Origin of the sequence: Vibrio sp. SALL6 (genome assembly GCF_002002385.1) — a bacterium.
In the GTDB taxonomy this organism is placed as follows: Bacteria; Pseudomonadota; Gammaproteobacteria; order Enterobacterales; family Vibrionaceae; genus Vibrio; species Vibrio parahaemolyticus.
Window position 1 is genome coordinate 346,029 of sequence record NZ_MQVK01000023.1, and the last position, 57,671, is coordinate 403,699.

Annotated in this window: 48 protein-coding genes (2 of these 48 cut by a window edge); 23 read left to right on the top strand and 25 right to left on the bottom strand. The window is 44.1% G+C overall.

Annotated elements, in window-relative coordinates:
- The 3 genes from glgA to topA all read right to left on the bottom strand — a co-directional run.
- A protein-coding gene (gene glgA, locus BIW15_RS16280) for a glycogen synthase GlgA (RefSeq protein WP_077281297.1) crosses the window boundary here: on the bottom strand, nucleotides 1–1,414 show its 5' portion. 44 nt of this gene lie to the left of the window's left edge; the window shows 1,414 of its 1,458 coding nt (coding positions 1–1,414); the start codon lies at nucleotides 1,412–1,414; the stop codon falls past the left edge of the window.
- Nucleotides 1,404–2,621, bottom strand: coding sequence for a glucose-1-phosphate adenylyltransferase (glgC, locus tag BIW15_RS16285; protein WP_023585404.1), 1,218 nt, complete (start codon nucleotides 2,619–2,621; stop codon nucleotides 1,404–1,406). The genes glgA and glgC overlap by 11 nt, the downstream gene beginning before the upstream one ends.
- A gap of 596 nt (nucleotides 2,622–3,217) precedes the next feature.
- Nucleotides 3,218–5,848: a type I DNA topoisomerase gene (gene topA / locus BIW15_RS16290; RefSeq protein WP_053811682.1), complete on the bottom strand. Its 2,631-nt coding sequence runs from the start codon at nucleotides 5,846–5,848 to the stop codon at nucleotides 3,218–3,220.
- A 464-nt stretch (nucleotides 5,849–6,312) separates the two neighbouring features.
- On the opposite strand from topA, the gene BIW15_RS16295 reads away from it, so the two are divergent.
- Nucleotides 6,313–6,561: a YciN family protein gene (locus tag BIW15_RS16295; RefSeq protein ID WP_005495879.1), complete on the top strand. Its 249-nt coding sequence runs from the start codon at nucleotides 6,313–6,315 to the stop codon at nucleotides 6,559–6,561.
- A 57-nt stretch (nucleotides 6,562–6,618) separates the two neighbouring features.
- On the opposite strand, the gene aroA is transcribed toward BIW15_RS16295, so the two are convergent.
- Together aroA and BIW15_RS16305 are read right to left on the bottom strand one after the other, a co-directional pair.
- Entirely contained in the window at nucleotides 6,619–7,899 is a 1,281-nt protein-coding gene (aroA, locus tag BIW15_RS16300; RefSeq protein ID WP_005495880.1) for a 3-phosphoshikimate 1-carboxyvinyltransferase, read from the bottom strand.
- Between the two features lie 161 nt (nucleotides 7,900–8,060).
- The gene (locus BIW15_RS16305) at nucleotides 8,061–8,537 is read right to left on the bottom strand and encodes a glycine zipper 2TM domain-containing protein (protein WP_005495881.1); all 477 of its coding nucleotides are present in this window, start codon (nucleotides 8,535–8,537) and stop codon (nucleotides 8,061–8,063) included.
- A 39-nt stretch (nucleotides 8,538–8,576) separates the two neighbouring features.
- On the opposite strand from BIW15_RS16305, the gene aat reads away from it, so the two are divergent.
- The 3 genes from aat (at nucleotide 8,577) to infA (ending at nucleotide 10,285) form a co-directional block, all read left to right on the top strand.
- The gene (aat, locus tag BIW15_RS16310; RefSeq protein WP_023585402.1) at nucleotides 8,577–9,287 is read left to right on the top strand and encodes a leucyl/phenylalanyl-tRNA--protein transferase; all 711 of its coding nucleotides are present in this window, start codon (nucleotides 8,577–8,579) and stop codon (nucleotides 9,285–9,287) included.
- Entirely contained in the window at nucleotides 9,284–9,985 is a 702-nt protein-coding gene (locus tag BIW15_RS16315; protein ID WP_024699955.1) for an arginyltransferase, read from the top strand. Before aat ends, BIW15_RS16315 begins: the two co-directional genes overlap by 4 nt.
- 81 nt (nucleotides 9,986–10,066) lie before the next feature.
- Nucleotides 10,067–10,285: a translation initiation factor IF-1 gene (gene infA, locus BIW15_RS16320; protein WP_001040192.1), complete on the top strand. Its 219-nt coding sequence runs from the start codon at nucleotides 10,067–10,069 to the stop codon at nucleotides 10,283–10,285.
- Between the two features lie 68 nt (nucleotides 10,286–10,353).
- Here the strand turns inward: infA and BIW15_RS16325 are convergent, their stop codons facing one another.
- The 3 genes from BIW15_RS16325 to clpS form a co-directional block, all read right to left on the bottom strand.
- Nucleotides 10,354–11,394, bottom strand: coding sequence for a serine hydrolase (locus BIW15_RS16325; protein ID WP_029842778.1), 1,041 nt, complete (start codon nucleotides 11,392–11,394; stop codon nucleotides 10,354–10,356).
- 133 nt (nucleotides 11,395–11,527) lie between these two features.
- Nucleotides 11,528–13,798: an ATP-dependent Clp protease ATP-binding subunit ClpA gene (gene clpA, locus BIW15_RS16330; RefSeq protein WP_023585399.1), complete on the bottom strand. Its 2,271-nt coding sequence runs from the start codon at nucleotides 13,796–13,798 to the stop codon at nucleotides 11,528–11,530.
- A 47-nt stretch (nucleotides 13,799–13,845) separates the two neighbouring features.
- On the bottom strand, nucleotides 13,846–14,166 hold the full coding sequence (gene clpS, locus BIW15_RS16335; protein ID WP_005456259.1) for an ATP-dependent Clp protease adapter ClpS: 321 nt from the start codon (nucleotides 14,164–14,166) through the stop codon (nucleotides 13,846–13,848).
- Nucleotides 14,167–14,865: 699 nt separating this feature from the next.
- On the opposite strand from clpS, the gene cspD reads away from it, so the two are divergent.
- Entirely contained in the window at nucleotides 14,866–15,084 is a 219-nt protein-coding gene (gene cspD / locus BIW15_RS16340; RefSeq protein WP_005456215.1) for a cold shock domain-containing protein CspD, read from the top strand.
- Nucleotides 15,085–15,214: 130 nt separating this feature from the next.
- On the opposite strand, the gene BIW15_RS16345 is transcribed toward cspD, so the two are convergent.
- Complete coding sequence (locus BIW15_RS16345; RefSeq protein WP_077281298.1) at nucleotides 15,215–17,443, bottom strand: NADP-dependent isocitrate dehydrogenase; 2,229 nt, start codon at nucleotides 17,441–17,443, stop codon at nucleotides 15,215–15,217.
- 311 nt (nucleotides 17,444–17,754) lie between these two features.
- Between BIW15_RS16345 and BIW15_RS16350 the strand changes: the two genes are divergently transcribed.
- Nucleotides 17,755–18,453 (top strand): pseudouridine synthase, encoded by a 699-nt coding sequence (locus tag BIW15_RS16350; RefSeq protein WP_077281299.1) that lies wholly within the window; start codon nucleotides 17,755–17,757, stop codon nucleotides 18,451–18,453.
- Between the two features lie 98 nt (nucleotides 18,454–18,551).
- Here BIW15_RS16350 and BIW15_RS16355 read toward each other — a convergent pair whose 3' ends face one another.
- Nucleotides 18,552–19,205, bottom strand: coding sequence for a DUF2057 domain-containing protein (locus tag BIW15_RS16355; RefSeq protein ID WP_005456209.1), 654 nt, complete (start codon nucleotides 19,203–19,205; stop codon nucleotides 18,552–18,554).
- A 259-nt stretch (nucleotides 19,206–19,464) separates the two neighbouring features.
- Nucleotides 19,465–20,448: a porin gene (locus tag BIW15_RS16360; protein ID WP_005489161.1), complete on the bottom strand. Its 984-nt coding sequence runs from the start codon at nucleotides 20,446–20,448 to the stop codon at nucleotides 19,465–19,467.
- 515 nt (nucleotides 20,449–20,963) lie between these two features.
- Here BIW15_RS16360 and dinG point away from each other — a divergent pair.
- The 5 genes from dinG to xthA all read left to right on the top strand — a co-directional run bounded on the left by dinG (nucleotide 20,964) and on the right by xthA (nucleotide 25,442).
- Entirely contained in the window at nucleotides 20,964–23,039 is a 2,076-nt protein-coding gene (gene dinG / locus BIW15_RS16365) for an ATP-dependent DNA helicase DinG (RefSeq protein ID WP_077281300.1), read from the top strand.
- Between the two features lie 14 nt (nucleotides 23,040–23,053).
- On the top strand, nucleotides 23,054–23,839 hold the full coding sequence (locus BIW15_RS16370) for a TSUP family transporter (protein WP_005456200.1): 786 nt from the start codon (nucleotides 23,054–23,056) through the stop codon (nucleotides 23,837–23,839).
- Nucleotides 23,836–24,381 (top strand): primosomal replication protein, encoded by a 546-nt coding sequence (locus tag BIW15_RS16375; protein WP_005456195.1) that lies wholly within the window; start codon nucleotides 23,836–23,838, stop codon nucleotides 24,379–24,381. Before BIW15_RS16370 ends, BIW15_RS16375 begins: the two co-directional genes overlap by 4 nt.
- The gene (gene rsmS / locus BIW15_RS16380; RefSeq protein ID WP_005456217.1) at nucleotides 24,381–24,545 is read left to right on the top strand and encodes a pleiotropic regulatory protein RsmS; all 165 of its coding nucleotides are present in this window, start codon (nucleotides 24,381–24,383) and stop codon (nucleotides 24,543–24,545) included. The genes BIW15_RS16375 and rsmS overlap by 1 nt, the downstream gene beginning before the upstream one ends.
- Before the next feature lie 90 nt (nucleotides 24,546–24,635).
- The gene (xthA, locus tag BIW15_RS16385) at nucleotides 24,636–25,442 is read left to right on the top strand and encodes an exodeoxyribonuclease III (protein ID WP_025569878.1); all 807 of its coding nucleotides are present in this window, start codon (nucleotides 24,636–24,638) and stop codon (nucleotides 25,440–25,442) included.
- A gap of 97 nt (nucleotides 25,443–25,539) precedes the next feature.
- Here the strand turns inward: xthA and BIW15_RS16390 are convergent, their stop codons facing one another.
- The 6 genes from BIW15_RS16390 to BIW15_RS16415 all read right to left on the bottom strand — a co-directional run bounded on the left by BIW15_RS16390 (nucleotide 25,540) and on the right by BIW15_RS16415 (nucleotide 33,229).
- Nucleotides 25,540–28,260 carry an ImpA family metalloprotease gene (locus tag BIW15_RS16390; protein WP_077281301.1) on the bottom strand — a complete coding sequence of 907 codons (2,721 nt, stop codon included), beginning with the start codon at nucleotides 28,258–28,260 and terminating at the stop codon, nucleotides 25,540–25,542.
- Nucleotides 28,261–28,406: 146 nt separating this feature from the next.
- Nucleotides 28,407–29,084: an ABC transporter permease gene (locus BIW15_RS16395; RefSeq protein ID WP_005456275.1), complete on the bottom strand. Its 678-nt coding sequence runs from the start codon at nucleotides 29,082–29,084 to the stop codon at nucleotides 28,407–28,409.
- Between the two features lie 3 nt (nucleotides 29,085–29,087).
- Entirely contained in the window at nucleotides 29,088–29,828 is a 741-nt protein-coding gene (locus BIW15_RS16400) for an ABC transporter permease (protein WP_005456256.1), read from the bottom strand.
- Between the two features lie 81 nt (nucleotides 29,829–29,909).
- The gene (locus BIW15_RS16405) at nucleotides 29,910–30,680 is read right to left on the bottom strand and encodes an ABC transporter substrate-binding protein (RefSeq protein ID WP_005456273.1); all 771 of its coding nucleotides are present in this window, start codon (nucleotides 30,678–30,680) and stop codon (nucleotides 29,910–29,912) included.
- Between the two features lie 83 nt (nucleotides 30,681–30,763).
- Nucleotides 30,764–31,534 (bottom strand): ABC transporter ATP-binding protein, encoded by a 771-nt coding sequence (locus BIW15_RS16410; protein WP_005456207.1) that lies wholly within the window; start codon nucleotides 31,532–31,534, stop codon nucleotides 30,764–30,766.
- A 234-nt stretch (nucleotides 31,535–31,768) separates the two neighbouring features.
- Nucleotides 31,769–33,229, bottom strand: coding sequence for a flagellar sheath protein A (locus BIW15_RS16415; protein ID WP_005481901.1), 1,461 nt, complete (start codon nucleotides 33,227–33,229; stop codon nucleotides 31,769–31,771).
- Between the two features lie 456 nt (nucleotides 33,230–33,685).
- On the opposite strand from BIW15_RS16415, the gene BIW15_RS16420 reads away from it, so the two are divergent.
- From BIW15_RS16420 to BIW15_RS16460, 9 genes are all read left to right on the top strand, one after another.
- On the top strand, nucleotides 33,686–35,233 hold the full coding sequence (locus BIW15_RS16420; protein WP_005456280.1) for a DUF3360 family protein: 1,548 nt from the start codon (nucleotides 33,686–33,688) through the stop codon (nucleotides 35,231–35,233).
- 306 nt (nucleotides 35,234–35,539) lie between these two features.
- Nucleotides 35,540–37,816, top strand: coding sequence for a formate C-acetyltransferase (gene pflB, locus BIW15_RS16425; RefSeq protein WP_005456189.1), 2,277 nt, complete (start codon nucleotides 35,540–35,542; stop codon nucleotides 37,814–37,816).
- Between the two features lie 152 nt (nucleotides 37,817–37,968).
- On the top strand, nucleotides 37,969–38,946 hold the full coding sequence (locus tag BIW15_RS16430) for a lipid A deacylase LpxR family protein (protein ID WP_005481800.1): 978 nt from the start codon (nucleotides 37,969–37,971) through the stop codon (nucleotides 38,944–38,946).
- A gap of 146 nt (nucleotides 38,947–39,092) precedes the next feature.
- Nucleotides 39,093–39,833, top strand: a complete 741-nt coding sequence (gene pflA / locus BIW15_RS16435) for a pyruvate formate lyase 1-activating protein (protein ID WP_005456250.1) — start codon at nucleotides 39,093–39,095, stop codon at nucleotides 39,831–39,833.
- Between the two features lie 160 nt (nucleotides 39,834–39,993).
- Nucleotides 39,994–40,662, top strand: coding sequence for an energy-coupling factor ABC transporter permease (locus BIW15_RS16440; RefSeq protein ID WP_017448256.1), 669 nt, complete (start codon nucleotides 39,994–39,996; stop codon nucleotides 40,660–40,662).
- Nucleotides 40,663–40,816: 154 nt separating this feature from the next.
- Complete coding sequence (locus BIW15_RS16445; protein ID WP_005456271.1) at nucleotides 40,817–41,317, top strand: YfbU family protein; 501 nt, start codon at nucleotides 40,817–40,819, stop codon at nucleotides 41,315–41,317.
- A 488-nt stretch (nucleotides 41,318–41,805) separates the two neighbouring features.
- On the top strand, nucleotides 41,806–43,740 hold the full coding sequence (locus BIW15_RS16450) for a PrkA family serine protein kinase (protein ID WP_005456210.1): 1,935 nt from the start codon (nucleotides 41,806–41,808) through the stop codon (nucleotides 43,738–43,740).
- 47 nt (nucleotides 43,741–43,787) lie between these two features.
- On the top strand, nucleotides 43,788–45,059 hold the full coding sequence (locus tag BIW15_RS16455) for a YeaH/YhbH family protein (RefSeq protein ID WP_005481863.1): 1,272 nt from the start codon (nucleotides 43,788–43,790) through the stop codon (nucleotides 45,057–45,059).
- A gap of 11 nt (nucleotides 45,060–45,070) precedes the next feature.
- The gene (locus BIW15_RS16460) at nucleotides 45,071–46,630 is read left to right on the top strand and encodes a SpoVR family protein (RefSeq protein WP_020904026.1); all 1,560 of its coding nucleotides are present in this window, start codon (nucleotides 45,071–45,073) and stop codon (nucleotides 46,628–46,630) included.
- Nucleotides 46,631–46,707: 77 nt separating this feature from the next.
- On the opposite strand, the gene kdsB is transcribed toward BIW15_RS16460, so the two are convergent.
- From kdsB to BIW15_RS16485, 5 genes are read right to left on the bottom strand one after another with little or no spacing between them, the layout of a single operon-like run.
- Nucleotides 46,708–47,463 (bottom strand): 3-deoxy-manno-octulosonate cytidylyltransferase, encoded by a 756-nt coding sequence (gene kdsB / locus BIW15_RS16465; RefSeq protein WP_047732979.1) that lies wholly within the window; start codon nucleotides 47,461–47,463, stop codon nucleotides 46,708–46,710.
- Nucleotides 47,463–47,642: a Trm112 family protein gene (locus tag BIW15_RS16470; RefSeq protein WP_023585387.1), complete on the bottom strand. Its 180-nt coding sequence runs from the start codon at nucleotides 47,640–47,642 to the stop codon at nucleotides 47,463–47,465. The genes kdsB and BIW15_RS16470 overlap by 1 nt, the downstream gene beginning before the upstream one ends.
- Nucleotides 47,623–48,630 (bottom strand): tetraacyldisaccharide 4'-kinase, encoded by a 1,008-nt coding sequence (gene lpxK / locus BIW15_RS16475; RefSeq protein WP_023585386.1) that lies wholly within the window; start codon nucleotides 48,628–48,630, stop codon nucleotides 47,623–47,625. The genes BIW15_RS16470 and lpxK overlap by 20 nt, the downstream gene beginning before the upstream one ends.
- A 5-nt stretch (nucleotides 48,631–48,635) precedes the next feature.
- On the bottom strand, nucleotides 48,636–50,384 hold the full coding sequence (gene msbA / locus BIW15_RS16480; protein WP_077281302.1) for a lipid A ABC transporter ATP-binding protein/permease MsbA: 1,749 nt from the start codon (nucleotides 50,382–50,384) through the stop codon (nucleotides 48,636–48,638).
- A 31-nt stretch (nucleotides 50,385–50,415) separates the two neighbouring features.
- The gene (locus tag BIW15_RS16485) at nucleotides 50,416–52,674 is read right to left on the bottom strand and encodes a DNA internalization-related competence protein ComEC/Rec2 (protein WP_077281303.1); all 2,259 of its coding nucleotides are present in this window, start codon (nucleotides 52,672–52,674) and stop codon (nucleotides 50,416–50,418) included.
- Between the two features lie 8 nt (nucleotides 52,675–52,682).
- Between BIW15_RS16485 and BIW15_RS16490 the strand changes: the two genes are divergently transcribed.
- The gene (locus BIW15_RS16490) at nucleotides 52,683–53,192 is read left to right on the top strand and encodes a DUF2062 domain-containing protein (protein ID WP_005456245.1); all 510 of its coding nucleotides are present in this window, start codon (nucleotides 52,683–52,685) and stop codon (nucleotides 53,190–53,192) included.
- A 204-nt stretch (nucleotides 53,193–53,396) separates the two neighbouring features.
- Here BIW15_RS16490 and lolE read toward each other — a convergent pair whose 3' ends face one another.
- The 3 genes from lolE to lolC are packed head-to-tail and all read right to left on the bottom strand — an operon-like array spanning nucleotide 53,397 to nucleotide 56,552.
- Nucleotides 53,397–54,641 (bottom strand): lipoprotein-releasing ABC transporter permease subunit LolE, encoded by a 1,245-nt coding sequence (gene lolE / locus BIW15_RS16495; RefSeq protein ID WP_015296461.1) that lies wholly within the window; start codon nucleotides 54,639–54,641, stop codon nucleotides 53,397–53,399.
- 2 nt (nucleotides 54,642–54,643) lie between these two features.
- Nucleotides 54,644–55,351: a lipoprotein-releasing ABC transporter ATP-binding protein LolD gene (gene lolD / locus BIW15_RS16500; protein ID WP_020904029.1), complete on the bottom strand. Its 708-nt coding sequence runs from the start codon at nucleotides 55,349–55,351 to the stop codon at nucleotides 54,644–54,646.
- Nucleotides 55,344–56,552 carry a lipoprotein-releasing ABC transporter permease subunit LolC gene (gene lolC, locus BIW15_RS16505; RefSeq protein WP_029785989.1) on the bottom strand — a complete coding sequence of 403 codons (1,209 nt, stop codon included), beginning with the start codon at nucleotides 56,550–56,552 and terminating at the stop codon, nucleotides 55,344–55,346. Before lolC ends, lolD begins: the two co-directional genes overlap by 8 nt.
- Before the next feature lie 264 nt (nucleotides 56,553–56,816).
- Between lolC and BIW15_RS16510 the strand changes: the two genes are divergently transcribed.
- Both BIW15_RS16510 and mfd read left to right on the top strand, forming a co-directional pair.
- Nucleotides 56,817–57,386: a PilZ domain-containing protein gene (locus BIW15_RS16510; protein ID WP_005488461.1), complete on the top strand. Its 570-nt coding sequence runs from the start codon at nucleotides 56,817–56,819 to the stop codon at nucleotides 57,384–57,386.
- Between the two features lie 5 nt (nucleotides 57,387–57,391).
- On the top strand, nucleotides 57,392–57,671 hold the 5' portion of the coding sequence (gene mfd / locus BIW15_RS16515; RefSeq protein ID WP_077281304.1) for a transcription-repair coupling factor. 3,182 nt of this gene lie beyond the right edge of the window; the window shows 280 of its 3,462 coding nt (coding positions 1–280); the start codon lies at nucleotides 57,392–57,394; its stop codon lies beyond the right edge, outside the window.

The following is a 57,671-nucleotide window of genomic DNA, read 5'->3' on the forward strand; positions in this document are numbered from 1 at the left end:
CCTTCCGCCAGCAGAAATCTTTTTGCATTGCATGCAGTTGTACTCTTTGCACTTCCGTCAGGTTTTGCGCATACAACAGCAACGCTCGCAGCATAGTAAGTAGCAGCGCTTGAGACGTCGGTTCATAAAATACAAATCCAGTAGCGTCGCAAGGGTCTACGTCGTAATCATTCACACTGTCTTTTAAGCCACCTACCCCTCTCACGATAGGTAAGGTGCCATAAGCCATGCTGTAGATCTGATTTAAACCACATGGCTCGAATTCAGAAGGCATTAAGAAGAAATCCGAACCAGCTTCAACTAAATGCGCGAGTTCATTGTCATACGCCTCAACAAATACAAACTTGTCGGAGAATTGCGCCGCAACCTCTTCCAATTGTGCAGCCAAAACGGGATCACCCGTCCCAACAACAACGACTTGAACATCATGCTTCAAAAAATCCGCCAAAGCCGGCAGCAAGTAATGCACGCCTTTTTGCTGAGTCAAACGACAAACCATACCAAACATGGCTACGTCTTTTTCAGCAAGGTTTAGCCTCTGCTGTAATGCGCGCTTACAAGTGTTTTTACCTAGAACCATACTTTGTTTGTCGGCACTATAGTTCATTGGCAAATAAACATCAGTTTCCGGATTCCAAGCACTGTAATCGCAACCATTTAAAATTCCGACTAGATCCCCTGCTCGTTGCTGAAACTCCCATGCCATTCCATGACTGCCAAGTTCTGTCTTTAGCTCTTCAGCGTACGTTGGGCTGACTGCATTTATCTTATCGGCATTCATTACGCCAGCTTTGAGCATAGTAATATGCGTTGCACTCACCGCAGCATCGGGAACGTTTCGGCAGTGAAACTCAGGCAAACACTGTACGTCGTCATAACTAAATACGCCTTTAAAGACCGCATTATGAATTGAAATGACGCTTTTTGTATGAGCAAAAAAGGGATCATTGCCATACCTGTGCTTAAGCAAAAACGGAACCAGCCCTGTGTGCCAATCATTTGCATGGATGATATCAGGTTGAAACGCCAGTTTCGGCAACATGTCGAGGCATGCAGCACTGAAAAACGCAAAACGCTCACCATTATCGGTATACGCTTGGTTGTTCTCTGCATACATTGATGGCCGATTGAAGTACGGCTCACAATCAATCAGATAGACAGGATTGTTTCCTAACGTAAGCAATAGAACTCGATACTTTGTATGCGGCCATGACGTTAGATTTGTTTCTAGCACAACTTCTGCGTCCGCTAATCTTTCGATACTGGTGTACGCAGGAATCGTAATTCTTACATCTTGCTGTAGGTTTTGAAGGGCTTCCGGCAGTGCCTTGGCAACATCTGCCAAGCCACCACTTTTAATAAGACCTTCAACCTCAGAAGCTACAAACAGAATGGATAAGTTGTTAGTAGCCAACTCGTGCTCCTTTCGGAATAACAACAATGCCCTCTTCCGACACATGGAAATGCTTTTTATCTTCTTGAAGATTCACACCAATTTGAGTTCCAGGTGCAATATCGGCATCCTTGTCGACAATAACACGACGTAACACACAGCCTTCGCCAATTTTTACGTCACCTAATAGGATACATTCGCTAATATCACACGCGGATGCAATATTGCTGCGAAATCCAAGTACTGACTTCTCGATACGAGAACCACGAACATAACTGCCATTACATACCAAGCTATCGATGATCTGCACTCGACCGTTGTCTGAATCGGTAAACGTTGCAGGTGGCAATGGTGGGTAATAGGTATGAAGAGGCCACTTACGGTTGTACAAAGAGAATGGCGCGTCTTTTTCCAATAGATCCATGTGCGCTTGCCAATAAGCATCAATCGTACCTACATCACGCCAGTAAACCTCTTCTTTCTCACCACTGATTCTGTTGGTGCTGAAGTCATAGACAAAAACGTCACCACGAGGGAACATTTTCGGGATGATATCTTTACCAAAATCATGAGAAGAAGCTTCATTGTCTGCATCTTCCACGAGTTCAGAAAATAGAACTTGTGCTTCGAATACGTAGTTCCCCATCGAGACTAACGCGAAATCTGGTTCTCCAGGAATCGATTTTGGATTAACGGGTTTTTCCTCAAAGCCAATCATTCTGCCTTCAGCATCAACCTCTATTACACCAAACTGAGAAGCTTCTTTTAGTGGCATGCGCAGTGCAGACACCGTCAATGACGCCTTCTTCTCCGTATGGAAGTTCAGCATCTGCTTGATGTCCATCTTGTAAATGTGGTCAGAGCCAAAGATACAAACCTGATCCGGTTCTTCGAGCTCCATAAAACGTAGGTTTTGATAGATAGCATCTGCAGTGCCTTCATACCAACGCTTACCCGTACGCATTTGCGCAGGAATTGGGTCAATAAAGCGATCAGTAATACCATTAATATTCCACCCTTTTTTCAAGTGATGGAAAAGTGACTGAGATTTAAATTGAGTAAGGACATAAATGCGCATCAAATCCGCATTTACAAAGTTGTTTAGAGCGAAATCAATCAGCCGATAACTTCCACCAAAAGGTACCGAAGGTTTACTACGGGATTCAGTTAAAGGTCTCAAACGAGAGCCTTCACCGCCAGCAAGAATCATTCCCAAAACACCAGCCATTCGTTGTTCTCCATATCGTTATAGCTTGGATTTAGTACTCACTTGAATGAGTAAAACTCGGGGAGTCAAGCGAATACATTGTTGCACCTACACCTGAGCCTCTATTGAGCCCTTGCAGTGTAGATAAAAAAGCTATTGCATTTTCCAGTATGCAAATATTCAAATTGTTCTTATTTTTTGACGCTAAATAAATGCATACAATTGCACTAATTTTGTAATAAATTATCCAACCAGAATCTAAATTACAATTTTTAATATGCCGTTCTGTGTTGCATACAAAGGTTACTTGCTCAAGACGATATCCAGATCACACAAGGCCAAGTAAGCGATTACATTGTGAAAACAATTTACGAACGCGTTAACTACAGTTCATGTTTGAAATACCAAGATATAACAAATGTGTGAATATAAAATGAATAGTTCAACTGAATGTTGTTTACAGAAAAGACACTTGTAGATTCAGACAAAACAAATCGCTAAAAGTGGGAAAACAGAGCTTAAAAACGGTAGGGAAAGGAGCAGATGGAAACCCGCTTAGACAGGTGGATATAAAAATAAAGGCAGCGTATTTGCTGCCTTTATTTTACAAGTTGAGTTTAAGCTTTCGCTTTTTTACGTTTATCAGTGATTTCCCACTTACCATCAACGTAAAGTGCAGTCCAACCACTTGGTTTACCGTCGTCTTCTGAACGAACATAGTTCTCTTTCGTCTTACGGCTAAAGCGAACCACGGCTGGGCGGCCATCTGGATCCTCTTGAGGAGCCGTTGTTAGGTACTTAAACTTCTCTGGTAGACGCTCCTCAAAACGCGCCAGTTCAGAGACTAGAGGTGCTCTTGTTTCACGCGATTTAGGGAAGTTGCTTGCCGCCATAAATAGGCCAGAAGCACCATCACGAAGCACAAAGTACGCATCTGAGTTTTCACATGGCAATTCTGGGAAGTGCACAGGATCTTCTTTAGGTGGCGCTACTTCACCGTTCTTCAGGATTTTACGGGTGTTCTTACAAGTTTCACTCGTACAATCCATGTATTTACCAAAGCGGCCGTTCTTAAGCACCATGTCTGAGCCACACTTGTCACACTCAACAACAGGGCCATCGTAGCCTTTCACTTTGAATTCGCCGTACTCAACAACATAGCCTTCACAGTTCGGGTTGTTACCACAAACGTGCATCTTGCGCTTGTCATCAATCAAGTACGCGTCCATCGCAGTTTCACAGATCGGACAACGTTTTTTCGCACGAAGAGCAGCCGTTTCAACGTCTTCTTCTAAAACGTTGACAATACCTTCTTCGTCACCCAAGTTAATGGTTGTCTTACAACGTTCTTTAGGTGGCAATGCGTAACCAGAACAGCCTAAGAATACGCCTGTAGAAGCGGTACGAATACCCATAGGGCGACCACATGTCGGACACTCGATATCCGTCATCACAATGTGGTTTAGCTTCATACCACCTTCAGATTCATCTAACTCGGCTTTTTCTAGGTCACCAGTGAAATCCGCAAAGAAGTTGTCTAGTACTGCTTTCCAGTTCACTTCACCTTCTGCGATTTGGTCCAGTTTCTGTTCCATACGCGCAGTAAAGTCGTAGTTCATTAAATCGTTGAAACTGTCATCAAGACGGTCAGTAACAATTTCACCCATTTTTTCAGCGTAGAATCGGCGCTGATCTACTTTTACGTAGCCACGGTCTTGAATAGTAGAAATGATCGATGCGTAAGTCGAAGGACGGCCAATGCCTCGTTTTTCTAACTCTTTAACCAATGCCGCTTCCGTAAAGCGCGCAGGTGGCTTTGTAAAGTGCTGTTTAGGGTCAAGTGACTCTAGGCTCAGCTTATCGCCAAGTTGTACCGCAGGAAGGATTGTGTCCTCGTTTTTGCCCATTGGACGCTGTACGCGAGTCCAACCATCAAACTTAAGGATACGACCTTTCGCTTTTAGCGTGTATTCCGCCGCTTTTACGCTGATTGTGGTTGAATCATATTCTGCAGGTGTCATTTGACACGCAACGAACTGATTCCAGATCAGTGAGTAAAGCTTGTGAGCATCCGCATCTACACCTTGTAAGTCTTCTGCTTTCACTGACACATCAGATGGACGAATCGCTTCGTGCGCTTCTTGAGCACCTTCTTTGCTGCCGTACGTTAGTGGCTTAGCTGGAAGATACTTGTCACCAAATTCTGAACCAATGAAGTCACGAACAGCATCAACTGCTTCCGCACTCAAGTTAGTCGAGTCGGTACGCATATATGTGATGTAACCCGCTTCATACAGACGCTGAGCTAACATCATGGTTTTCTTAACGCCGTAACCTAGACGGGTACTTGCCGCTTGCTGCAATGTTGATGTGATGTATGGCGCAGAAGGCTTGCTCTTTGTCGGGCGGTCTTCGCGCTTACACACTTCGTAGCTTGCGTTTTCAAGGACAGAAATGGCTGCCTTAGTTTCTGTTTCGTTAACAGGCTTAAACGCAACGCCATCTTTCTGCGCAACCAGCAGTTTGAAATCTGACTTATCTTTAGTTTTGGTATTTGCGTGAATATCCCAGAATTCTTCTGGCACAAATGCGTTGATTTCACGCTCACGTTCTACCAATAGCTTCACCGCTACAGATTGAACACGACCAGCAGACAGGCCACGTGCCACTTTCTTCCATAGCAATGGAGAAACCATGAAACCTACAACGCGGTCCATGAATCGACGAGCTTGCTGCGCATTAACGCCATCCATATTTAACTCGCCAGGAGTCTGGAAAGCTTGTTGGATAGCATTTTTAGTAATTTCGTTAAAGACTACTCGTTTGTATCGCTCTTCATCGCCACCGATGATCTCACGAAGGTGCCATGCGATTGCTTCCCCCTCGCGGTCCAAATCGGTTGCGAGATAAACGCAATCAGCATCTTTGGCTAATTTTTGTAGTTCGCTTACGACTTTTTCTTTACCCGGAAGAATCTGATAGTTCGCTTCCCAGTCATGATATGGGTTAATCCCCATTTTTTTGATCAGCGCTTTGCGATCTTTTTCTTTTTTAACGCGCGCTTTCTCTTCTGCGCTCATCCCTTTTGTTGAGATAGCTGCAGCTTTCTTCTCACCAGTGCTTTGACCGGCCGTAGGCAGATCACGCACATGACCAACACTAGACTTAACAATAAAGTCCTTACCAAGGTACTTATTTATCGTCTTTGCCTTGGCTGGAGACTCCACTATAACGAGTGATTTACCCATAACTGACTCTAACGTCCTTCATAATAATGCGGGTAGAAACCTCGTTTTAAGGTCACCCGCATAGTGTTCTATTTCATTGCTTCTTTTTTTACTATTGTGCGAGATGAAAAGAAGATCAACTGCTTTTTTGAAATTCAGATCCGATTGGTTGACAATTCATCGTCTTTATACTTCAAAGAGACAGGGGTCTGAAAGGTATTGAGCGGCATATCTAAGCAGGCAAACTTTGCTACTGCTAATCCAATGCAATAAATTTTGTTACTCATCACAAAATATTTTCTGTCAATATGGCGCAACCTTAGGTTGTTGCGCTGAAAGCCACTTTGTATCCGCGTAACCTCAGTACTGAGTTAACCCTCGCCTCAAATCAGCCAACGTGGTGATGGAATTAATCATGCAAACCCTTAAAGAATATGGGTATACTTCGCCACACTTTTTAATTTGTAATGAATGATGAGAACGTTATGTCTGATAGAAAGTTTATTGAAGAATTCGACCTTCTTTTAATCGCAAACCAAATCATCCAAGAGCACGATGATTACATTGACGGAATGCGAGCGACAAGCGTAGAAGAAAAAGACGGGGTTTTGGTATTTAAAGGTGAGTACTTCCTTGATGACAAAGGCTTACCAACCGCAAATACTACGGCAGTATTCAATATGTTCAAATACTTAGCCCATCACCTTTCTAAAGAATTTACGCTGATTAAATAACAGCAAATTAAGACAAAAAAGCCAGAGCATCATCGCTCTGGCTTTTCAGTTAGAGATCTAGCAGCTCAACGCTTTAAGCTTGTCGAAATAATCCGGGAATGTTTTGGACGTACATTTCGGGTCATTAATCGTCACTGGTGTATCGCTTAACGCCACCAGAGAAAAGCACATCGCCATACGATGATCATCGTAGGTATCAATCGCCGCATGTTTAAGGTGAGGTACTGGTTTAACGATGATGTAATCCTCACCTTCTTCCACTTCCGCACCAACTTTACGAAGCTCTGTTGCCATTGCAGACAAACGATCGGTTTCTTTTACACGCCAGTTATAAACATTGCGAATTGCCGTGGTACCTTCAGCAAACAAAGCCGTCGTCGCGATGGTCATTGCTGCATCTGGAATATGGTTGTAATCCATATCGATGCCCTTAAGCTTCCCGACGCGGGAAATAACGTAATCATCGCCCCATTCAATCTCTGCGCCCATTTTTTCTAGCGCATCAGCAAATTGAATATCACCTTGGATGCTATTTTTACCGATGCCAGTTACTTTGACTTCACCACCTTTGATTGCAGCCGCCGCTAAAAAGTAAGAGGCCGACGAAGCATCCCCTTCCACAAGAAAATCACCAGGCGCAACATAGTGCTGACCAGCTGGAATCACAAACTCTTGATAGTCGTTGTTGATCACTTCGACACCGAACTGCTTCATGATATGCAGCGTAATATCAATGTAAGGCTTTGATACCAAATCACCTTCAATCTTAATACGCACTTCGCCTTCGGCAAGTGGTGCAGACATCAAAAAAGCCGTGAGAAACTGACTAGAAATAGAACCATCAATCGACACTGTGCCTGCTTTCAGACCAGTACCGACAATCTTTAGTGGTGGGTAGTTTGTGTTTTCCAGATATTCAATATCTGCTCCCGCCTCTTGCAATGCAGTCACAAGATGACCAATTGGTCGTTCTTTCATACGAGGCTCGCCAGTAAGCACATATTCACCTTGGCCAACACAAAGTGCGGCTGCTAAAGGTCGCATGGCTGTGCCTGCATTGCCCAGAAAGAGCTCGACAGGTTCTGATACTGAGAACGGACGACCAAGGCCTTCAACCACACATTCTGTTTTATCTGCAGATAATGTGTACTTCACGCCTAGTTTAGTGAGTGCGTTTAGCATGTGACGAATGTCGTCACTATCGAGAAGGTTGGTGAGACGAGTCGTCCCCTTTGCTAATGCAGCGAGTAAAAGTGCTCGATTAGAAACACTTTTGGAACCAGGAAGGTTCACTTCCCCTTGAATTTTATTGATCGGTTGTAACGTTAGGCTTTCCATTAAAAGTTGATAATCCTTTGTGCTCTCAATTCACGCTGTTGTGAGAGCTAAACAATTCTTCGTGGATTCAGACTAACGAAAAAACCAGCACAAAACCAGAGCAAATCTGCGCTAATTTCTGAATAATTAGTCAACGATAAAATTGACGCTAAAACACCCACTCAGTACGCTAAATCTACGCGCACTCCATCATCGAAATATAAGATACGAACTTCATCCCCTCGGCTAAACAGCATATTTTTATCAACATCCTGAATAACGTTGATCAGTTTATCGCCTTTAACTTTAATTAGCAGTTCAACCAACTTATATTCAACTGTGTATTGATAATTACTTTGGTTTTGAGCAACCGCAGCGCCAGCCAGTGCGCCAACTGCTGTGGCTACCTCTTTACCCGTGCCACCACCAAACTGGTTGCCAACTAAACCACCAATGGTTGCCCCTAATAGGGTTTTCCAACCGTTACTTTTCGATTGCACAACTTCTTGTTGAGTGATGTAACGCACTGAATCTATCTTCCCGTACACCACTTCATTCACTGGTTTTGCGACATTCCTTTGGTACGCTGCATTGGCGAAAAGGGGTAAAAACAGTATGATCCAAGGACATACTTTCAAAAATTTTCTAACTCGAGTCATCACAAATTCCTTTGGTTCGATATTGGTCAGTACTTTTCTATGGCAATCTATTTAACTGAACTCGATTCAACGTTCAACTTCCCATCCCCTTACGAAGCTCTGTCAGATCCCAATGGTCTGTTGGCTTTTGGCGGAGACTTAGATCCACATAGAATTTTGAGTGGCTACTACCAAGGTATTTTCCCTTGGTATGGTCCAGGAGAACCCATTTTATGGTGGAGTCCTTCGCCACGTGCGGTGTTTGATCCTTTAACGTTTAAGCCATCAAAAAGTCTTAAAAAGTTTCAGCGCAAGCATCAATATAAAGTCACTATAAATCAAGCGACTGAGCGCGTCATTCAACTTTGCTCGTCTACCCGGCCAGCAGATGAAACATGGCTGAATGAAGAGATGCAAGCGGCTTATATTCAGCTATCCAACCTAGGGCATTGCCACTCAGTAGAAGTATGGCATGACAACACGCTTGTTGGCGGTTTATACGGCATTAGCGTGGGTCAACTTTTTTGTGGTGAGTCCATGTTCAGTTTGAAAGACAACGCATCAAAAATCGCATTGTGGTATTTGTGTTCGCATTTGGCGTCAAAGCATGGTCAATTAATAGATTGTCAGGTGATGAACCCGCACTTGGCATCCCTCGGCGCATTTGAGCTTGACCGAGACGAGTTCATACAAAAGCTACTATCTTTAAGAGAAAAGCAAACGGCTTCTGACACCTTTACGCCCCAAGTTTTGCAGGATTCAGAATCATGAGCACAGATCTACAACACATTCGAATTGGGTTAACCAACAACCATCCTTGTAGCTATTTACCGGAGCGACAAGAGCGTGTTGCGGTGGCATTGGACGCTGAATTACATACTGAACAAAACTATCAACTATTGATGGCTAATGGCTTTCGTCGCAGCGGAGATACAATATACAAACCACATTGCGAGCGTTGCCATGCTTGCCAACCTATTCGCATATCGATACCTGATTTCGTACTATCTAGAAGTCAAAAACGACTGCTCAGTAAAGCCAAAAATCTGCGTTGGGAGATGAAAACGGAGATGGACGCCGAGTGGTTTGAGCTCTACAGCCGTTACATTTGCAAGCGACACAAAAACGGTACCATGTACCCTCCCAAGCGAGATGAGTTCTCACGTTTTGCACAAACGACTTGGCTGACAACGTTGTTCTTACACATCTATGATGAATCAAATCAACTACTTGGTGTAGCGGTGACTGATGTGATGACACAATGTTCTAGCGCGTTTTATACGTTTTTTGATCCAGACTACCCACTTTCACTCGGTACACTAGCGGTGCTGTACCAAGTGAACTACTGCCAACAAAATAACGAGCAGTGGCTATATTTGGGTTATCAGATTGATGAATGTCCAGCAATGAACTACAAAACGCGTTTTCAACGCCACCAAAGGCTAGTAAATCAGCGTTGGCAAGGGTAGAATACGCCCCAACTTTACATAATTCCTATTTAGCGGCACAATAACGCTCGCTAATATTGCCTAATTTCTAAAGAGGATTAAATGGCTAAAGAAGACGTAATCGAGATGCAAGGTACTGTCCTTGACACTCTACCAAACACTATGTTCCGTGTTGAACTTGAAAACGGTCACGTTGTGACTGCTCACATCTCTGGCAAGATGCGCAAGAACTACATCCGTATCCTAACGGGTGACAAAGTAACTGTAGAGATGACTCCATACGACCTATCAAAAGGCCGCATCGTCTTCCGCGCTCGTTAATCTTTGATTTTCGGATGCAAATAAAAAACGGAGCATTTTTGCTCCGTTTTTTATTTGTAAACATTGAATTAAAGTAACTCGGCCAATTGCTGGATCAGAGTTAACACTGGTCGAGATCTTGTTTCGTAGTTCCCAGCGGTCGTGACAATCACTGCATTTTTGTTCGGAATGGCAACAATGTACTGCTCTCCTATCCCTACAGCCGCAACGCCATTCTCAACGTTAGAAACCTGCCAAAAATGTAACCCATACCCCATCTCATACGAATAGAACTTACTCTTTCTGAGTTCATTCAACCATTCTTCACCAACAATTTGCGTTCCGTTGTATTGTCCTTTGTTAAGCCACATCAAGCCAAACTTACCCATATCTCGAGATGTTAGACGTAAGCCCCAGTCTGCTCCTGCTTCGCCACTGCCAATGTTTGGCAGCCACTGATACTCTTCAATACCTAAAGGGGAAAAAATCTTCTCTTTCATTACTTTCGTAAATGATTGCCCATATACTTTTTCAATCACTTTAGAAAGGCCAACTGTAGAAAGACCGCTGTACGCGAACTTTGTTCCTGGATCAAAAGCTAATTGAGTGGAAAGAAACTGCTGTTTTAAGTCCTTCGCATTGTAATGACGAGAAAAAATGTTGCCTTGTCCATATGGTACGGACAATTCATCCAATGCGTAGCCTGTGGACATATTTAGAACATCTCGTAATGTTATCGCTAGCTTCGCCTTTCTATCTGGCTCGGTATACTCTGGAAAGAAATCAAATATTGGCGTATCTAACCCTTCGATTTTGCCTTCATCAATAGCGATGAAAATCAGCGTAGCGACAAAGGATTTCGTGACAGAATGCACGTTATGCACAACCTCTTGCCCGACAGGCACATTTGGTGTTTGACGATTACCATCAAGCCCACCACCTTGACGATACAGCTCCAACGTTAACTGGTTATCTTGCCACACTAGTAAGCTATGCAGGTTTGCTGCTTGTCCTTGTTCTACTCGCTGAATGATAGGATCAAACTCTGGCTTACTCGCCTCAACAACTACGGCGTGTTTATCACACCCTACGAGTAGGATAAGCAACCACGCTATGATGAAAGTTTTCATGCTTTCCTCTTTATTTCTCAATATGCACAACCATGAATAAAACAGAAATAAAGAGATGAGTCTTCGTGCTAGACAGATATAAAAAAAGCGTGCGACCAATCGCACGCTTTTGATTTGAAATTAACGACAAACGTTAGTGCATTGCTGCTTCTTTCTCGCTCAAATATTCAAATTCAAGCGCATCATTTACTAACGACACTTTCACCGTACCACCATCAACAAGTGATCCGAACAACAGTTCATTTGCCAATGGCTTCTTCAATTGCTCTTGGATTACACGGCCCATTGGACGTGCCCCCATCGCTTTGTCATAACCTTTATTTGCTAACCAATGGCGAGCATCTTGCGATACTTCCATGGATACTCCGCGAGCATCCAACTGGACTTGAAGCTCGACAATAAACTTATCAACCACTTGATGGATAACACTTTCATCTAGGCTATTAAACCAGATGATATTATCAAGACGGTTACGGAACTCCGGAGTGAACACCTTCTTAATTTCTGCCATGGCATCGTGACTATGATCTTGTTGGATTAAACCGATCGATTTCTTCTCAGTTTCAGCCACACCCGCGTTAGTGGTCATCACAAGGATCACGTTACGGAAGTCAGCCTTGCGACCATTGTTGTCCGTCAACGTACCGTTATCCATCACTTGCAGTAACAAATTAAAGATATCTGGGTGCGCTTTCTCAATCTCATCCAACAAAACAACGGAATGAGGATGCTTAATAACGGCATCGGTTAACAAGCCGCCTTGATCATAACCAACATAACCTGGAGGAGCACCAATTAAGCGGCTCACAGAGTGACGCTCACCATACTCAGACATATCAAAACGAAGCAGTTCAATACCAAGCAGTTTCGATAGCTGAACAGTTACCTCGGTTTTACCCACACCAGTAGGCCCTGCAAACAAGAACGAACCCACAGGCTTGTTATCAACACCCAAACCAGCACGAGACAGTTTGATAGCCTCCGAAAGCGCATCAATAGCATTGTCTTGACCAAAGACTAGCATCTTCATTTTACCATCAAGATTCTTCAAGATGTCTTTGTCAGATGAAGACACCGACTTCTCTGGAATTCGAGCCATTTTTGCAACCATGGCTTCAATATCAGCCACGCCAACCGTCTTCTTACGACGACTTGCTGGAGCTAATCGACTACGAGCACCGGCTTCATCAATAACGTCAATTGCTTTGTCAGGTAGATGACGTTCGTTGATGTACTTCGCAGACAGCTCTACGGCTGCACGCAGTGCTTTGTTGGTGTAACGCACTTCGTGGTGAGCTTCGTACTTTGGTTTCAAGCCCATCAGGATCTTGGTTGTATCGTCCAGAGATGGTTCTACAACGTCGATTTTTTGGAAGCGACGAGATAGCGCACGCTCTTTTTCGAAAATATTGCTGTACTCTTGGTAGGTAGTTGAACCAATACAGCGCAACTTACCGCTACTTAGTAAAGGTTTAATCAAGTTTGCCGCATCGACTTGGCCACCAGACGCTGCACCAGCACCGATAATAGTATGGATCTCATCAATGAACAGGATGGCATCTTCTTCTTTTTCAAGCTGCTTCAAAATCGATTTGAAACGTTTCTCGAAATCACCACGATACTTAGTGCCTGCTAGCAGCGAACCGATATCAAGTGAGTAGATAACGCTATTTTGAATCACCTCAGGTACTTGGCCTTCAACAATTCTCCAAGCTAGGCCTTCTGCAATTGCCGTTTTACCCACACCGGCTTCACCAACGAGCAATGGGTTGTTCTTACGACGACGACATAGAACTTGGATCGTACGTTCTAGCTCTTTGTCACGGCCAATTAATGGATCAATATTACCGGCCTTCGCCACTTGGTTGAGGTTTGTTGCAAAGCTTTCTAAACGCTCATCGGAACCTGTTTCTTCGACACTATCCGAGCTAAACGAATCTGAAGAAGATGGATCTTCTCCGGCGCCAGAAGCTTTCGTAATACCGTGGGAGATAAAGTTGACAATATCTAAGCGAGAAATGTCGTTTTTCTTCAATAAATAAGCGGCGTGCGACTCTTGTTCGCTAAAGATTGCGACCAATACATTAGCACCCGTTACTTCGTTGCGACCAGACGACTGAACATGGAAAACCGCGCGTTGCAATACACGTTGAAAACTCAAAGTCGGCTGGGTTTCGCGCGTCTCATCACTTTCAGGGATAAGCGGCGTAGTTTGATCGATGAATATATCGAGCTCATTGCGCAAAGCATCGAGGTCTGCTTTGCAGGCTAAAAGGGCTTCCTTAGCTGCATCGTTTTCCAACAATGCAAGTAGGAGGTGTTCGACAGTCATAAACTCGTGACGTTTGTCTCTTGCACGAGCAAATGCACCGTTAAGGCTTGACTCTAGTTCTTTATTTAGCATAAGTACCTCCCGAAAAAACAACTTGGGTTGTTCGAGCAAGTCTTCTTCTACGCTTGCTCCATAGTACAAAGTAGCGGATGTTCATTTTCCCTTGCGTACATCGTAACTTGCGCTACTTTTGTTTCGGCAATTTCTGCGCTGTAAGTTCCACAGACTGCCTTTCCTTCATAGTGCACTTTGAGCATGATTTGTGTTGCTTTATCAATATCATGTGAAAAGAATCGCTCAAGTACCTCTATGACGAAATCCATAGGTGTATAGTCATCATTATTGAGTACAACGTTATACAGCTTAGGTGGCTGAACTTTTGTACTTTCTCGCTCCAGAAGATCAGAGTCCGGAGTGACCCATTCAAAATTTTTACTCATGGCAATTTAAAGATATCGTATCAAAGGGTTGATGTTTTCGACCTATAAAAACAATCTACCACAAGCATGCTGTGCGGTGTAGTGAGATGTGGCACCGATTTAGAACTTTGATAGATAAAAGTTGCTACCTAATATAGAGACTAATCCACGTCTCGCGGGCGCGCAAATAAAAGATGGTTATCGATAAGCCCTGAACTTTTACTCAAAAATAACTCTCTTTTCTCACTAACGAACAGAATCTGACCAACGCTAATTTCTGTGTTAGATCACACTTCCTCACTGAGAAAAGGTTATTTATCACGAAAACTTCATTTTTTATTCAATCCGATGATTTCACTATCATAAGCAACACCAACAGTATGGATTTTTCGTAACCCATCGCTTTTTGGTCTAAATATCTAAACTTCGGCGTACGTCCAAAAAACAGTTTGCAAAATTGTTAATCTCAAAAGTGATTTGTTTTCAATTATGTTTCCGTTTGTTGCTCGACACTATTGACTGTATGGATTCATTGACTACAGTGGAAAGTATTGATGCATAAATCCTCATTCTGGATCAGTTTGAATTTAAGCAACTTGGTGAATGTGATTCTGTATCAATGAGACGTTTGTTAGCGGTCGCTAACAGTAGTACCAAGTTAAAGGTATAACTTGGTTGTTGTAACAACATCAGTAAAAAATGCATGAGGGATGTATAAGCATGGCTACAGGTACAGTAAAGTGGTTTAACAATGCCAAAGGATTTGGGTTTATCTGTTCAGACGAAGAGGAAGGAGACATCTTTGCCCACTACTCAACTATCCAAATGGACGGTTATCGTACACTGAAAGCAGGCCAACAAGTCTCTTACGAGATTGAAAAAGGTCCAAAGGGTTGCCACGCAAGTAGCGTTGTGCCAATTGAAGCCCAAGCCAAGTAAATTGAGTGCTGTCGTAGAAACCATTGCTCTCACATAGCTTAAACCTTTGTGAAGAGAAAAATAAACCCGCCAATTAAGCGGGTTTCTTATTATCTGAAAAACACGCCGGTCACGACGTGTCATCCGCAGATTACTTGTCGATGATTGCGTTAAACGTTTCGCTTGGACGCATCAATTTAGACACCAAAACATCGTCTAGTAAGTAGTAACCACCTAGCTCACCTTTCACGCCTTGAGCACTATTAAGTTCTGCAACAATCTTCTCTTCTTGCTCAGCAAGAGATTTTGCAATAGGTGCAAATTCAGTGGCTAAGTCTGCATCCACCGTTTGCTCTGCCAATGCTTTCGCCCAGTACAGTGCTAAGTAGAAGTGACTACCACGGTTATCCAACTCACCTACTTTACGTGATGGCGATTTATTTTTGTCTAGGAATTCACCCGTTGCTTTGTCTAGTGTATCGGCTAGAACTTGCGCTTTAGCATTGCCAGTTACTGAGCTTAAATGCTCTAGAGAAGCAGCTAATGCTAAGAACTCGCCTAGAGAATCCCAACGAAGGTGGTTTTCTTTCTCAACTTGTTGAACGTGTTTTGGAGCAGAACCACCAGCACCGGTTTCAAACAGGCCACCGCCGTTCATCAACGGAACGATTGAGAGCATTTTAGCGGATGTACCCAGTTCCAAAATTGGGAACAAGTCTGTTAGGTAGTCACGAAGTACGTTACCCGTTACAGAAATAGTATCTAGACCAGCTTTCATTCGCTCTAATGAGTATTTACATGCTTCTACTGGAGCAAGAATCTTAATTTCTAGGCCTGTCGTATCGTGATCTGGCAGGTATGCATTGACCTTTTTAATAAGCTCTGCATCGTGTGCGCGGTTTTCATCTAGCCAAAATACAGCTGGAACGCCTGTCGCACGTGCGCGAGTTACTGCAAGTTTCACCCAATCTTGAATTGGCGCGTCTTTTACCTGACACATACGGAAGATGTCACCCTCTTCTACCGCCTGTTCAAGCAGCACTGCGGCGCCAGAAGCATCAACAACACGTACTGTACCTGCTGCATCTAGGATAAACGTCTTATCGTGAGAACCGTACTCTTCTGCTTTTTGAGCCATCAAACCCACGTTTGGTACGCTGCCCATTGTTGTCGGGTCAAATGCGCCGTGCTCTTTACAGAAATCGATAACTGCTTGGTAGATACCTGCATAGCAGCGATCTGGGATCATCGCTTTAGTATCTTTTTGCTTACCGTCAGGACCCCACATTTGGCCAGAAGAACGCAACATTGCTGGCATAGATGCATCGACAATGATGTCGCTTGGGACATGCAGGTTCGTGATGCCACGATCCGAATCAACCATCGCAAGTTCAGGCTGAGTTTGGTAAACCGCCTGAATTGCCGCTTCAATCTCTTCTTTCTGTGCTGCTGGTAGTGACTCGATTTTCGAGTAAACATCACCAAGACCATTATTTACATCAACGCCAAGCTCTTCGAATAACTTACCGTATTTAGCAAAAACGTCTTTGTAGTACACTTTTACAGCGTGACCGAAGATAACCGGGTCAGAAACCTTCATCATCGTCGCTTTCATGTGTAGAGAAAGCAGTACGTCTTGCTCTTTCGCATCTGCGATTTCTTTTTCGAAGAACTCAACCAATGCTTTTTTCTTCAGTACAGAGCTATCAATAACTTCTTTGTCTAACAGTGGGAAAGCAGATTTTAGCTCTTTTACAGAGCCATCTGCGCCAACAAACTCGATTTTTACTTCTGTTGCGCCAGAAATGGTTGTTGATTTCTCGCTACCAAAGAAATCGTCACCCGCCATGCTTGATACATGGGATTTAGAGTCTGATGACCATGCGCCCATTGAGTGTGGGTTTTTCTTTGCATAGTTCTTAACAGAAAGTGGCGCACGACGGTCAGAGTTGCCTTCACGAAGTACTGGGTTTACCGCACTGCCCTTAATCTTATCGTAAGCCGATTTAATCGCTTTTTCTTCGTAAGTACTTGGCTCTTCTGGGTAGTTTGGTAGGTCGTAACCTTTAGCTTGAAGCTCTTTGATTGCGGCTTTTAGCTGAGGAATAGAAGCCGAAATGTTTGGCAACTTGATGATATTTGCTTCTGGTGTTTGTGCGAGTTCGCCCAGCTCAGTTAACGCGTCGCCAATGCGTTGCTCTTCTTTTAAGTGCTCTGGGAAGTTAGCGATAATTCGACCCGCTAGTGAAATATCACGAGTATCTACGTTGATGCCAGACGATGCAGTAAACGATTGAATGATTGGTAGTAATGAATAAGTTGCTAGCGCCGGTGCTTCATCAGTGATGGTGTAGATAATGGTAGGTTTTTCTGTAGGCATGAAATTTCCCTATTTTTGAATCAACTTGTTGGCTGATCAACTCAGCGTCTGAGTTGGTGTAATTGACGCATTGCTACACGTTAGTAGTGTGTATCTCCTCGCTAACGCCACATGCGGTTTGCACTCTTTCTTGTAGTTTGAAGCTCTTGGCTCTGAATCCATGAGTGCACTGATATAATTAAACAAATAACACGAAATAGTCTATTATTCTGTGCGCATTTGTTAGTTTTAGGCGCGCAAATGATAGCCGATCTTAAGAAAACTTAAAACTTTCAAACACAGTTCATTTACATTTTTGCAGGGTAGTTAACATGTCATCTCGCACAGGTCATGAAAAAGGGCGTCGTACCAGCCAATCTAAAACAGGCCATTTTAAACGTTCCGGTAAACCAAACCGTGTAGAGGATCAAACCACAAGACGCCACCCTACTCGCACAGCCAAAGCCAATAAACCTCGAGTCGACCTGCAAAATAGAAAAGTCATTATTTTCAATAAGCCTTACGATACGCTGAGCCAATTTACCGATGGTGACGGCCGGAAAACATTGGCTGACTACATTCCAGTCAAAGACGTATACGCAGCAGGTCGGCTAGACAGAGACAGTGAAGGTCTAATGGTGTTAACCAATGATGGTATCCTACAAGCGAAGCTGACTCAGCCGAAATCGAAGTCGCCGAAAACGTATTGGGTACAGGTGGATGGAGCCCCACAAGAGCAAGATTTAGAGAAGTTGCGTAAAGGCGTTGAATTAAAAGATGGTATGACCTTACCCGCAAAAGTAGAAGTCATTGATGCTCCGACGATTTGGGAGAGAAACCCACCAGTTCGTTTTCGTGCAAATATTCCAACGACATGGTTAGCAATCACTATCATTGAAGGTAGAAACCGCCAAGTAAGACGCATGACCGCTCATATCGGTTTCCCAACTTTACGCTTAGTACGTTATTCAATGGGCAACATTACTCTTGGTGACTTGCATCCTGGCCAATGGAAAGAGATTCAGCTCTAGCCATCTTAAAACAGCACATTCCTTAAAGTAGTCAACATCAAAAAACATAAAGCAGGCCATCGCCTGCTTTTTATATTTTTTATCGTCACTAATAACAATTATTGTTGAGAAACCCACTTCATGAATACCTGACGTTCTTCGTCAGTCATTTCTAGATAAGCAATTTTTGCTTTTGTCAGTGGCGAATTCACTCTGTGAGTCTCTTTAGCTGTACCCGTTGCCTGAAGCTCAGATAACTCGACTCGCTTGCCATTAGAAAAATAGACGCCGTTAAGTTCGTTGTACTCTGCCAATTGCTCATCAAGGTTTGAATATGGGAAAGCACCTTTTTTACCTGGCATCTTATATTGCGAGTAATCAATAGACTTATCATTGATGCTTACTTTCCAGTCCATTGTATCTTGTTCAAACAGCTTATCTGCCTGACGCTTATCTCTAAAAGATGGCGCATCAATGTAAAGCTCACCCGCGCCAGAACTAAAACCAAGAATGTATGGTGCAGAGTAAACTTGAGTACGCTTGTCACCACGCCCAATAGCTTTGTTTACCTTAATAACCACTTGGTTTGAGCCATCGATGAGAGTATACGGAGTACTCAATTCATCCGTACTAACGCCATTTACAAACAGAACTTGAACACCTTGTGCGGTACTTAAAGTTACTGATACATCAGTTTTATGTGTTGTGTCAGCGTTCGCTGTTGTACCAAACAGACCAAGAAAAAACGCTACAATCCAAGTTTTTAGTCTCATATCCGAATAACCTTAAAAATCGATTAATTACATCAAAAAGTTAAATCTCGCTTACCACTAATCACAGTTTGAGGAAATCATTAATAAAAAGCCAATCATTTCACCACAACTCGCTGTAGATAATTGGTAAGCGCACTCTTGCCTCGAAACTCTATACCCGCTTGACCTATGTTTAATAGCTACTGAGTGGTCTAGACGCTTTAATATAAAAAAGGCCGCAATAAATGCGACCTTTACTATATCTACTTAAGTTCTATTATTAGAACGTGTAGTAAACACCAGCAACAACTAGGTCAGCTTCTTTCTTAGAAACGTTTTTCTCGTCGTTTTCGCTTGAAGTGTATTCAATGAACGTTAGAACGTTACCAGTTACAGCGTAGTCAGCACCAAACGTGTAGTAAGACTGGTCGTGGTCGCCTTCGTACTCAGTGAAACCGAATGAAGTGTAAACGCGCGCCTCGTTCATTTTGTAAGCAGCGACTGCAGACCAAGTATCTTGATCCGCTTTGTTTAGCTCTTCAGCAACGTAGTTTACTGCAGCAGAGAAGTTGTCCATGTTGAAACGAACAGCCGCACCCATTACTTGGTAATCAGTACCTGCAGCATCACGGTTCTCTTGATCTTGGTAAGAAGCACCAACTGTGAACATATCGTTGATTGCGTATTGCGCAGATAGACCGAATGCAGTATCGATTTTCTCGTCTTGATCTAGGTATGCATCAGCGATAACTGTTAGCTTGTCGAAGCTACCTTTAACTGAAACAGCGTGACCTGCACTTTCTTTTGATTTTACGAAATCATCAACGTAACCAAGACCTTCGTTAGTGTTGTCGATAGTGATTGCGTCTAGAGAGTCACCGAAGTCACCAACTTCACCGAAAGCTACACCCCAGTTGTCACCGAAGTAAGCACCGAAGTAAAGATCGTCTGTACGTACACGAGCGTGATCAGAGCTGTTATCTTTATCGAAGAATTCACCGTTTTCTAGTTCAAATGAACCGAATACTTTTACGTCTTCGTTTAGTTTGTGTTCTGCGTCGATTTGGATTTTAGCCCAAAGGTCAACGTCTACGTCACGTTTAACTACAGTTTTGCCGTTTTCTTTGCCTTCTACAGTACTAACGTAAGTATCAATCTCACCTTTAAGGTTGAAAGAAGTCGTACCGTTGTCGTAGATGTTGCCTGCTGCTAGTGCAGACGTAGAGATGCCTGCTACTGCAAGAGCTACTAGAGTCTTTTTCATAATTAATCCACTGCCTTTTCTTAGTTTGGGATATCCTTTCCGAATTCCCTTTTTTATATTTTTGAGGCCACTTGTTATCGATTCGTAACAATGCATGACCTACAAAATCTGGGCACTAGATTGCAAAAGATTATTCTGCCTGTCAAATTTTCTAAATACAAATATCAAAAAATAAAAATAACCAATAATAACAATAACTTGGATTACTTTATTTAATTTGTTCGATGAACATCTAAACTATCGGCTTGATTTTCCTCAATTTATCATCCTATTAATAATCAAAATTTCAACCTAAAAAACAGACTTTGTAACACAAAAAACAGAACAAAACCCTGACAAGTCTGCATTTTTGAAGTTTTATATTTTTCATATAATGAAATTATTTGCATTGATATGGAGTTCAATATTTTTTTGTGAAGAAGATCTAGATTCCTTACAAAAGCATTCCGTTTTGTGAACTACTGTACAACTAGTGATGTGTGCTACTATTCGGCTCCAACGCATTTGAGGCCCGTATGCTGACCAGTAACATTCAAAAATCGATTCGCAATAGCTATCAAAACCTACAAGCCCAACTCGATAACTTTGTACCAAGACGAGCTCAAAACTATCTTGTCGCTGAAATCGCAAAGACGCTTTGTGGTCAATATCATAAGTCCAATCGAATACTGGTAGCAGAAGCAGGCACAGGGATCGGTAAGTCACTTTCTTATTTGATGGCCGCTATACCAGTTGCCGTGCATAACAACCGCAAAGTCGTTATCTCAACGGCAACCGTCGCGCTTCAAGAACAGCTAGTGAATAAAGACCTTCCTCTATTCCGTCGTATTACAGACAGAGAATTCTCTTTCATTCTTGCCAAAGGTAGGCAGCGCTACTGCTGCGCAGAAAAGCTCGCAACAGCCAGTGGTGTGGATGGCGGTCAACTAGCGATGTTTGAGACCAAGCCAAAGAAAAAAGACATTGAATTACTGGAAACCATGTATCGCTCACTCGCTCAAGGGAAATGGGATGGTGACCGCGACGCTTGGCCTAAACCTATAGACGACCGCATCTGGCAATTGATTGTCAGCGACAAACACAGCTGCAATAACAGTTTGCCAGGTCACAGAGGGTGCCCGTTTCAAAAGGCGCGTTCTGAGTTAGATAAAAATGACGTGATCATCGCGAATCACTCTCTCGTTATGGCTGATGCTGACTTAGGTGGTGGCGTAATCTTACCAGAGCCAGAAAATACGATTTATGTCTTTGACGAAGCTCACCACCTGCCTCACGTCGCCCGTGATCACGCTTCAGCATCCGCAAGTTTAAGAGGCGCAGCAGCGTGGCTAGAGAAGCTGAATCAGTCAATCAGTAAATTTTCATCACTGGCTGATGAGAAACGTGTAGTTCGATTCCGCAATGACTTGCAAGACTCCGTGCAAAACTTAATACCTGCGCTCACTCAGTTGACTAAGCAGTTCGATCCAGCTCAGTTTGAAGAAGGCATCTACCGCTTTGAACATGGCGAGCTGCCTACTTGGCTAGAAAACCAATCTAAAGAGCTAAAACAGTTCAGCAAGAAAGCAAACCAAAGCGTCGCGAAAATCGCCGATCTTATCGCAGAAAGAGTCAAAGATGGCGAACTCGCGGCAAGATTGGCCGAGCCTGCGCTCGCTGAACTAGGTTTCTATATTCAACGACTAGAGAACCTCGCTCAAGTTTGGCATTTAATGGCAGAGCCAACACGAGAAAAAGGAGCGCCTTTAGCGAGATGGCTAGAAACTCACCCCGATCGTGAAGGCGATTTTATTGTGAGCGTCTCCCCTCTTGAGATCGGATGGCAGCTAGACCAACAGATTTGGAGTCGTTGTATTGGTGCCGTATTAGTTTCAGCAACAATGCGAGCGTTGAACTCTTTCCACTATTTTTGCCATCAAGTAGGCATTGATGGCAAGCCAGAATCTGGGACTCAGTTTTTGGCACTCGCTTCGCCTTTTGATTATCAAAACCAAGCTGAGTTACTCATACCTGCAATGAAGTACGAACCATCGGCACCTCAGTTTACTGAATATCTTATTGAGATCTTGCCTAAGTACTTAGAAGACAAAAAGGCCAACTTGGTATTATTCTCCTCTTACTGGCAGATGAACCAAGTCGCAGAGGCGCTGTCTTCAGAGTTCATAAAACGAGGCTGGGCTTTGCAAGTACAAGGCGAAAGTTCTCGTCAAGAAATTCTAAAAAAACATAAAAAGCTTGTAGAAACAAACAAAACCAGCGTTCTCTTTGGTACAGGAAGCTTTTCGGAAGGACTCGATTTGCCAGGAGAGTTACTGGAAAACTTAGTGATCACCAAAATTCCATTTGGTGTTCCTACCTCTCCAGTAGAACAAGCGCATTCAGAATACATAGAAAAGAAAGGCGGCAACCCGTTTATGCAAATCACTGTACCTGATGCGAGCAAAAAGCTGATCCAGAGCGTGGGCCGCCTACTGCGCAAAGAACGAGATTCTGGTAGAGTGACCATTCTGGATCGACGCCTCGTAACCAAACGCTACGGGCAAGCACTTATCGACTCACTGCCGCCATTTAAACGAAAAATAGAATATTAGAAGAATAAGAATTTATGGAAATGATAGAGCCGACAATGCTGTTGGTGTTGGCGCTAGTCGCTTTTGTTGCTGGATTTATTGACGCAGTCGCAGGTGGTGGAGGGATGCTAACCGTCCCTGCTTTGCTGTCTTTGGGGCTTCCTCCTCACATTGCTTTGGGGACGAACAAGTTGGCTGCTACCTTTGCATCGTCAACTGCCGCATTCACTTACTACAAAAAACGCTTGTTCAAACCTCAGTGTTGGGGGCGCGCGTTTGCAGCAACGCTTGTCGGCGCAACATTGGGCACGCTCTTTGTCGATGCCATCAGTACGGATTGGCTAGAAAAAGTCTTGCCTCTTATTATATTAGCCGCTGCGCTGTATACCGTATTCCATAAAACGCCACATTCACCTCATCAAAGCCCAATACCAGAGCCTTGCCCAAAGCTGCATAAAAAACAGTACCTGCAAGGTTTGTCGATTGGTTTTTACGATGGATTAGCCGGTCCAGGAACAGGCGCGTTTTGGACTGTAAGTTCTATGGCGCTGTACCGTCTCAATATATTGCTCGCCTCTGGTTTAGCCAAAGCAATGAACTTCACCAGTAATTTTACCTCACTTATTACTTTCGCTATTTTAGGTCATATTAACTGGGTGCTAGGCTTAACAATGGGTGTGTGTTTAATGGCTGGGGCATTTGTTGGTGCGCATTCTGCAATTCGATTCGGCTCTAAGTTCATTCGTCCCGTTTTTGTCACGGTCGTGAGCGTATTGGCGATTAAGCTAGCTTATGACGCTTGGTTTGTAGGTTTATCATGAACATCGAACAACTTTCGCAAAGTTTAGAACACATGGCGAATCAAGCCGCGACATTGGATCGCCAACGAGGAGAGCATCACGTTCCGTTGTTTGATGAACGTTTATTTAGCTGCCGTTCTCGCTTACTGACCCCTTGCGTAAAAGAAGCGAAATCGACACTGGACGCAATTATCCGAGAGCAAAACGAAAATAAGCTCACCGCTTTGCGCGCGGAGTACCTCACCGAACGACTCGTAGCGCAAATTGGCGCAATTCAGCGAGAGATTTCTACCACCAAAATTCGTAAGAATGAAATCAAGCATAGCAGCCACTTTCGCAAACCAATTAACGTGCTTTATCAAGAGCTCGCGCAGCACCAAGAATGGGCAAGACGCTTGCGAGAAATGGTGTTAGAAAAGGAACGCGCAGTGGAAACTGCACCTAGTTTTATGCGAGCTGAAGCTCAGAAAGTATTGCTGGCGACAGAGCAACGTTTAGCTCGTTGCGAGGCGGCGCTTCTTAAACTAGAAAATCAAATTACACATAGGGAAAAGCACCAATAATGGCAGACCAACCAACCTCTCCTCTTGATGATGCACCAGAAGAGATCAAGCTGGCCGTTGATTTGATCTACTTGCTTGAAACCAACGAGATTGATCCAGAAGTTGCGATTAAAGCATTGAAGATCGTACAAACAGATTTAGAAAACAAATTGAAAGCGCAGTAAAACGCGCTTTTTTCTTTTATTGAGATTCATTTTCACTACGCTTTCAGAATGATACCATTCTAGAAAAATACGCCCTCAAAAGGATAAATAATGAAAGTAATCAGCTTTAACATCAATGGACTACGTGCTCGACTGCACCAACTCCAAGCGCTAATCGATAAACACCAGCCTGACGTTATTGGTCTTCAAGAGATTAAAGTGCATGATGAAGCGTTCCCGATTGAAGATGTCGAAGCCATGGGTTACAAAGTGTATTTTCATGGCCAGAAGGCGCATTACGGCGTAGCGATGCTTTGTAAGCAAGAGCCAATCCGCGTACAAAAAGGTTTTCCAACGGATAACGAAGAACACCAAAAGCGCATGATCATGGCGACGTTTGAAAACGAAAATGGTGAAAAAGTAACGGTGCTTAATGGCTACTTCCCTCAAGGGGACAACATTAACCACGAAACGAAATTCCCATACAAGCGCCAGTTCTACAAAGATCTAATGACGTATCTAAACGATCATCACAGCAACGATGAACAGTTGATTGTTATGGGTGATATCAACATCAGCCCTATCGATTCAGATATCGGTATCGGAGAACCAAACCGTAAGCGTTGGTTGAAAACGGGTAAATGCTCTTTCCAACCAGAAGAACGTGAATGGCTACAAACGTTGTTAAATTGGGGCTTTGAAGATACCTTCCGTAAGCTTTACCCAGAAGTGAACGATCGCTTCTCGTGGTTTGACTACCGCTCTCGCGGCTTTGATGACAACCGAGGTCTACGAATTGATGTGATTTTGGCGACCCCTTCTCTCGCGCAAAAATGTATTGAATCGGGTATCGATTATGAATTACGCGGTATTGAGAAGCCTTCAGACCATGCGCCAATCTGGTCGACATTCAAGTAATACTTTACAAAGCAATAGCCGTGACTCAACGCTAAGGTAAATCTAGTAAAAAGGGAGACTCAGTCTCCCTTTTTCATGCACGTTATTTTCTACTCAGCTAGTTCAGCGGCCAAACCGTTTGACCATCAATACTTACTGGCGTTTGAGCGAATTCGTTCAGACAGTAGCCAGTATTGCTACTTGCAAAGTAAGTGAGAGGCATCGGCGTCAGATTCAACGCAACAACTTGTTGCTTCGCTTTTTCTGAGAACGAGAATCCCCACATGTCGAGATAGTTAGTCATATCTCGCTGAGCCACGTAACTTAGGGCAATGAGCAACCAGTCATTGTTTGAGATGCTGTTCGCTTCATCTTTGGTATACATCGAGAAGCCAATGCTTGATTGTTTCGCATTCCACAGTGCCTCATCTGCTTTCAAACGATTAAACTCACGCTCAATAAGATGAAGTCGCGCCAGTAAATGCCAACCATTTTTAAGCACACCTTCGTGCTGAGTTGCCATCATCATTTGAATGTAAACGCGAGCACCCCAGCTCCAACCCGTTTGGTTTTGCTCCGCCATATAAGCATTTGGATCGCTTTGTGTTCGACTGGTTTGCAACAGTTCAAACTGACCTTTGAAATCCAAGCTTTGGCAGGTTGATTCCTTACCCGTATTTTGGAAGAAACGAGACTTGCTGTAGTAGGAGTAGTAGTTGGTCGTCGAATGCCCTTCCCAACCAGCGAATCGGAATCGTCCTTTCTCTAAACCGTGGCCTAGCTCATGCAAATCACCGTGACCTAAAGGACTGAAGGCCCAATAAGCATCGTACGGGTTACCAGAGCAGCCATAGCCACAAGTGGCTTGGTCAGCATTCATGTGCTTAACCATATCAATATTGGCAATTTCCCAGCCTTGGTTTTGAGCGTATTGAATAATTTCAGGTACTTCGTCTATACCCGGCCCTTGGAAACCAGCCAGAACATGCGGGTAGTTATGAACATATTCTTCCGTTGCAAGCGCCATTTCCGCAGGGGTAGACCACATTTCATCGTTGACCGACTCTAACATCTTGTCACGCTTTGAGTGCACTTCAAACCCAGGGGTGATCAGCTCGGCCCAATCAAACAAATTGGCTTCTAGCTGCTGAATAAAGGTGTCGTTGTCCTTCTCACTTCTCCATACAGGATGCTGTGCCACATGGTTAAATCTCAGTTCAACCGGAATATCATTTTTCTCAAAGTGAACCTGTACTGGGCCGCCATAAGGAGAAGTCAGCGTGATGGTTTCACCCGCTTTAACTTCGTAAGCAAATGAAGTCAGCAGTTTAGGTCGAGTATAACCGTCTTTACTGAACTCATGAGTCGCTCCACTTCTTAAGCTATTGATGACAATTTTTGTGGTCACATCATTGTTGTCTTTACGCGTTACCGTGAAAGTCTCACCTGGCAGCGCATACACTCCTGCCGAACGGAAGTTGCGTTTAGACTCCATATTCACCGTAGTATCAATTCTCTTTACATCGGCCCCAAATTCACTGCGGCTGAAGTTTCCCATATTTGGTTGTTTTGGGTTGATGCGACGACTGTTGTATTGAACGTAGTCCGCGAAGTACGATTTCAAAAATTCAGTCGTCCCCGTAGACTGCTTATCCATTGGAAAAGAGGCCGTTTGACGATAATGATCCGCCAATAACACCATCAGCTTTTCGTATTGATAACCATCTTGTTCAAACAACGAGATTTTTTGCTCATCAAGTGATTTCAGCCATTGGCGAATGCTGTTGGCAGCGTCGTAAAACTGACTGTCCATGTTCGCTGCTTCTGGGCATGATTTATCATCACATTGGGAAAAATCAACATTGAAGTTTTGAGTTTCGAAACGGGATAACAACGCTTGTTGCGTGATGACAGAATCTGGCACAAAGTTCATCAGTGATGAAGGTGCCCAATCGACCAAACCTAACTTACGCCAATAGTTGTCCCCCACGTAGTCAACATGGAATTTTGCCAAAATGTCTCGGCCAAGATCGGTCAGCCCACCGTCCCAATGCAGATACAAAACCGGAATTTTAGCTTGCTCGGCATAAGCCAGCGCATCTAATACCTGTTGATTGGTATCTCCTGACAGCAAATGTTGTGACAGAATCAACAGGTTTGGCTTATCGGCTTTCAAGCAGCTAAGTAGTTTTGAACCGTCGCACAGGTTAGCTTCATTAAATGTCAGGTCTGGTGAAATATTGTTATTTAACCAACTGCGCGTCGCTTGCTCATCAGGAAAGTAATAAGACTGATCCATTTGCGCGATGACGACGTTTGAAGTAGCTCCACCTGACAACCAAGTAACGAGGTTTTTTAACCATTGAGTCATTGCCGCATTAGAAGAATCAGGAAAACGTTGTGCGGTTCGAAATGGGTTACTGCCTAAAACAGCATAACGCTGGCCATTAGTTTGCTCACCAGCAATACCAATCGACAACGCTTGGTCTTTGTAGCCACTCGCCATCGCTTTATTGGTCATCAAGATGGTGTCGTTGAATCCATAGGTAGGAGCAAAAATCGCGGCATCATGCGTCGGATCCCAGTAAAGACCCGAAAGATTTTTTGCTATCGCAGATTTGATCGCATTCGACTGTTTCTTGTGCGCCTCAACAACTTGACGGCTTTCACGAATGAAGTCATTTGGGTCAGAAACTAACAGGGCATTGCCCGTTTCTAGCGCTTGTTGAACAGGAACTGGAGTTGGTGTGACTTGACTGTTTGATTGTGACTTGCTCTCTCCACCACCGCATCCGGTGGCAACAGCGGCAAGACCCAACGATATAATTGTTTTTTTCATATTTCACTTATTAAACAAGGGTTTTGCCGAAGTGTAATGTAAGCGAACAAGGGAGCGAAATAGTCTTGTTGATAAATAAGAAAAGTATGAATGAAGGTATCAAAAATAGAATGGTACCCGTAGGTACCATTACTTAAATACATGATTTAGCTCAGAGGACGCAGGTACGCTAAGAAACGTTTTTCCGCGCGTTTAAAGCACCAAAGAATGATAAACGTAAGCGACATATAGAAAAGTCCAGCCGTCAAGAACGACTCAAATGGTGCGTAATAACGAGAGTTAACTAAGCGCGCTGCACCAGTTAAGTCCACGATGGTTACGATCCCTGCAACCGCACTGCCGTGAAGCATGAAAATCACTTCATTAGAATAAGCAGGTAGTGCTCGGCGCAACGCACTTGGCAAGATGATGCGTTTGTAAGTCATAAATTTACTCATGCCATACGCTTTTGCGGCTTCCACTTCGCCTTTCGGCAGACCGTTAATCGCACCACGAATGATCTCTGCCGTATACGCTGATGTGTTTAGTACAAACGCAACCAGAGCACAAAACCACGCGTGTTCCCATAAGGTATCTTTCACTGGGAAAAACTGATCCATGCCATAGTAAATCAGATACAACTGAACAAGCAGTGGCGTTCCTCGGAAAAAGTAAATGAATCCCCAAGAAGGAAGGCTCAAAGCGTAGTTGGTACTGTTTCTTGCAATGGCGAGTGGAACGGAGACGCACAAGCCAATCACCAATGAAATGCCCACCAGCCAAACGGTCGTCCAAAGCCCTTGAAAGTAAACAGGGAAGCTTTCAATAATCAACGAAAAATCCATTACTTACCTCGCATGAATACTGAATTTGCGTTCAACGAGTTTTAACAACCCCGTCGAAATACTGGTGAAGAAAAGGAAAATCAGTGCAACGGCCATGTAGAACGTGAACGGCATTTTTGTTGTACCAGCCGCCAGAGAGCTCATTCTCACCATATCTTCAAGCCCGATGATGGAGACAAGCGCGGTGGTTTTTAACAATACCAGCCAGTTGTTACCAAATCCCGGTAGTGCATGGCGAATCATCTGAGGAAGAAGGATTCTTCTGAACGACAACACTGGGCTCATGCCATAAGCTTTTGCTGCTTCCAACTCACCTTTATCGACGGCCATGATCGCACCACGGAAAGTTTCCGCCATGTAAGCTCCAAAGATAAAACCAATTGTCAGCACACCGGCAATAAACGGGCTCACATCAATGTAGTCAGGTAAGTAAGAAGTCCACTCATGATTTGGGTCGCTAGATGCAAACCATTCATTGAGCGTTTCGTTGATGGAATAGAGGCTATTGTTTAAAAGTATTTGCCCACCAAAGAAAATCAACATCATCAGAACTAAGTCTGGAATGCCGCGAATAATGGTGGTGTAAAGTGTGGCAATTGCTCTTGCCCATTTGTAGGGTGCGAGCTTAGCAAGCGCGCCAAGCATTCCCAATATCACCGCAAGCAGTAGTGACAGAACTGCTACTTCGATGGTTACCAAAGCCCCTTTAAAAATGGAGGCTTCATATCCTTGTAAATCCAGCATAGGTGAGTTCCTAATCCCTAAACTCAAAAAATCGACCGTTGACTACTTCTAGGAACAAGCCAACGGCCGCTTAATTACCGCTTATTCGCCGTAAACATCGTAGTTAAAGTACTTGCCAGCAATTTCTTGGTAAATACCTTTATCACGCAGTGACAAGATTGCCGCATCAAGTTTCTTCGTTAGATCTTTATCTTGTTTACGTACAGCGATACCGAAACCTTCACCGAACCATTTCGCATCAGTCAAAGATGGGCCAACAAATTCGTACGCATCACCACCAGCCTTGTTCAATACACCTTCCTCTAGAGCAGATGCATCGCCCAAAACTGCAGCAACACGGCCGTTCGCAAGGTCTAGGTACGCTTCGTCAAAAGAGCCGTAACGTACAATTTCAACTTTGTCACCGTAGTTATCAGTTAGATATTTATCGTGAGTGGTCGCACGTTGAACTGCGATTTTTTGACCATCTAGATTAGCAAAGTCTAGGTTTGCACCTTTCTTAGCAATGAACTTATTTGGGATCAGTGCGTATTTGCCCGTGAAATCCACTTTCTTCTTACGTTCTTCGGTAATCGACATTGCCGCGATGATCGCATCGTATTTACGAGCCAATAGAGAAGGAATAATGCCATCCCAATCTTGTGCAACGATCTGACACTTCACTTGCATTTCTTCACACAGCGCATTGGCCATATCAACATCAAAGCCTTTTAGAGAACCATCGGTTTCTGTCCAGCTAAATGGAGGGTATGCGCCTTCAATGCCAAAGCGAACTGTTTTCCATTCTTTCGCTTGAGCAACACCAGACACTGCCGTTGCAGCAAGAGTTGCTGCCAATAACCACTTTTTCATTTCCATACTCCTGTGATTGCTATTTTATTTGGTTTTGTTCGTTGTGCTTACTTAGGAGGCAAAACTCTGCCGCCTAATGAATATTAGTAGATAGATGAGATAAACTGCTGTAATCGTTGCGAATCCGGGTTAGTAAATAGCTTAGCTGGATCTCCCTGTTCTTCCACTAAGCCTTGATGCAAGAACATCACATGATTTGAGACGTCACGAGCAAACGCCATTTCGTGCGTCACCACCAACATGGTTCGCCCTTCATCTGCCAAATCTCTCATTACCCCTAGCACTTCCCCAACAAGCTCAGGGTCAAGCGCAGAGGTAGGCTCGTCAAACAGCATAACTTCTGGATCTACGGCAAGGGCACGAGCAATCGCAGCACGCTGTTGCTGACCACCAGATAAATGACCTGGGTAATAATCTTTACGCTCGTAAAGGCCGACTTTTTTCAGTAACAACTCTGCATTTTCAATTGCTTGAGCTTTCGGCACTCCAAGAACGTGGACAGGTGCTTCGATAACGTTTTCAAGAACGGTAAGATGAGACCAAAGGTTAAACCCCTGAAAAACCATAGCTAAACGCGAACGAATACGCTGAACTTGTTTTTCGTTGGCAGGTACAGATTCACCCGCGCGGTTGTTTTTCATTTGAATAAGCTCGCCGTTTACCCAAATTTCACCAGCGGTCGGTGTTTCTAGTAAGTTAATACATCTAAGAAAAGTACTCTTGCCAGAACCGGAAGAGCCAATGATGGAGATAACATCCCCTTTGTGAGCGGCAAGTGAAATGCCTTTCAGGACTTCATTCTGTCCAAATGTTTTGTGCAGGTCTTTTATATCTAGCGCTGGTACATCATTCATGCGCTCTACTCCCTGTGTTTTTGTCACTGCAATTAAGGGACTCCGCCCTCTCTATTTCGGAACAAATTAGCACCACCCCCAGGAAGTTGCAACAAATTATTAACCTAAATAAATCGAATAGATAGATACGATAGACAAATGAATATGCAATATATAGCAACATATTCTTTTATTCGTGAATATAGGCCACAAAAAAGCCCCTCAAGTGAGGGGCTAAATAAATTTACAAAAGTGTTAATTGCTTCTCTCTAACATCAGCGTCTTAGTTTGAGCAATGCGATTCATCGTATCTCTAACTTGTTTCTCATTCATTACGATACCGAGTACATCTTTTGTCGTATCAGCGCCATCACCATTGGCAAAAGCAGTGAGAAAATCAGCAGCTTTAACGTCTGCTTTTTCATCGGTAAACACATAGCTCTGAGTAATTAACGAGTTATTGGAGATAACTAAATCACTTCGAGCACCAGAAGGAACACTAGAGTAATCTAAGTCAGGAACGACGATACTTCCTTCGATCAACGAGTAAACTGAATGGCGAACAACGTATGGCGTTGCACCAACCATCGTACCTTGCTGATAGCTCACGCGTTGTAACCCGTTTTCTTGGCCTAAACCAATACTGTCAGTTAGATCAACAACACTGTTTGATACACCTGGCTTCGTGTTCTGGGTATCCGTTACTGAAAATAGAGAGCGGTCATCAACAACAATGCTCCAGTTTTCAGAAACTTTGTCTGTGTATGCAGCTGTCCATCCAGGCGTTGCAATCGTGCCTTCTACACTGAATGTCCAAACATCGCCTTTCAATGCATCAGGGTGATAAAACGCACTTGTCTTTGGCACTTCAGCTAAACGATAAGAAAAGTTTTTGTAGATTGTATCAATATCTATCTTAGAAAAATTGATACCCGACGTACTGACCATAGGCATCGAAGGTGTTCCTGCAAAGACCATGCGTCCATCCGTCCAGTCTTCAAAACCATATTGGTACAAGGAAGAGCGTGAAGCAGTGCGGTATTGAGCTACCATCGTTTTTTCGGTACTAACCGCTGGTAAACTTTCACCCTTGGTAAAGCGCGATTCGTTCGCCGTTACAGTTTCTAGCTGGGAATCAAAGTAGAACGTCGAATATGGATTGCCTGAAGCATCTTCCGCAGTCTTGTAGTCCAAGTTCGTCTTATTGACTTTTGAATCGTTATTTCCCGTCAGACAGCTCGTATTACTTACGTTCGCATCTGCAGATAGGTATACGTTTCTCAAAGAGGACTCAGATTCCAAAAGATCTTTTGAAAAGGTAATCGCGTTAATAATAGTGCCATTCACCTCTTGAACAGTAACACTACCGCCATCTGGAATCGTTTGCAGAATAATCGTCAATTTGTCATTGCTTGCTGTTACCAAATCACCAACGCGGTTACCCGATGCATCAGAGTAATAAGCTGTTAACTGAGTGTCTAAAACACCACCCAACTTATGGTAATTCAATACTTGCTCAATGTTGTTTGACTCAAAGCGATCGTAAATCGTACAAGTACCGTTACTTGAAAGCGCTTGTGTCTTTGGCGCAACAAAAGTGAAGTTAAATGCAGTTTGAGGTGTACCGCCGCCACCGCCGCCACCGCCACCGCCGCCACAACCGACCATTAAACCTGAGATAATTGCCACAAGTGGCAGTACTTTAAGCTGTTTCATGTCTTCTTCCTAAACTGAGCGGCAATGATTAGCCAAAAAATCGTCGTTGCTCGGTACAAAGCAAGAATAAAGCCAGCTTTATATAAACATCGTGAATATTGATCATTTAAGGGTGCCCCATGCGATGCAGGGCAATAAACTCTAATTTTATGCAACTTGTGTAATGAAATTACACACTAAATAACCATCTCATTCGCATACCAGACACTTTCTGTAGTTTTATTTCACATCTATTCTTAAAGTGATCTAAATCAATCACCCTAAATGGCTATCTTGCTAGACTCCAGCCAAAAGATGAGGAATTTTTTGTGCCTCAACACAACAAGTTATTAGCTATGCTTAGGCACGACGTCGACGTGTAACAAATCTAATAATAGCTAGCATAGGACGTGCCGCAGGATGCGGAATAACACACTTGAATGAATAATTCATAACTTTTAAATATATGAGGAATCTATGTCAGACGCAGTTAACAAAGCGCACTCTGATTCAGATATCGAGACCAAAAGCTACCGTGAGCTTCATCGTCCATCATCTGAGTTCGCGAGCCGTTCAGACTACCTAGACCACGAACTACAAATCATGAAGCCGCGTCGTTTCGGCTTAAACTTGCCAGGTCGTGACTTCCGCTTTGAGCTTGAAGACCTTGTTCCAGCACTTGCTGGTACTATCGGCATTATCGCAATGTACTCTGCGGTAATGATGTCTTGGGCTGAAGGCCTTACTGCAGCATGGGACCACGTTAACTTAGGCAAAGATTTTGCCATTGAAGTTGCGCGTGTAGAAATGCTAATCCCTGCACTACTTTTCTGTGTGCTTGCTTCTGGCTTTATCAACCCGAAAGCCAACTTGGCAGGTAACCACGGTCCAATGATTCCTCTTATTGGTACCATCGCTCTCGCTGGTGCTCACCCTCTTGCATTGGCAATTCTTATTGGTGTATTCGGTCTTCTACTTAGCTTCTTGAAAGGCGGTTCTAAACTGGTGAACCTCACCTCAGAGGGTACAGCTGGTGGCTTGCTCATTTTCTTGGGCTTGACGGGGACCATGAGCCAAATCAACTCGATTCAAGAATGGGCAGTTGGCCTACAATCTTCAACTGTTGAAGCTGGCAGCATGGGTTACGTGGGTCTGATCGTGCTTGCAGTGACTATCGCACTATACGCTTTCCTTGCAAAAGTGAACAAACGTTGGCTTGCGATTCCAGTGTGTGCTTTCACAGGCCTTATTATCGCTCTAGTGCTAGGTGCTGGTTTTGACATCAAATTCGTCACTGAAACTGGTCTACCGAATCTAAACCCTGTTTACTGGTGGGGCAGCACTGAAGAAGGTTGGATGCTCGGTCTTCCTAATATGGAACACTTCATCGCGTCACTGCCTTTTGCAATCCTAGCAGTAGCAATGTGGTCTCCTGACTTCTTAGGTCATCGTATTTTCCAAGAACTTAACTACCCTAAAAAGACTGAAAAAGTACTAATGGACGTTGATGACACAATGACTATGTGTTCTATCCGTCAGATGGTAGGTACAGCGGTAGGTGGTGGTAACATCACTTCATCTTGGGGGACTTACATGATCCCAGCAGCGATTGCAAAACGTCCAATTCCTGGCGGTGCTATCCTTCTTGGTCTTCTGGTGATGATCATCGCGATCCTTGGCTTCCCAATGGACATCGCAGTATGGCCACCAGTAATGCGTGTCGCTCTTCTTGTAGGTGTATCTCTACCTCTACTTGAAGCAGGTATGCAAATGGTGAAAGACTCTAAAGACTCTCAAGCAGCGGGTATCTGTATTTTCGGTTCTGCCGTCGTTAACCCTGTACTAGCATGGGCATTAACAATGCTACTTGATAACAACGGTCTAATTGGTGACAAAGAGCGTGCAGCTCGCCTGTCATTCGTAGACAAGATTGTGATCCCAGTAGGTGTACTTGTTATCTGTTTGGTCGCTATGCTTGCAGTTGGTATGCTAGAAGGCCAGTATGGCATCAAAGCTTGGCTGTAAGGTTAATTGTTCAAAAAACGTGTGGGTAGCGCTTGTCGCTACCCCATTTTTATCGAGATTTTTGAGGATTTATTGATTTAGTTTAAGGTTTGCAAAAAAATTTTAGTTTAACCTCTAGTTGTCTCTTAAAAAGAGTGTCATTAAAGATAGTGACAATATTTATAGTTTTGTGACCCAATTTTTTAAATTTAAGACTATAAATATTGTTATTCAAAAGAGTGTACTGTTCCCCCTCAGATTTTGGGGATAGCTGGCTCAACGGCGAAGCAGTACGTAATTTTTTTCTACTAAAAAGGTAGGTATGTCATGGCAGAGCAATTTGCTAAAGCTTGGGAAGGTTTTGTTGCAGGTGACTGGCAAAACGAAGTAAACGTTCGTGATTTCATTCAAAAGAACTACACTCCGTACGAAGGCGACGAATCTTTCCTAGTTTCTGAAGGTACTGAAGCAACTAACAAGCTTTGGGCTAAGGTAATGGAAGGTATCAAGCAAGAGAACTCAACTCACGCTCCTGTTGATTTCGATACTTCTATCATCTCTACCATCACTGCTCACGATGCAGGCTACATCGAGAAAGATCTTGAGACTATCGTTGGTCTTCAAACTGACGCTCCTCTAAAACGCGCTATCATCCCTAACGGTGGTATCCGCATGGTTGAAGGTTCGTGCAAAGCATACGACCGCGAACTAGACCCACAAGTTAAAAAAATCTTTACAGAATACCGTAAAACTCACAACGCTGGTGTTTTCGACATCTACACTCCAGAAATCCTAGCTTGTCGTAAATCTGGTGTTCTAACTGGTCTTCCAGATGCTTACGGTCGTGGCCGTATCATCGGTGACTACCGCCGTGTTGCTCTATACGGTATCGACTTCCTAATGAAGGACAAACTGGCTCAATTCAAATCTCTGCAAGAGCGTTTTGAGAACGGTGAAGATCTTCAAATGACTATGCAGCTTCGCGAAGAGATCGCTGAACAACACCGTGCACTTGGCCAAATGAAAGTTATGGCTGCGAAATACGGTTGTGACATCTCTCGCCCTGCTGAAACTGCACAAGAAGCTATCCAATGGACTTACTTCGGCTACCTAGCAGCTGTTAAGTCTCAAAACGGTGCTGCAATGTCTCTAGGTCGTACTTCTACGTTCCTAGACGTGTTCATCGAGCGTGATATCGCTGCTGGTAAGCTTACTGAAGAACAAGCTCAGGAAATGATCGACCACTTCGTAATGAAACTACGTATGGTTCGTTTCCTACGTACTCCTGAGTACGATGACCTATTCTCTGGCGACCCAATCTGGGCAACTGAGTCTATGGGTGGTATGGGTCTTGACGGTCGTACGCTAGTTACTCGTACTAACTTCCGTTTCCTAAACTCACTATACACAATGGGTCCTTCTCCAGAGCCAAACATCACTGTACTTTGGTCTGAGCAACTACCTGAAGGCTTCAAGAAGTTCTGTGCGAAAGTATCTATCGACACTTCTTCAATCCAGTACGAAAACGACGACCTAATGCGTCCAGACATGAACTCTGACGACTACGCAATCGCATGTTGTGTATCTCCAATGGTTGTTGGTAAGCAAATGCAGTTCTTCGGCGCTCGTGCTAACCTTGCGAAAACTATGCTTTACACTATCAACGGTGGTGTGGATGAGAAGCTAAAAATCCAAGTTGGTCCGAAAATGCCTAAGATCGAAGGCGACGTACTAAGCTATGACGAGTTGTGGGAAAAAATGGACCACTTCATGGATTGGCTAGCGAAGCAGTACGTGACTGCACTAAACGCAATCCACTTCATGCACGACAAGTACAGCTACGAAGCTGCACTAATGGCTCTGCACGACCGTGACGTTAAACGTACTATGGCTTGTGGTATTGCTGGTCTATCTGTTGCTGCTGACTCTCTGTCTGCAATTAAATACGCAACTGTTAAACCTATCCGTGATGAAGACGGTCTAGCAATCGACTTCGAAATCGAAGGCGATTACCCTAAATTTGGTAACAACGACCCACGCGTTGATGACATCGCATGTGAACTTGTTTCTGTATTTATGGGCAAAATCCGTAAGCTTAAGACTTACCGTGATGCAATCCCTACTCAGTCAATTCTTACTATCACTTCAAACGTGGTATACGGTAAGAAAACTGGTAACACACCTGACGGTCGTCGTGCTGGTGCTCCATTTGCTCCAGGTGCAAACCCAATGCACGGTCGCGATGAGAAAGGTGCTGTAGCATCACTAACTTCAGTTGCTAAACTGCCGTTTGCTGACGCACAAGATGGTATCTCTTACACATTCTCTATCGTACCTAACGCACTAGGTAAAGATGAGGGTTCACAACGCGCTAACCTTGCTGGTCTGATGGATGGTTACTTCCACCACGAAGCTGGTATCGAAGGTGGTCAACACCTAAACGTGAACGTTCTTAACCGCGAAACTCTAGAAGACGCAGTTAAGCACCCAGAGAAATACCCTCAGCTAACAATTCGTGTATCTGGTTACGCTGTTCGCTTCAACTCTCTAACTGCAGAGCAACAAGCTGACGTAATCGCACGTACATTCACTGAGTCTCTATAAGACTATAGCGAGATAACGTTTTAGTGATACAACAAAGGCTGATGCTGCAAAGCATCAGCCTTTTTTTGTTTCTTGAACTAAAGTTGTGACATTACGGAAGATTTTGATTGAATTCTTACGTATGATGCAAAAAAAGTTAGTAAATGCAGTATATGAAACTCAGTAAATTAATTTTCCTTACCCTTTTATCGCCAGTTGCTCTGGCATCCACCAAATCCACAGTATCCTTTACTCTTGATAACGATGGCATTTTTGGTGTCGACCAAGATTACACCAACGGTATATTCTTCTCTTACGCAACCGAGAAACTAAAAAAAGAAAGCGAATGGAAATGGTTCAGCTTAGAAAATGCAGACCAATCCAATGTCGATAAGATCGAGGTAGTACTTGGCCACAAGATGTGGACTCCAAGTGATATTGAAGCAGACTACCCTCTTGCCAATGACCGTCCATACGCTGGTTACCTACACACTGAAATCAACTACCTATCTCTAACCGCCGATCAAGCCGTTCGCTATAACTTCACCATTGGTGCGACAGGTGAAAGTTCTCTATCAGAAAAAGCGCAGGAAATTGTTCACGGCATCACTGGTTCAACCGATCCTCAAGGCTGGGATTACCAAATCGACGATGAAATTGCCTTTAGCGTTGGTTACCGAGCTTTCAATAAACTCATGCGCAGTGAGGGCCAGAAGACGCAATGGGAAATCACTAATGTGAATGACATTAACGCAGGCAACTTCCGCAGCGATGTATCACAAGGAGTCATGTTCCGCTGGGGCACGAATCTAGCCAATAGTATTGGCGCGGCAAACATCAGTGTAGAAAGCCCTTTCTCTGCCAGTATGCTTGCGAAAAATACCTCTAGTTGGTTTGTCTTTACAGGATTTGAAGGTCGATACCGTTTCAACGATATCACCATTGAAGGCGATCGCTCAGGTATTCCAGGCTCATCAGAACCTTATGATGTGACTCTAGAAAACTGGCAAGCAAGTGCCGTTGCAGGTGCAACTTGGTATAACCAGAATTACGGCGCGAGCCTAACCTTTACGGTGAAAACACCTGATTACGAAGAATCACAAACTGACGTTTACGGTACTGGTTCTTTCTCAGTCTTTGCTTTCTTTTAAATAGTATTTATCTCTCAGGCCAATGAACGCGTCATTGGCCGTTTTCTTTGGTCACATTACGCTGCCTTAGCCACCCACAAGGCTGTTTTAACCCTGCTTTTTGTAATAAAATAACAGCAAGAATTTATTAGTAATGAGAGCAAAAGATGTCAACAACTGGTCGTATTCACTCATTTGAATCATGCGGTACCGTAGACGGACCTGGTATTCGTTTTATCGTCTTCTTGCAAGGTTGTTTAATGCGCTGTAAGTATTGCCATAACCGCGATACTTGGGACACGCATGATGGTAAAGAAGTTACTGTTGAAGAAATCATTGCCGAAGCGAAAAGCTACCGTCATTTCATGAATGCATCAGGTGGTGGTATCACTTGTTCTGGTGGCGAAGCCATGCTTCAACCAGAATTTGTTCGCGACTTTTTCCGTGCGGCTCACGCAGAAGGCATCCACACATGTCTAGATACCAATGGCTACATTCGTAAACACACAGAAGTGATCGACGAAGTATTGGACGCGACTGATTTGGTGATGCTAGATATCAAACATATGAAAGATGAAATTCACCAAGACTTTATCGGTGTGTCGAATCGACGTACGTTAGACTTTGCTCGTTACTTGCACAAAATTGGTCAAAAAACATGGATTCGCTACGTAGTTGTGCCGGGTTACACCGATGATCCAGAGGCGGCGCACATGCTGGGTGAATTCATTAAAGATATGGACAACATCGAGAAAGTTGAACTGCTCCCATATCACAAACTCGGTGCACATAAATGGGAAGCTCTTGGTTTAGAGTACCCTCTTGAAGGCGTGAATCCTCCTTCAAAAGAGACAATGGATGAAATTCAATCCATCTTGTCTCAGTACCACTCTAACGTGAAATACTAAGCAAATAAGAAACTTAACGTTCTAGAAATGCCAGCATTTAGCTGGCATTTTTGTATGTAACACTGCCAAATTCATTATATAAATCACCAAGGCGTGTAAAATAGCGCCCAAACAAAAGGATTAACGTAAAAGTAACAAACGCATTGTAGGAAAAGAGTTCATGGACTGGTTTAACGTAGGCTCACTCATCATCGTCACTTGGGTTGTCGTTGCTTTTTGCATACCCGATTGGAGAAAAGTAGTTTGGCCTAAACTTGAACAAGAGAAAGCATTTCAACATATCGTGTTTGCCTCTTTCTTCCTCATTACGGTTCTTTGGTCTGCTCAAGCAGGAGTAAAAGAAGGGTTACAAATACACTTTCTCGCGTTGACGACACTTACCATGATGTACGGTTGGAGAATGGCTTTTTTGCTCAGCATTCCTGCGATGATCGCCTACCACTGGATACACGATATTTCGTTTATCTTGCTCCCGAGCTCTCTTGTGCTATCGGCGCTCGTTCCAATATTAATCAGCTACTTAGTCTTTTTGCTTAGTTACCATTATTTACCCCGCAACATCTTTGTGTTTATTTTTGTCGCTGGCTTTTTTAATGGCGCACTCACAGGCAGTTTACACTTAGTATTTAACTCGTTTTATCATTTGTTGGTTGGCCACTACGATTGGGAAACCATTCAACACAACTACTTTATTTTTGTCCCATTGCTTGCGTTCCCCGAAGGGTTACTTAACGGGATGTCACTGGCAGTATTAACCGTCTTCAAGCCAGAGTGGTTAAGAGTGTTTTCGGACCGAGATTACATATACAACCACTATCACAAAAAGTAGATATTCTTCTTATATCGTGTATCACGCCGTGGCTGAATTCGACAATTCTTGCCATTTTTTCATATTAAATATGTGTTGAGATCATGTTTCACCCTTGTCTGAAGCGTTAACCTAAGCACATTAAAAATGTATTAGATTATTTAGTGAGGTCACCATGGAAATGTCAAACGCTCAACGTTTGATCCTATCAAACCAATACAACCTAATGTCTCAGCTTGATCCGAATAATGCGGCTAAATACAAACGCCTACAGACGATCGTTGAACGCGGCTATGAGCTTCAAATGCGCGAACTGAACAAAGATTTCGGTTGCCTTTCAGAAGCAGAATGCCGTGAAATCATCGACATTATGGAGATGTATCACGCGATGCAAGAATCTAACAATATGTTAGATGCGGAAGAGCGTAGCAAAGTAGACCAACGTCGCTTACAGTTCTTAGGTTTCGATATCGCAACAGAAGCGCAGCAAGTGCATTACGTCCGCTTCCTTGTTGATTCTGAAGGTCTTTACCCACAATTCGACAAGGCAGATCACCACTTTAACAGCCAAATGCCAATGCTAGATAAATACCGCCGCATGCTGCAAACTTGGCGTAACTGCCCTCGTCAATATCACTTGTGTGAAAACGAGCTTGCACAAATTTTTAGTGCGTAAGATAGCAAGTCTTTGATTAGGAGAGCATTCGCTCTCCTTTTTTATTTTCCTGTCACAACTTCCATTCTTCACTACCGTATCCTTCTGCTTATCTTGTGCAATGTGGAATAACGAATCACTGAAATTCTGTATTTTTCACCAAATATTTGATTTATCTCCGCCCTATTCGCAACATAAATTCATCCTCATCTAAAGAGTGATTCAAATGTCACTTTTACAATAAATTCATAATTGTTAAGCAAAATTGCAAATCCCCGACTAGGCTTAAGTAGAGAAAGGCTGTGACTGAAAAGTACACATCCACTGCTCACCGTTGTGATGAAAAAACTGTCCATAAAGCAAAGTCTTTGGTGTTACTGGTCATACATTTCGTACAAACCAAATGAGATAACAGGACGTCGACATTCAGGCAACTAAGAGCACAGCAAAACGTGGAACAGCCTGCACCAACGTTCGTCGGTAGACTGACTATTAAAGGGGAAAGCGACATGAGTATTTTCGACCACTATCAATCCAGATATGAAGCTGCAAAAGATGAAGAGATGTCGTTACAGGAGTTTCTAGCCCTGTGTAAGGATGACAAAAGTGCTTATGCTAATGCAGCAGAACGCCTACTGATGGCAATCGGCGAGCCAGAGATAATAGATACAGCTAAAGACCCTCGTTTGAGCCGCATCTTCTCCAACCGCGTTATCTCTCGCTATGAAACATTCAAAGACTTCTATGGTATGGAAGATGCGATTGAACAAATTGTTTCTTACCTAAAACATGCGGCACAAGGATTAGAAGAACGCAAACAGATCCTCTATCTATTGGGCCCTGTTGGTGGCGGTAAGTCCTCACTTGCTGAAAAATTAAAATCGCTTATGGAAGCGATGCCTATTTATGTATTGAGTGCTAATGGCGAACGCAGCCCAGTGAACGACCACCCATTCTGTTTGTTCAAAGCGACCGAAGATGGCGAGATTCTGAAAACGGACTACGGTATTGAGCAGCGCTACCTTCGCTCAATCATGTCGCCTTGGGCAGCAAAACGCCTTCACGAATTTGGCGGCGACATCACCAAGTTTAAAGTGATGAAAGTTCGTCCATCTATCCTTGACCAAATCGGTATTGCGAAAACCGAACCTGGTGATGAGAACAACCAAGATATTTCATCACTCGTCGGTAAAGTGGATATCCGTAAACTCGAACACTACTCTCAAGACGACCCAGATGCGTACAGCTACTCTGGCGCGCTGTGTAAAGCAAACCAAGGCTTGATGGAATTCGTCGAGATGTTCAAAGCGCCAATTAAAGTATTGCACCCATTACTAACCGCAACACAGGAAGGCAACTTTAACGGGACGGAAGGCCTTTCTGCAATTCCGTTTGACGGCATGATTTTGGCTCACTCTAACGAATCTGAGTGGCAAACCTTTCGCAACAACAAAAACAACGAAGCCTTCCTAGACCGTGTATACATCGTTAAAGTACCCTACTGTTTACGCGTATCGGAAGAAGTTAAAATCTATCAAAAACTGCTTGAAAACAGTGAATTGTCTCAAGCCCCTTGCTCACCAAGCACATTAGAAACATTGGCGCAGTTCAGCATTCTTTCTCGTCTGAAAGAGCCTGAAAACTCGTCTATCTTCTCGAAAATGCGCGTGTACGACGGCGAGACGCTAAAAGACACCGATCCTAAAGCGAAAAGCTACCAAGAATATCGAGATTACGCAGGCGTCGATGAAGGTATGAACGGCCTATCTACACGTTTTGCGTTTAAGATTTTGTCTCGCGTGTTCAACTTTGACCAAACCGAAGTGGCAGCAAACCCAGTTCACTTGTTCTATGTGATTGAACAACAAGTAGAACGCGAACAATTCCCTTCAGAAACCGCAGAAAAATATCTTGAGTTTTTGAAAGGGTACCTCGTTCCTCGTTACGTTGAGTTTATCGGTAAAGAGATTCAAACCGCATACCTAGAATCTTACTCTGAGTACGGCCAAAACATCTTCGACCGTTATGTTACCTACGCTGACTTCTGGATTCAGGACCAAGAATACCGTGATCCAGAAACGGGACAGCTATTTGACCGCGCATCTCTCAATGCGGAACTAGAGAAAATTGAGAAAACCGCTGGTATCTCCAACCCGAAAGATTTCCGAAATGAAATCGTCAACTTTGTGCTTCGTGCGAAAGCCAATAACAATGGTCAAAACCCAGTTTGGACCAGCTACGAAAAACTGCGCACGGTAATCGAGAAGAAAATGTTCTCCAATACCGAAGAGCTTCTTCCGGTTATCTCGTTTAATGCGAAAACCTCTTCTGAAGATCAGAAGAAACACGACGACTTTGTCGCTCGCATGATGGAAAAAGGCTATACCGAGAAACAGGTTCGCCTACTTTCTGAGTGGTACCTACGAGTACGTAAGTCATCCTAACCCAGTGTTGAGTTAGGTCGCTTGTGAAACATGAAGAGGGCTATTTCATGGCGCAATTTATAGACCGCAGGCTCAATGGCAAGAACAAGAGCGCTGTTAACAGGCAGCGCTTCTTGAAACGCCATAAAGAGCAGATCAAAGAGTCGGTAGCTGACGCAGTGAATCGACGCTCGATCACGAATACAGAAACGGGCGAAGACGTCTCAATACCGCACAAAGACATTAACGAGCCAATTTTCCATCAAGGGAAAGGTGGCGTGCGTGAACGCGTGCACCCTGGTAACGATCAGTTTATTACGGGTGATAAAATCGAGCGTCCAAAAGGTGGAGGTCAAGGCAGTGGCTCTGGTGAAGGTAATGCGAGTCCAGATGGCGAAGGCCAAGATGAATTTGTGTTCCAAATTTCAAAAGACGAATACCTGGATATTCTGTTTGAAGACTTAGAGCTACCGAATCTAGAAAAAAATCAAATCGCTAAAATTACGGAATGGAAAACTCACCGAGCAGGTTTCCAAACCGCGGGGATCCCTTCCAACATTTCCGTTATTCGTTCATTGCAGCAGTCATTAGCTCGTCGAACCGCCATGACTGCAGGCAAAAAGCGACTTCTTAAAGAACTCGAAGACGAGTTGACTCGCATCAAAAATATTGAGCCAGCACAACAACTTGAAGAAAATCGTCTGAAAAAAGAAATCGAAGAACTGCGCAAGAAAATTGAAAATGTGCCGTTCATCGATACTTTCGATTTACGTTTTAAAAACTACGAAAAACGACCAGTCCCTTCTAGCCAAGCCGTGATGTTTTGTTTGATGGACGTATCTGGTTCTATGGATCAAGCGACCAAAGACATCGCGAAACGCTTCTATGTGCTGTTGTATCTGTTCTTAACTCGCACCTATGAAAACGTAGACGTTGTGTTTATTCGCCACCACACGCAAGCCAAAGAAGTCGATGAACACGAATTTTTCTACTCGCAAGAAACCGGTGGCACCATCGTATCTAGCGCTTTGAAATTAATGGATGAAATCGTCAAAGAGCGTTACCCGGTTGGTCAGTGGAACATCTACGCAGCCCAAGCGTCCGATGGGGATAACTGGGCGGATGACTCACCACGATGCCGAGATTTACTTGTGAATAAGTTGCTGCCAAATTGTCAGTACTATTCTTATATAGAAATCACGCGTCGCTCACATCAAACCTTATGGCACGAGTATGAGAAGCTCACCGACGAGTTTCCAAACTTCGCTATGAAGAATATTCGCTCTGTGGAGGATATCTTCCCAGTCTTCCGAGAACTATTCCAAAAAGAAACGGCGTAAGGAGGCTAGCGATGACTACCGCAACAAAAAACCTCTCTGGAGAGGTGCCTAAAAAGCGCAACAGCAAGTTGCTACCTGACGGACCGGATTGGACATTCGAACTGCTTGAACGCTATCACAAGGAAATAAAACGTGTCGCGGAGCACTATCGTTTGGACACCTATCCAAATCAGATCGAAGTGATCACGTCTGAGCAGATGATGGATGCGTACTCAAGTATCGGTATGCCTATCAACTACAACCATTGGTCATTTGGTAAAAAGTTCATTCAAACAGAACAGAACTACAAACATGGTCAGATGGGCCTTGCGTACGAGATTGTGATTAACTCCGACCCTTGTATTGCGTATTTGATGGAAGAGAACACAGTCACCATGCAAGCGCTTGTCATCGCGCACGCGTGCTACGGCCACAACTCTTTCTTCAAGGGGAATTATCTGTTCCAAACGTGGACGGACGCCAGTTCTATCATCGACTACTTACTCTTTGCTAAAAAGTACCTTGCCGAATGTGAGGAGCGCTATGGCGTTCAAGAGGTTGAAAAGCTTCTCGACTCCTGCCATGCGTTAATGAACTTTGGTGTCGACCGCTACAAACGACCAGAGAAAATCTCGATTACCGAAGAGAAGGCCCGCCAAGAGGAGCGCGAGGCTTATCTGCAATCTCAAGTCAATGAACTGTGGCGAACCGTACCAAGAGCCAAAACTAAAGAAGAAGACATTAAAGAGCGCTTCCCTAGTGAACCTCAAGAAAACCTACTCTACTTCTTTGAGAAACATGCGCCGCTCTTGGAACCATGGCAACGCGAGGTTGTTCGAATCGTACGAAAAATCAGCCAGTACTTTTATCCACAAAAGCAAACTCAGGTTATGAATGAGGGATGGGCAACGTTCTGGCACTACACGATTCTAAACCACTTGTATGATGAAGGTATTGTGTCCGAAAAGTTCATTCTTGAATTTTTGCATAGCCACACAAGTGTGGTTGCTCAACCACCCTACAACAGTCCTTACTTTAGCGGTATCAACCCTTATGCTCTCGGCTTTGCGATGTTCCGCGATATAAAGCGTATTTGTGAAGAGCCAACTGACGAGGATAAAGAGTGGTTCCCGGACCTAGCAGGAACAGATTGGTTAGATGCCTTGCATTTTGCTATGCATAATTTCAAAGATGAAAGCTTTATCAGCCAATATTTGTCTCCGAAATTGATGCGTGATTTCAAACTGTTCGCCATCAACGATGATGACAGGAAGAACTTTATTGAAGTTTCCGCCATACATGATGAAATGGGCTATAAGCGCATTCGAGAAACTCTGGCGGCGCAGTACAACCTATCAAACTTAGAGCCTAACATTCAGGTGTTTAACGTGGATGTTCGTGGTGACCGTTCACTCACGTTGCAGTACGTCCCTCATAACCGCATTCCACTCGATGAAAGTTATGATGAGGTATTGAAACACGTCTATCGCCTATGGGGCTTTGACGTAATCTTAGAAGAAGTTAAAGACACGGGACACAGAGAAACATTAGCTACTTGTCCAAAACGAAATCAGTACGATTCAAACATTTAGTAAAAAATATACTCATCCCCTTAAAGCCAAAGGCTCCATGAAAGGAGCCTTTTTATTAATTGCAAGAAGTAGAATCGTTACGCTTTTTTCGCCACAATAGCTCTAACGGCTTCAAGATCTTCTGGCGTATCAACGCCTGCTGCTGGCGCTTCTTTAGCGACTGCAACGTGGATTTTCTCGCCGTACCAAAGCACTCGTAACTGCTCTAGGCATTCAATTTGCTCTAGGGCACTTGGCGCCCAGTTTACGTAAGTATTAATGAAACCTGCGCGGTATGCATAGATACCGATGTGACGCATCAATGGATTCACGATAGCTTTGTCTTGCTTTGCGAAGTTATCACGATCCCAAGGAATTGTTGCTCGGCTAAAGTACATGGCATAACCACACTCATCAGCAACGACTTTTACGGCATTTGGGTTGAAGGCTTCATCCTCAGATTCAATTTCAACCGCCAACGTAGCCATAGGCGCATCACTAGCGGCTAAATTATCTGCGACTTGGCGGATGATAACTGGTGGTACCAAAGGCTCATCACCTTGAACGTTCACAATAATGTGGTCAGCAGGAATAGCCATTTTCTCTACCACTTCCGCTAAACGCTCTGTACCAGATTCGTGGTTTGGCGAAGTCATACAAACTTTGCCACCGAATTGCTCAACCGCCGCAGAAACTCGCTCATCGTCAGTAGCAATGATCACGTCATCAGCGCCAGCTTGCATTGCTTGTTCGTAAACCCATTGCACCATTGGTTTACCACCGATATCAGCCAGTGGTTTACCTGGTAAACGGCTCGAAGAGTAACGAGCCGGTATAACAACCGTAAAAGACATTAACGCCCCTCATCCATGCTCATGATGCGAGCTTCTGGCTCAAGCAGAACAGGAATACCCTCTTTGATAGGGTAAGCAAGGCGATCCAATTTGCAGATCAACTCTTGATTATCTTTATCGTAAGTCAGCTTACCTTTACACACTGGGCAAGCCACAATCTCAAGCAGACGGTGATCCATAAGTCGCTTTAACCTCTTTTATTCGATTTAAAATTCGCTCTGCATCTTTAGGCTCAAATTGAGCAGATACAGGCAGATACCACCAATTGTCTTGTGCGTAGTCGCAACATTTGACAGCATCTTTCTCTGTCATAATCACATTCGCCCCTTGTAGAGCCAATGCTTCAAGTTCTTTTTGGTCAAAGTCTTGATGGTCAGCAAAACCTTTCGTGACTTTAACATCCGCATGCATTGATTCTAGTGTATTAAAAAACCGAGGTGGATGCCCGATACCGGCAAATGCCACCAGCGCCTTTAACTCACTCACATCAACTTGCTGCTTGGTCTTTAGGTTGATCGCTTTTGATGGCGCTAGAGACATCGAGATCTCACCCTGATGGGCCAAACCACCATTGGTGATGATAAAGTCAACTTCCTGAAGTCGCTCAACACCTTCGCGCAATGGACCAAGCGGAATCAAACACTCATTACCAAAACGACGATTTCCATCAACAATCACAAGTTCAACATCACGCTCTAGAGCATAATGCTGCAAACCATCATCGGTAATGATGATATCCACGTCTAACTCTACTAGCGCTTTCACGGCGTTTGCACGTACAGGATCGACTGCGACAGGTGCTCCGGTGCGCCGGTGGATGAGTTTAGGTTCATCACCACAATGTTGAGTAGGAGTACCATCATTTAACACCAGCGGATACTGCGGAGCCTTCGCACCGTATCCTCGAGACACCACTCCCGGTTTATACCCCAGATGTTGTAATTGCTCGACCAACCAAACCACAACAGGCGTCTTACCATTGCCACCAGCGGTGATATTACCGACCACCACTACGGGTACTGGTGCTTGATACGCTTGCTTGCGACCAGTTTGGAACTGTTGACGCTTCGCTCTACTGATTGCACCAAACAACACACTGAGTGGCCATAATAATAGCCACAACAGATATTTTAATGGATGATTTTCAAACCAGATTTTTTCAACCACAGCAACTATTCGCCAAACTGGATGCGATGAAGTTGAGCGTAAGCGCCATTCTTAGCAATCAAGTCTGCGTGATTACCTCGTTCAATAATGGCACCGTCGTCTACGACTAGAATCTCATCGGCTTTTTCGATCGTTGACAAGCGGTGAGCAATCACCAACACGGTTTTATCTTTCTGCAGCTCATCTAATGCAGCTTGGATGGCACGCTCAGATTCCGTATCCAGTGCAGAGGTTGCTTCGTCAAGAATCAGCACAGGCGCATCACGCAGCAACGCACGAGCAATAGCTACACGTTGGCGCTGACCACCAGATAAGCTCGCGCCGTTTTCGCCGATCATGGTATCTAAACCATTTTCCATCTTATTGATGAATTCCATTGCGTGAGCCAGCTTCGCTGCACGCTCAATATCGCTGCGCTGGTACTTATCTTCCGTCGCGTAAGCAATGTTGTTTGCTATGGTGTCATTGAAAAGATGTACGTTTTGCGAAACCAAAGCAAACTGCTCACGCAAGTTCTTCAATTCATAGTCACGAATATCACGGCCATCTAATGTAATCGAGCCACTGTCCACGTCATAAAAACGGTTAAACAAGTTCGCAATGGTACTTTTACCTGAACCTGAACGCCCCACTAGAGCGACCGTTTTACCTCGTGGAATATCAAAACTGACATGCTCTAGAGCCGGCTTTTCTGAACCTACATACGTGAAGCTGACGTCTTTCACAGATACATCACCCTTCGCGCGCTCAACCGTGTATTTACCTTCGTTTTTCTCTGGTTCTAAATCGATCAGAGCAAACAAAGTTTGGCTTGCTGCCATACCACGTTGGAACTGAGAAGTTACGTTTGTCAGTGCTTTAAGTGGGCGCATCAAACCAAACATCGCAGAAAAGACCACGGTAAAAGTACCCGGAGTCAACTGCTCTTTGATTGAATCAATGCTTGCGAGATAAAGAACAGCAACAATCGCAAATGATGCAATCATTTGAATGATTGGGTTTGCCGCAGCCTGAGCCGTTACCAACTTCATGCTTTGTTGACGCATTTGGTTGCTGACTTTATCAAAACGTTGACGTTCAATGTCTTGACCACCGTAGCTCAATACGACTTTGTGCCCTTTTAACATTTGCTCAGCCGATGCGGTCACATTACCCATCATCGTTTGCATGTTCTTAGAGATTTTTCTGAATCGCTTAGAAACGACACCAATACCCCAAGCAACCACAGGCGCTACAGCAAACAGCACTAATGACAACTGCCAGCTGTTGTAAAACATCAGAACAAGCAAACCAATAATGCTTGCGCCCTCACGTACGATGCTCACTAACGCTTGGCTCGTCGCCGCAGAGACTTGCTCTGAATCGTAAGTGATTCGAGAAAGCAAGTTACCCGTTTTTTCTTTGTCAAAGTACGATACAGGCATGTGCATAAAGTGATTAAACACCATGCGTCGTACTAGCATCACCACATTGCCAGAGACCCAACTCAAACAATAAGTGGAGATAAAACCACTCGTGCCACGAATGAACATCATGACAAATATAATTAAAGGAAGTGTACGTAGAAAATCAGAATCCGCATTACCAAAACCTTCATCGAGAAGCGGTTTTAGTAGGGAAATCATATAAGTATCAGAGATAGCATTAATCACTAATGCAATGACGGCAACGATAAGGCCAGACTTGTAAAGGCGGATAAATTGCCAAAGACGTTTAAACGTCTGCCAAGTCGTTTCATCAGTATTTATCGACATAGAAGTGCTTTATTTTCTTACAGTAAGACTCTTATTCTACTCGGTTACGCAGCATCTGCCTATACCAAGGCTCAATTGTCTCACGACGTTTACTTTCAAAACGCCAGTTATTGCCATCAAGTAAGATTGTTATTTGGCCATCACTTCCAGTGTCTAACCAACTAACACCACTGTCGGTATAGGCTTGAACGACTTCAGGTGCGGGCATTCCCCACTGGTTTAGTTTTGCCGTTGAAGCAATAGCCAAGCTAGGCTCAACAGCATTGATAAACTTAAGGTTAGAAGAGCTTTTGCTTCCATGATGCGGCACTAGCATTGCATCACTGCGCAGCTTTTCTGGCTCTCGAAGCAGTATCCATTCGCTGATGGCTTCGATATCACCAGTGAACAACATTTTAAAACCTGAACTAGGGTCTTCCAGACTGATGACACAAGAGTGGGGGTTGTATGCACGTACAACAGGTTTAGGAGGCCAAAGTACCTCCATGTTCAACCCTTGCCACTTCCATTTCTCAGCAGCAATACAAGGCTGATAATGTAAAAAGCTCTGGCTGCTTAGTTTGTGTTTAGGTGAAAAGTACTGCTCTATCACTTTTCGGCCGCCAGCATGGTCATTATCAGCATGACTTAAAATCATCGTATCGACACTTGAGTAGCCTCTGCGATGCAGTACTGGCGTAATCACTTGCTCAGCTATACTGCCGTTTTGCCAAGCCTTGCCCGTATCATAGAGTAAAACTCTCCCCTCTTTTTCAACCAGTACCGCCAACCCATGCCCGACATCAAGTACATCAATACGCCAAGTTTGGTTATATTGCTTAGGAAACAACCCGGTCATCACAACAATTACACAGACAAACATCCAAACGTAACGAGGCATAACATGTCTTAAAACGAGCACGACACTCACTACAGCAATAACAAATGTCCACTCGGCACTAATGGGTTGCCAAGTTCCTATGGCATATCGAACCGACCAACTTAGTGGCACAAGGAATACGTCAAGCAAATACCATAGAACCGTCGCCAACATAGGAAAGAGCAATGACGCGATTAAAGCAGCAAACATGATTGGAACGACAACAAAGCCAAACCAAGGAATGAAAACCAAATTGTAGACTAAAGAAGACCAGCTAAATCCAGAGAAAAAATAGCCACTGATCGGGACAATCAATAAGCTCAGTATCAGTTGAGTCAACAGAAGTATCCGCAACTTTCCCAAACGACCTTCCTTCGAGTCTTGCACTGTGTTAACCGCAAACAAAACGGCACCAACGGATAAATAAGACAGCCAAAAACTCAAACTAAAAGAAGCAAAAGGTTGGAAGAAAAGTTGCAACGCCACAGCCAATAACAGTACGCGCCATGGACTCCAATGAACAAGCCAATACTTCAAAGCAAGATAGATGATACAAACAGAAACGGCTCGGGTCGTCGGCAAAGAAAAATCAGCAAGCCAAGCGTAAACAATGGCAAACGCCAACCCACTCACTGATGGTAGAAACCAATATCGCGGCATAACAAGCCGAATAAGCCCACCAAGGGCGAGCCCAAACGTCAATGCCATCCCAATGTGTAAACCAGAAATTGATACAAGATGCAGTAGTCCGCTGTCACGCAGAGACTGCCAATCCTCTTTGGTAAGCCCAGTGCGATCAGCAAAAGCCAGTGCTTTAATTAGAGCAAAATGCTCAAGGCGAGAAATATCACGCTCAACAGTTTGAATAATCGACTCGCGCCAAGACGAAGAAGTACGAATGACCCAGTGTGAATCTTTAGTTACGACCGCTCTTGCAACAACACCACTTCCCATTGATTGCTTTTCTGCGTCGAAACCCGCTTCATTTCTGAGGCCGATAATGGGCTTAATCAAAACGTTAGTCGTAAACTCACTGTTAACAGCTAGTGGGAATGGCGTTATAAGGCGGACTTTAGGTTTAAGAAAAGGTAACAGAGTGTGAGTATTCACTTGTTTTATCGCTACGACACCTTCATATCCATGACTTATTTGCGTAAAAGAGCTGTCAACTCTACCAATTATGGTACTATTCTCACCTGCTTGAAAAAGGGCTTGTCTCTGATACTCCATAATATTGCCGTGGACGATGACAACCATAAAGCCCACAATTACGCCTATGCTAATTAAGCCTCGACGTAATTTAATTATTGAGCCAGTGGTAATTATTCCCAGCAGCAACCAACGCCAATCCGGCATCGTCGGCCACCATGCAGACGAAATTACGCTCGCGACAAATAACGCCAAGGTCCAACTTTTTTCTAAGAGAGTCATGTCGTCCTATGCCTAGAAAGCTGATAAAACGCTTCATGCCTGATCACGAAGTGATCAAACGCCAAAAAGCATTGAAGGTCTTCGGCAATGTGTTATACAACCCGAACCTTTGGTGCTTAAACCGTCGCTCTGCGTCAGGTGCTTTTGCCGTTGGCCTATTTATGGCGTTTGTCCCGCTTCCGAGCCAGATGATCATGTCTGCCGGTTTAGCCATTTTAATGGGCGTAAATTTACCTCTGTCAGTCGCTCTCGTTTGGGTCAGCAACCCTATTACCATGCCAGTCTTGTTTTACTTTGCTTACAAGCTCGGTGCATGGGTCATGCATGTTCCACCTCAGCCATTCCATTTTGAGCTATCTTGGGACTTTATCATGCAACAGATGAGCACGATTGGGCCTCCATTCCTATTGGGGTGCGCAATTTGCGGTGTGGGTTCTGCGATCATTGGTTATTTCGGTATTCGCGGATTGTGGCGCTACTCTGTCGTTCGCAGTTGGCAAAAACGAAAAGTAAGATAAGCGGATAAGACGCTAAAATCATTCGTTGCGACATGGCTTGAGGTTCAAACGACAATAAAGCTGAAACGAAATGTAAGCAAAGAATGAAAAGATGCTAATGAATACAAAAAAGGACCATGAAAGGTCCTTTTCTGTATCTAGAGTACTTAGCAAAATAAGTCATCGCTAACAACGATGTCTACGAGGCTAGCTTTCCTTCCTTCGCTACTTAGCACTCAAAACTGCGGCAGGGTTCAGTTTCGCTGCTCGAGAAGCTGGGTACCAAGTGGCCAATAGGCTTAATACTATAGCGGTGGTCGACACCAATGCGACGTCAGGCCAATGCAACTGCGATGGAAGAAAGTCCACAAAGTAGATGTCACCCGATAAAAACTGGTGTCCTATTAAGCCTTCAAGCCCCTTAATGATTGGAGTTAAATTCAACGCAACCAACACACCAACAAGGCTACCGACAAGGCTACCAAACACTCCAGAGAAGACGCCCTGCCAAACGAAAATACGTTTAATCAGACCATCTTTTGCCCCCATCGTACGCAAAATTGCGATCTCTGCTGCTCGGTCCTTCACCGCCATCATCAATGTCGAGACGATGTTGAAACACGCCACACCAATCACTAATACCATGACCAAATACATGATCGTGCGTACCAACTGAATATCACGGTAGAGAAAGCCAAACTGCTGCTGCCAACTCTTCAAATATACGTACACATTCACTAGGTTGCCGACTTCTCGAACGATCGAAGGCGCATCAAGAACATCATCGGTTTTTAGAGAAATTCCAGTTACGCCGTCTCCTAAACGAGCGTATTGCTGCGCATCCGCCAGCGGAACTAAAGCCAATGAATGATCAATTTGGCCGTTCAACGTCAAAAAGCCCGCCACTTTGACGCGCACACGTTTCGGCGCTTGAACTTTATTTGTGCCACCCGTTTGAGGAATCATCAACGTGACGTAGTCACCGACTTGCACCTTCAACTCATTTGCAACTCCTCGACCTAAAATCACTTGCTGTTGACCTGAGTAAAAGTTTTGCCACGCCTCTGGATCAATAAAGTCAGACATGCTCGACACCGCTTGCTCATACGCAGGATCCACACCACGCACTTCAATCGCCTTAAGTTTGCTGCCTTTTTCGGCTAAACCTGTAAAGCGGACGTACGGAGCGGCAGCAACGACATGCTCATGTTGCAGCGCTTGGTTCATCGTCTTGGTGTAGTTCTGAAGTGGCCCGTTAACCCCTTCTAACTCACCATGAGGAATCACGGACAACACACGCGACTGAAGCTCACGCTCAAAACCATTCATCGCCGAAAGGCCAATGATGATCACCGCCACGCCTACTGCAATGCCAATGGTTGAAGAAAGAGAAATGAACGACACCATTTTGTTGCGCTTTTTCGCACGGCTAAAGCGTCCACCAATCATTAATGCTAAAGAAGAGAACAAAACTAGCCCTCCACCGATGCCGATTCGGTCATCAAACGATCCACCAGAAGACCATCTTGCATGTGCATCTGACGGTCCATTTTTGCTGCGAGTTCGTTGTCATGCGTCACCACCAAAAAGGCGATGTTCGACTCTTTGTTTAGTTCACGCATCAAATCGTAAATCGCCAAAGCCGTATTATGATCCAGATTACCAGTTGGTTCGTCAGCCAAAACTAAGTCAGGCTTGTTCACAAGAGCACGAGCAATGGCCACACGCTGGCGCTCACCACCAGACAGCTCTGATGGGCGGTGATCCATACGATGGCTCAAGCCCACTTTCTCAAGCAGTGCTTTTGCCGCCTGCTTAGCTTCTGTCACTTTAGTACCGCCAATCAGCAGTGGCATTGCGACATTTTCGATCGCCGTAAAATCAGCAAGTAAGTGGTGAAATTGATACACAAAACCAAGATGTTTATTGCGCAAAGCAGCCTGCTTATTGGAGCTTAACGCCGACAGGTTCTGCCCTAAAAAATCCACTTCACCTTGCGTAGCGTCGTCCAATGCGCCAAGGATATGAAGCAGCGTACTCTTACCTGAGCCCGATGAGCCAACAATAGAAACGAGCTCACCTTTATCGATATCAAAGCTCACGCCTTTCAACACTTCCGTATCCAACGAACCTTCTCGGTATACTTTACGAATATCACGACATTCTAATAGCTTATTCATAGCGAAGTGCCTCAGCAGGTTTAACAGAAGATGCTCGGTAAGAAGGATAAACAGTAGCAGCCAGACTCAGAGCAATCGCTAGCACTACCACTAATAGAATTTGGAAAGAATCAATCACAATTGGCAAATGCCCGCCAAAGCTGAACAGAGCCACGCCAGCCGATTCCAAAATGGCGTTGAGGTTGAGTGACAACGCCACGCCAACCGCTCCGCCGACAATAGCCCCAATCACACCACTACTTGCGCCTTGCACCATGAAAATCGTCATGACTTGCGATTGCGTCATACCCTGCGTTTTCAAAATCGCGACTTCAGATTGTTTTTCCATCACCACCATGATCAAAGCAGAAATGATATTAAACGCTGCAACGCCGACAATGAGACCCAGCATTAAGCCCATCATGTTCTTTTCCATTTTCACAGCTTGGAAAAGCTCACCACGTTGTGCACGCCAATCACTCCACTGCCACCCTTCAGGCATCGGTTTATCAGCGAAATCCGTCACCATAAATGGGTCAGAGAAAAACACTCGCCAGCCAGATACGGTATCTTTGGGCAGGCGCATTAACTTAGCTGCATCCGCCATATTGACGATCATAAGCTGACCATCGACATCCGAACCGGTATTAAAAATACCAGCCACTGTGAAGTTGCGCTGACTAGGGATTCGACCAAGAGGGGTAAACTGCGTGGCGTTTGTCACCATTAAACGAACTTTGTCGCCAATAGAAACCTTAAGAGAGCGCGCTAAACTGTGGCCAAGAAACACTTTGTACTCTCCCGCTTGAAGAGAAGACAAACGACCAGCAATCAAATGGTTGGCAATCGGGTCGCCTTTCTTAGGTTCAATCCCTATCAAATAACCTGCCGTCAGTTGCGCCGAACTTTGAATTACCGCCTCTCCGCGAACAACAGGTTCTGGCTCAGCAACATCCGACATCGCTTGAATGAATTGCGGCGCAGACTCCGTCAGTGGAGTGCGACCATCATGTTGAGAAATCACCGCGTGAGGAAGAACACCAAGAATGCGCTCTTTCAGTTGTGCTTCGAATCCGTTCATAACCGAAAGCACAGTGACCAACGCCATCACACCGATCGTGATGCCCGCCGTCGACATATAAGAAACAAATCGGCTAAACCTATCTCCGGAGCGTCCCCGAAGATATCTCAAGCCAATAAACAAAGAGATAGGATGATACATACAGGACAAACCAACTGGTTTTCTAATAAGGGCGATTGACCCTAGTTCTAAATAATAAGAGTTATCTTACCTTACTCTTCTCATGAAGAAGACAAGATAATCGCTAAATTTGTCAACGACATGCAATAAGTCTGCATTTAGGGCAAAAAGTTCAAACGCAGTAGTGGTAAACTTGATAACTTCATTCAGTTAGCGATAATCAGTGCCCTATCCCTCTTATTATTCGTGAAATGAGAGTGCTCGCTGGCAACAAAGGACCGATTTATGACAGAGCAAGAATACTTCACCGTTCACCATAACCTCACCATTAACGTGGAAGCCTTGGGGACCGATTTTGCTTTGCCAGACGAACAAACGTTTGTGTCAGAAATTCCTGCGCCTTTTATTGTCGCGAGCGAGTTCAGCCACTTAGATACATTGGCAGATAACGCACGCCTAGAGCTGCAAAATAAAGAGCTTAAACACGTTATTAGTTTGCTCGACACGCAAAACTCAAAGCTCAACTTACTGCTGAGCTTTATGTTGTCTCAACAAGATGATATTTCGGTTCGCTTCCAAACCACTCAATTTGGAGCAAGTCAGTTGAGTTACCGCTCATCAAGCCCAGTTGAAACGGACCAATTTGTCCGAGTAAAACTCTTTCTTGACCATCCTGCTGCGGCAATTTACTGCTACGCTCAAGTCGTAGAGTGTGTCGCCTCTGAGCAAGGGTTCGTCGTCACTCTTAGATATAAAATGCTCAGAGAAGCAGACCAAGATTTGCTCATTAAAGCCGCTTTATATCAACAACAAAAACTTTTACGTCAGCGCTCACTGGAGCGAGATAAAAAATAACTCCTATGACCAAAGCAACGATACTTTCCGTCACCAATCCAACTGAGCGTGGCGACAAAAAACAACTTGGCAACTTACCCGGTGCAGCGCTGCCACTCGCCATTGCCGAACTGGCCAAGCAGCATCCAAGTCACTCACTACTGGTTGTGCCAGATCCGCAGATCGCGTTGAAACTGCAAGCAGAAATCGAACAGTTTACCGACCAACCGGTAAGCCTTTTCCCTGATTGGGAAACGTTGCCATACGACAATTTTTCTCCGCACCAAGAGATCATTTCTGACCGTA

Excerpts from the sequence above, each read along its gene's own strand:
- glgC (WP_023585404.1), bottom strand. The coding sequence starts at position 2,621 with ATGGCTGGTGTTTTGGGAATGATTCTTGCTGGCGGTGAAGGCTCTCGT.
- topA (WP_053811682.1), bottom strand. The coding sequence starts at position 5,848 with ATGGGTAAATCACTCGTTATAGTGGAGTCTCCAGCCAAGGCAAAGACG.
- BIW15_RS16295 (WP_005495879.1), top strand. The coding sequence starts at position 6,313 with ATGTCTGATAGAAAGTTTATTGAAGAATTCGACCTTCTTTTAATCGCA.
- aroA (WP_005495880.1), bottom strand. The coding sequence starts at position 7,899 with ATGGAAAGCCTAACGTTACAACCGATCAATAAAATTCAAGGGGAAGTG.
- BIW15_RS16305 (WP_005495881.1), bottom strand. The coding sequence starts at position 8,537 with ATGACTCGAGTTAGAAAATTTTTGAAAGTATGTCCTTGGATCATACTG.
- aat (WP_023585402.1), top strand. The coding sequence starts at position 8,577 with ATGGCAATCTATTTAACTGAACTCGATTCAACGTTCAACTTCCCATCC.
- BIW15_RS16315 (WP_024699955.1), top strand. The coding sequence starts at position 9,284 with ATGAGCACAGATCTACAACACATTCGAATTGGGTTAACCAACAACCAT.
- infA (WP_001040192.1), top strand. The coding sequence starts at position 10,067 with ATGGCTAAAGAAGACGTAATCGAGATGCAAGGTACTGTCCTTGACACT.
- BIW15_RS16325 (WP_029842778.1), bottom strand. The coding sequence starts at position 11,394 with ATGAAAACTTTCATCATAGCGTGGTTGCTTATCCTACTCGTAGGGTGT.
- clpA (WP_023585399.1), bottom strand. The coding sequence starts at position 13,798 with ATGCTAAATAAAGAACTAGAGTCAAGCCTTAACGGTGCATTTGCTCGT.
- clpS (WP_005456259.1), bottom strand. The coding sequence starts at position 14,166 with ATGAGTAAAAATTTTGAATGGGTCACTCCGGACTCTGATCTTCTGGAG.
- cspD (WP_005456215.1), top strand. The coding sequence starts at position 14,866 with ATGGCTACAGGTACAGTAAAGTGGTTTAACAATGCCAAAGGATTTGGG.
- BIW15_RS16345 (WP_077281298.1), bottom strand. The coding sequence starts at position 17,443 with ATGCCTACAGAAAAACCTACCATTATCTACACCATCACTGATGAAGCA.
- BIW15_RS16350 (WP_077281299.1), top strand. The coding sequence starts at position 17,755 with ATGTCATCTCGCACAGGTCATGAAAAAGGGCGTCGTACCAGCCAATCT.
- BIW15_RS16355 (WP_005456209.1), bottom strand. The coding sequence starts at position 19,205 with ATGAGACTAAAAACTTGGATTGTAGCGTTTTTTCTTGGTCTGTTTGGT.
- BIW15_RS16360 (WP_005489161.1), bottom strand. The coding sequence starts at position 20,448 with ATGAAAAAGACTCTAGTAGCTCTTGCAGTAGCAGGCATCTCTACGTCT.
- dinG (WP_077281300.1), top strand. The coding sequence starts at position 20,964 with ATGCTGACCAGTAACATTCAAAAATCGATTCGCAATAGCTATCAAAAC.
- BIW15_RS16370 (WP_005456200.1), top strand. The coding sequence starts at position 23,054 with ATGGAAATGATAGAGCCGACAATGCTGTTGGTGTTGGCGCTAGTCGCT.
- BIW15_RS16375 (WP_005456195.1), top strand. The coding sequence starts at position 23,836 with ATGAACATCGAACAACTTTCGCAAAGTTTAGAACACATGGCGAATCAA.
- rsmS (WP_005456217.1), top strand. The coding sequence starts at position 24,381 with ATGGCAGACCAACCAACCTCTCCTCTTGATGATGCACCAGAAGAGATC.
- xthA (WP_025569878.1), top strand. The coding sequence starts at position 24,636 with ATGAAAGTAATCAGCTTTAACATCAATGGACTACGTGCTCGACTGCAC.
- BIW15_RS16390 (WP_077281301.1), bottom strand. The coding sequence starts at position 28,260 with ATGAAAAAAACAATTATATCGTTGGGTCTTGCCGCTGTTGCCACCGGA.
- BIW15_RS16395 (WP_005456275.1), bottom strand. The coding sequence starts at position 29,084 with ATGGATTTTTCGTTGATTATTGAAAGCTTCCCTGTTTACTTTCAAGGG.
- BIW15_RS16400 (WP_005456256.1), bottom strand. The coding sequence starts at position 29,828 with ATGCTGGATTTACAAGGATATGAAGCCTCCATTTTTAAAGGGGCTTTG.
- BIW15_RS16405 (WP_005456273.1), bottom strand. The coding sequence starts at position 30,680 with ATGAAAAAGTGGTTATTGGCAGCAACTCTTGCTGCAACGGCAGTGTCT.
- BIW15_RS16410 (WP_005456207.1), bottom strand. The coding sequence starts at position 31,534 with ATGAATGATGTACCAGCGCTAGATATAAAAGACCTGCACAAAACATTT.
- BIW15_RS16415 (WP_005481901.1), bottom strand. The coding sequence starts at position 33,229 with ATGAAACAGCTTAAAGTACTGCCACTTGTGGCAATTATCTCAGGTTTA.
- BIW15_RS16420 (WP_005456280.1), top strand. The coding sequence starts at position 33,686 with ATGTCAGACGCAGTTAACAAAGCGCACTCTGATTCAGATATCGAGACC.
- pflB (WP_005456189.1), top strand. The coding sequence starts at position 35,540 with ATGGCAGAGCAATTTGCTAAAGCTTGGGAAGGTTTTGTTGCAGGTGAC.
- BIW15_RS16430 (WP_005481800.1), top strand. The coding sequence starts at position 37,969 with ATGAAACTCAGTAAATTAATTTTCCTTACCCTTTTATCGCCAGTTGCT.
- pflA (WP_005456250.1), top strand. The coding sequence starts at position 39,093 with ATGTCAACAACTGGTCGTATTCACTCATTTGAATCATGCGGTACCGTA.
- BIW15_RS16440 (WP_017448256.1), top strand. The coding sequence starts at position 39,994 with ATGGACTGGTTTAACGTAGGCTCACTCATCATCGTCACTTGGGTTGTC.
- BIW15_RS16445 (WP_005456271.1), top strand. The coding sequence starts at position 40,817 with ATGGAAATGTCAAACGCTCAACGTTTGATCCTATCAAACCAATACAAC.
- BIW15_RS16450 (WP_005456210.1), top strand. The coding sequence starts at position 41,806 with ATGAGTATTTTCGACCACTATCAATCCAGATATGAAGCTGCAAAAGAT.
- BIW15_RS16455 (WP_005481863.1), top strand. The coding sequence starts at position 43,788 with ATGGCGCAATTTATAGACCGCAGGCTCAATGGCAAGAACAAGAGCGCT.
- BIW15_RS16460 (WP_020904026.1), top strand. The coding sequence starts at position 45,071 with ATGACTACCGCAACAAAAAACCTCTCTGGAGAGGTGCCTAAAAAGCGC.
- kdsB (WP_047732979.1), bottom strand. The coding sequence starts at position 47,463 with ATGTCTTTTACGGTTGTTATACCGGCTCGTTACTCTTCGAGCCGTTTA.
- BIW15_RS16470 (WP_023585387.1), bottom strand. The coding sequence starts at position 47,642 with ATGGATCACCGTCTGCTTGAGATTGTGGCTTGCCCAGTGTGTAAAGGT.
- msbA (WP_077281302.1), bottom strand. The coding sequence starts at position 50,384 with ATGTCGATAAATACTGATGAAACGACTTGGCAGACGTTTAAACGTCTT.
- BIW15_RS16485 (WP_077281303.1), bottom strand. The coding sequence starts at position 52,674 with ATGACTCTCTTAGAAAAAAGTTGGACCTTGGCGTTATTTGTCGCGAGC.
- BIW15_RS16490 (WP_005456245.1), top strand. The coding sequence starts at position 52,683 with ATGCCTAGAAAGCTGATAAAACGCTTCATGCCTGATCACGAAGTGATC.
- lolD (WP_020904029.1), bottom strand. The coding sequence starts at position 55,351 with ATGAATAAGCTATTAGAATGTCGTGATATTCGTAAAGTATACCGAGAA.
- lolC (WP_029785989.1), bottom strand. The coding sequence starts at position 56,552 with ATGTATCATCCTATCTCTTTGTTTATTGGCTTGAGATATCTTCGGGGA.
- BIW15_RS16510 (WP_005488461.1), top strand. The coding sequence starts at position 56,817 with ATGACAGAGCAAGAATACTTCACCGTTCACCATAACCTCACCATTAAC.